Origin of the sequence: Hwangdonia seohaensis, from assembly GCF_031932625.1 — a bacterium.
In the GTDB taxonomy this organism is placed as follows: Bacteria; Bacteroidota; Bacteroidia; order Flavobacteriales; family Flavobacteriaceae; genus Hwangdonia; species Hwangdonia seohaensis.
Window position 1 is genome coordinate 359979 of record NZ_JAVSCK010000003.1, and the last position, 57671, is coordinate 417649.

Consider the following 57671-nt stretch of genomic DNA (forward strand, 5'->3'; position numbering starts at 1 on the left):
AGTCCCGGTTTTATATAGCTGGAGAGCGGAGTTAAAAGTTAAAAGTGAGAAGTGAGAAGTGAAAAGTGAAGAATGAACAGTTAAAAGTGAAGAGTAAAAAACTAAAAGTTTAAAGTTATGAGTAAAAGTATTTTAAAAGATAAAAGTTATGCCTTTGCAATTATGGTCGTAAAACTGTCTCAGATTTTAGTTTCTGAAAAAAGAGAATTTGTATTAAGTAAGCAGTTTTTGAGAAGTGGAACCGCAGTTGGCGCATTAATTAGAGAGGCTGAATTTGCTCAAAGCAAGAAGGATTTTGTAAACAAAATGAGTATTGCACTTAAAGAAGCTAATGAAACATTGTATTGGTTGGATTTGTTGAAAGATACTGGCTATATAAATGAAGAAGAGCATCAATTACATTTTGTTTTAAATAAGGAATTAGTTGCCATGTTAGTAAGCTCTATTAAAACAACAAAATCAAATATTCAAAAATGAAACAGTTTATATACACATTAAAAGCAGTTGATTTTAGTTTTCTAGACATTATATTTCGTATGAAAACTGTTTTGATTTTTAGTTTTTCACTTTTCACTTTTCACTCTATGAGTGCTCAAGAATTGGAAACATTGATAAACGAAGCTTTAGAGAACAATCCTGAAATTCAAAAGTTCGATTTTCAGCATCAAATTGCGTCCGAAAAAGTAAACGAAGTGAACAGTTTACCAAATACCGAATTTAACTTTGGCGTTATGGCTGTAAAACCTGAAATGGATATGCCAATGGAACGTTTTCGAGTTTCCGTTATGCAAATGTTACCTTGGTTTGGCACCATAACGGCACGAGAAAATTATGCGACTTCGATGGCCGATGCACAGTACATTGAAATAACGATAGCGAAACGAAAATTGGTGCTTTCGGTGTCGCAACTTTATTACCAACTGTATGAAATTAAATCCAAACAAGACGTTTTGGACAAAAACATTGCACTCTTACAATCTTACGAACAGCTTGCCCTCACTTCGTTAGAAGTAGGTAAAGCATCAGCCGTAGATGTTTTACGATTACAGATCAGACAAAATGAATTGCAACAAGAGAAAGAGGTATTAGTTCAGCAATATAACGGGATACAAGCAGCATTGAATGGTTTGTTGAATCGTGATTATGATGTTAAGGTATCTGTGGTTTCTGCTATGGTAATTCCAGAAGACGATAATTTTTACAGTTATGAAAGTTTGGAAGTAAACCCAGAGTTGCTCAAATTTGATAAATTGTATCAATCGGTAGAGCAGTCCGAATTGTTAAACCAAAAAGAAAGTGGCCCGATGATAGGTTTTGGCGTGGAATATATCAACCAAGAAAACAGCCCAATGATTACCAGTTCGTATAAAGATATGGTGATGCCCATGTTGTCGGTTTCCATACCTATTTTCAATAAAAAGTATAGCTCTCAAACCAAACAAAACGAATTGCGTAAACAGGAAATCCAATCGCAAAAAGAACAACGATTTAATATGTTGAAATCGGAACTGTCAAAAGCCATTTCGCAGCGAAATCAGTCGCGAATTAAGTTTGTTACCCAAGAGAAAAACCTAAAACAAGCCAAAGATGCCGAAACCATTTTAATTAAAAGTTACGAAACCGGAACGATTGATTTTAATGATGTTTTGGATATTCAGGAATTGCAATTAAAATTCCAAATGAATCAAGTAGAGTCGGTTAAAAACTATTATGTGCAATCGACAGTAATTAATTATTTAAGCAATTAATATGACACACACATATCACATACACGGAATGACCTGCAACGGTTGTCGCAGTCACGTTGAAGACATACTTTCAAAAGTGGAAGGTGTTTCAGAAGCAACCGTCAATTTAGAAAAGGCTGAAGCCACTATTGAAATGGAATCACATATTCCTATAGAAACATTTCAAGAGGCTTTGAAAAAGGATGGAGATACCTATACTATTCGCATTCAGAATGATGAGATTCCTGCTTCCGTAGGAATAAAATATCACGTACATGGCATGACCTGCAACGGTTGTCGCAGTCACGTTGAAGACATACTTTCAAAAGTAAAAGGTGTTTCAGAAGCAACGGTCAATTTAGAAAAAGAAGAAGCTACGATTGAAATGGTATCACCTATTCCTATAGAAACGTTTCAAGATGCTTTGAAAAAGGATGGAGGAAGTTATAGTATTCATAAACTTGGAGAAAAGCCAGTGCAAAAAGAAAAAGTAGAAAAACCTAAAGGTAAAGGCACAGGCACTTTTTATTGCCCCATGCATTGCGAAGGCGATAAAACCTATGATAAAGCTGGCGATTGTCCGGTTTGTGGAATGGATTTGGTTGAGGAACAAAATTTATCTTCAACCCATTCCGAGCAATGGACCTGTCCTATGCATCCTGAAGTTGTGAAAGATGCAGCAGGTGCTTGCCCTATTTGCGGGATGGATTTAGTGCCCATGCAAGCAGATTTGTCTTCTGAAGAGAAAACCTATAAAAAGCTGTTGAAGAAATTCTGGATTGCATCGATATTCACATTGCCGATTTTCATCATTGCCATGAGCGAAATGCTGACTAACAATCCATTATTTGAAATCATGCATCAAAAAAACTGGAATTGGATTCAGTTTGTATTGTCCATTCCCGTAGTTTTTTATGCCACTTGGATGTTTTTTGAACGTGCCTACAGAAGTATCAAAACCTGGAACTTAAACATGTTTACACTTATTGGGATTGGCGCAGGTGTAGCGTGGTTATTTAGTGTGTTCGGCATGTTTTTTCCAGATATTTTTCCAGAGCAATTCCTATCCGAATCCGGAGCAGTTCATGTTTATTTTGAAGCAGCAACGGTGATTTTAACATTGGTGCTTTTAGGGCAACTTTTGGAGGCGCGAGCACATAGTAAAACCAATTCGGCGGTAAAAGAATTATTAAAATTAGCACCAAATAAGGCTACAAAAATTGTAGATGGTGAAGATGTGGAAGTCAGTATCGATAACATTGAATTAGGAGATATTCTAAAAGTAAAACCAGGCGATAAAATTCCTGTAGATGGCTCGATAACCGAAGGTGAAACCACCATTGATGAATCCGTGATTACAGGAGAACCGATTCCCGTAAACAAGTCGGTTGATGATAAAGTAAGCAGCGGAACTATAAACGGAAATCAAGTGTTCTTGATGAAAGCCGAAAAGGTTGGGAGCGATACCTTGTTGTCCCAAATTATCCACATGGTGAATGATGCCAGTAGAAGTCGCGCACCTATTCAGAATTTAGCCGATAAAGTATCTGGGTATTTTGTGCCTGCTGTGGTCATTATTTCGGTAATAACCTTTGCGGTTTGGGCCATTTGGGGACCAGAACCCGTTTATGTGTATGCTTTTGTAAATGCCATTGCGGTGTTAATTATTGCCTGTCCATGCGCGCTAGGATTGGCAACACCTATGTCAGTTATGGTCGGTGTTGGTAAAGGTGCTCAAAATGGTGTGCTGATTAAAAACGCCGAAGCCCTCGAAAAAATGGATAAGGTAGATACCTTAATCATCGATAAAACAGGAACCATTACCGAAGGAAAACCAACGGTAGAAAAAGTGGGTGCCTTTGATTCTAATTTAACCGAAGCTGAGGTCCTGCAATATATCGTTTCGTTAAACAGCAATTCTGAACATCCACTGGCCGAAGCCACCGTTAAATATGGAAAAGAACAAAAAGCGGAAGTCTTAAAATCCGAAGGATTTAGTGCCGTAACAGGAAAAGGGGTTGAAGGGAAAGTAAACGGTAAAAGCGTAGCATTGGGAAATCCGGAAATGATGGATTATGCAAAAGCTGAAATTTTTACTGACATGGAAGACGAAGCAAAAACCTATCAAAAACAAGGCAAAACGGTTTCATTTTTAGCAATAGACAAAGCTGTTGTTGGTTATGTGGTTATTGGCGATAAAATAAAGGCAACAAGCGCCAAAGCCATTAAAGAACTTCAAAACAAAGGTATCGATGTTATTATGTTAACAGGCGATAACCATAACACCGCGCAAGCAGTTGCTACAGAGTTAAATCTTGCCGATTTTAAAGCCAGCATGTTACCAGAAGACAAGCTCAAAGAAGTGGAAAAACTGCAAAAACAAGGCAAGGTTGTGGCAATGGCTGGAGATGGCATTAACGATGCACCGGCATTGGCGAAAAGTGATGTCGGCATCGCCATGGGAACGGGAACCGATGTAGCCATTGAAAGCGCTATGATAACTTTGGTTAAAGGCGATTTACACGGCATAGTAAAAGCCAAAAACCTAAGTCATGGTGTGATGAAAAACATCAAACAAAATCTGTTTTTCGCCATGATCTACAATACTTTAGGCGTACCCGTAGCGGCAGGCGTGTTATTTCCGGTTTTCGGAATATTGTTGTCACCAATGATTGCAGCATTAGCTATGAGTTTTAGCTCGGTATCGGTTATTGCAAATGCATTGCGATTAAGAACGATTAATATATAACTATTTCATAAGAACCAATAAATAATATAAAGTCGTAAAAACTAGCAACAAATATGGTAAATAGACATACAGCATTAAAAATAAGAAAAACCCATCGCTATTTGGGTCTGTTTTTAGGGATTCAATTCTTAATATGGACGATTAGTGGACTCTATTTCAGCTGGACCGATATTGACGAGATTCACGGTGATCATTTTAAAAAAGAAAAACCGCTACAAACGGCTTTCTCTAATTTAATTGGTACCGCTCAATTGGAAACCAATCAAGCTATTGCATCTTTGGAATTATTGGAAATTGCTGGCGAACCTTATTATTGGATAAATGATGAACAACTATATCACGCTAATTCAGGTGCTAAAAAAGAAGGAATTACCGAAAAAGAAGCCATTACAGTTGCAGAGCGTTATATGTTGTCTGATTTGGAAGTAGAAAATATTAAAAAAATTGAGAGTGTAAGTGCACACCATGAATACCGAGGAAAACCGTTGCCTGCTTATGAGATTTCATATAAAACCGATGAAAACCTTAAAGCTTATGTCGCTCTAAATAACGGCGCTTTCCAAACCGTAAGACATAGAGATTGGCGATGGTTCGATTTTTTATGGATGACGCATACCATGGACTATAAAGGACGAGATAATTTCAATACGCTTGTTCTAAGAGCATTTTCCGTATTAGGATTGATTACCGTTTTAAGTGGTTTTTTATTGTGGTTTACCAGTTCGCCATCAATTAGAAGATTTAATAAAAAAAGCAAAAAAACAACCTCTGAAGCGTTGAAAAACAAATGAAAATAATATTAAAATAAATAGAAAATGAAAAATAACAAAGTATTCATTTACGTTGGTTTACTTGCCATAGGCATCCTTTTAGGCTGGTTGTTTTTTGGCGGTTCTTCCCATACAGAAACCAAACATGATCACGATGCAGTTGCAGAAACCAATCAAATGTGGACCTGCTCCATGCACCCACAAATCATGCAACCCGAACCCGGTGATTGCCCCATTTGCGGTATGGATTTAATTCCGGCCGAAGCTGGTGCAGATGGATTGTTGGCCGACCAATTTAAGCTCACAGAAAACGCCATGGCATTGGCAAACATACAAACCACAATTGTCGGTAATAGTGAAACTCAAGCTAATGCCATTAAATTATCCGGAAAGATTGTTGAAAACGAAGAAGCTAATGCCGTACAAGTGAGTTATTTCTCCGGACGAATAGAACGCCTTAATGTAAATTTTACAGGTGAAGACGTGCGTAAGGGACAACTTTTGGCTACCATTTATTCACCCGAATTATATGCGGCACAACAAGAATTGATTACAGCATCGGCATTAAGAGAAACGCAGCCTGCCTTATACAAAGCCGTTCGAAACAAATTAAAATTATGGAAGCTTTCTGAAAATCAAATCAATCAAATTGAAACCTCTGGTAAAGTACAAGAAAACGTACCTGTGTATGCCACGGTTTCGGGCACCGTTTCAGAAAAATTAGCAGAAGAAGGCGATTATGTGAAACAAGGTCAACCATTGCTCAAAATTGCCAATTTAAAAACGGTTTGGGCCAATTTTGATGTGTACGAAAATCAAATCGATTTATTTAAAAAGGGACAAGAGGTAGCCATTATTACAAAGGCCTATCCGAATAAAAAATTCACGGGAAAAGTAGATTTTATTGAGCCAACCTTGAACACAAAAACACGAACTGTAACCTTGCGTGTGGTATTGAATAATCAAAAAGATTTATTCAAACCAGGCATGTTTGTTGAAGGCAACATAAAAGGAGTTTCTTCCGGTAAGAATGACGTGTTAACTGTTCCAGCAACTGCGGTTTTATGGACAGGAGAACGTTCTGTGGTGTATTTAAAAACCAATCTAGACCAACCCGTTTTTGAAATGCGTGAGATTACGATAGGCCATAAAATGGGTGCAGATTATGAGGTTTTAGAAGGATTGGAGCAAGGCGATGAAATTGTATCCCATGGTACTTTTACAATTGATGCAGCCGCACAGTTGCAAGGAAAAAAGTCTATGATGAATAAAGATGCTGACAAAGTTATGAAGGGTCACGAAGGACACCAGGGAATGTCGGAGTCAGCTTCGGAAGATACCAAAAACCATTTCAATTTGAATGAAAGGGTAAGCGTTTCAAAGGTCTTTCAAAATCAACTGAAAACTGTTTTCAACGATTATATTCAATTAAAAGATGCTCTAGTTGAAGATGATTCAAAAAAAGTAAAAGCGGCATCCAGAGAACTCATGGAAAACTTATCTAAAGTGGATATGGCACTGCTAAAAGATGATGAGACGCATCATCACTGGATGGCCTTGGAACAAGAGATAAAGACAGCAGCAACGTTTATTTCAAACACCTCTAAAATTGAAGCACAGCGAACTTCTTTTAAAAATCTATCGTTACAATTAACCAATGCGATTGAGGTATTTGGTATCAATGAAAAGGTGTATCATCAATTTTGTCCTATGGTAGATAACAACAAAGGCGGCTATTGGTTGAGTAAAGAAGAAAAAGTTTTTAATCCGTATTTTGGAGATGCCATGTTAACTTGTGGCGAAGTAAAACAAGTCATAGAATAAATAAAGACTAATAATAACAATTAAATAATTAAAAATGAAAAAAGTAATTTTAAGTGTCGCTGTAATTGCGGCTATGGGTTTAACAAGTTGTAAAAACGAAGCGAAACAAACTACCGAAACAACGACGACCGAGGTGTCTAGCGAAATTGCTATGACCGACCTATCTTTTGGTGTAAGAGGGAATTGTGGGATGTGTAAAAAAACCATTGAAAAGGCAGCCAATGGCGTTGCAGGTGTTGCAAAAGCGACTTGGGATGTGGATAAAAAGAAAATAGATGTTTCTTTTGATGACACCAAAACAGACGCCATGGCAATTCATAAAGCCATTGCAGCTTCAGGTTACGATACCGAGAAAGCAACTGGCGATTTAGCGGCCTATGACAACTTACCAGGCTGCTGCAAATACGATCACGATATGATGATGAATCAGTCGGGTGACATAAAAGCAGAAGTACACTAAGAAAAATAATTAGTAGTAAAAAAAACACTATCCTTTTACAGCCTGTTATTAAACCTATATGCTTTAAGGATAGTGTCTTTTATTTTATTACTAAAAATATTCAGTCAATATCATTAAAAAAAACCTTTACTGGGCGTTTAAATTGTAAACAACCAGAGCGTCGTTATTAATTGTAACGAGGATCGACTTGGTGTTTTTTTGTTGTATGGTTGATAAATCTTTTACCATACCTTTTATGGCAATTCCACTTTCTAAGGCCGAAATGGGTTTAAAGTGGTTTTTACCGTTATTGATTAGCAACAGGCCGTAACTGGCATCGTTTCTTGTGGTTTCAATTTCAGATTGATACATATTGCCAGCAACCAAAATATCCTTTAATCCATCGTTGTTAAAATCATCAATTAAAATATCGTTAATAGAAGATACTTGGGCTTGGTTTGGTAATGCCATCGTATTAAACTGTCCATTGCCTAAATTTTCCAAATATACAGAAGCAAAGGTGCTTGCTTTTAAATGTAAGGCTTCCTCTAGTTTTTCTTTTCCGTAAACATCGATTAGTTTAGCAGAACCAAAATCGTTATATGTTGGAAATTTTTTCTTTATAAATGGCATCTGATTTGATGAACATTCACGTCCGCGAAGCGGAAATAAATCTTGGTTATTATAATAGCCTAAAACAATATCGTTAGTGCCATTATCGTCAAAATCTGTTGAAAACACTTCAAATGGCTCTTTTACTGAAGCTTTGTATTTATAGTTTAAACCGAGGTTCCCAACAATATAATCGGTGTCGCCGTCATTATCAAAATCGGCGCCTTTTATGCTATTCCACCATCCACTTGAATTAGGAAGCATATTTTCTTGCCGTATAAAATTACCGTTTTCATTTTTAAAAAAACTAATTTCCATCCATTCGCCAACCACTATTAGATCGGTTTGATTGTCGTTATCAAAATCGGTCCAAATAGCATCGGTTACCATGCCTATATTTGATAATTTAGGCGCTTTTTGTTGCGTAACATCTTTAAATTTTCCGTTGTCGTTTTCTAACAAATAACTTGTGTCGGAAAACGGATAGGTTTGTGCTTTTAGGCGACTTCCAATAAATAAATCCAAATCGCCATCCTTATCAAAATCAAAAGGTTTTACACAGCTTCCGCTTGAATACATTTTAGGAAGATTCGTGTTGGATTTCTTAAAGTTACCATTTGTATTTATGTAAAGTCGGTCTTGATACATGCTGCTATTCGCCTGCCATTCGTTGCCACCGCTGACGACGTACAAATCTAAATCGCCATCGTTGTCGGCATCAAAAAAAATCGCATTTACATCTTCATAACTTTTATCAATGTCCCAAGTTTCAGCATTGGAAACACTAAACATCTCATCTTTATTTTGAATGTACAGAGTCCCGGAATGCCCTTTTGAACCTCCAATATAAAAATCGTCTAAACCGTCATTATTGATATCTGCAACGACTACGGCTGGTCCAAATTGCGACATTTTATGGGGCAAAAGACTTTCGTTGATAAAATCGTTATGGTCGTTTTCGATGTGTTTATGTTTTAATTTTAAACGATTAGTAACATCGGTGAACAAAGTTGTATTTGGGGCTTTGTTAAATTTACCAAGGGGTTTGGCATCATTATAATTTATTGTTAATCGCTGATTTGCTGAAACATCTTTAAGAGTTTGAAACTTATTATCTGGCCAAATAACGGTGATGCTTTCAACAGATTTTAATTGGTTTAAACCAAAATGCAACATCGGTTCTACGGCCGATTGATACCCACGCGTGGGATAATTTTCTAAATATTGAGTGCCGCTTTTTGTTTTAGCTTCTACGCGAACACCAATACCAAAAGGGTTTTTCGGATTTCCTTTAAATTGAAATTGCAGATAGTTTTTATTGGAATTGTTCTTTAGAATGGTAGCCGGTTCATCAATATTATTAACTACCAAATCCAAATCGCCATCGTTATCTAAATCGGCATAAGCGGCGCCATTTGAAAACGTTGCATTTGTAATGCCCCAATCTGCAGAGGTTTTGTTAAAAGTTAAATCGCCATTGTTTTTAAAAAAGTAATTACGTGTTTTCCTTTGTGGTGTTTGCTTCACTAATTCTTCAATAACGGCAGCCATTTTTTCATTGTTTTTCTGGGCTTCCTCTAAACGCTTTAGCTTGTGGTTTCTAAAATCGTTATTCCTAAAATCTCTTTTTAATCCGTTGGAAACGAACAAATCTTTATGGCCGTCGTTATCGAAATCTGCAAAAAGCGGACTCCAGCTCCAATCGGTATTCGAGACTCCAGAGAGTTGCGCAATCTCGCTAAAATTTTGGTCGCCCAAATTCATTTGCAAGGCGTTAAACATATATTGGTAATGAAACCCATTGTTAACGGCATGGTTAAAAATTTCCGGATTCATGCCGCTCATACTGGTTTTAATACCGTAATTATCTTCGGCAACCATATCTAACGACATAATATCCAAAAGGCCATCATTATTAAAATCCGCAATATCGGTGCCCATTGAAAAATTTGGAATGTGTTTTAAAGACGATTTTAAACTTTCGGTAAAAGTACCATCGCCATTTTTATAGTATAAATAATCGTGTTCTATATAATCGTTTGCAACGTAAATATCCGGCCACCCATCTTGATTTAAATCGCCAACCGATACGCCCAAACCAAAACCTAAGGGATTGCCAATTATGCCGGATTGTTTTGATATATCTACAAATTTACCGTTGTCGTTTCGGTATAATTTATCGCCCACAAATTCATCTTCTTTATTCTTGAAGTTTTCAGGATTGTTTGTGTTTATTGGCGAAACATTATGGTTAAGCAAAAACATATCCAAATCACCATCTTTATCGAAATCAAAGAAAGAAGCTTGCGTGCTATAACCCGAAAAATTTAATCCGTATTGAGTTGCGCTTTCTGTAAAAGTTCCGTTTTTATTATTTATAAACAATTCGTTTTGCCTGTTTTTTGCCTTTCCTTTTCCAGATTTACACACGTAAATATCCAGCCAACCATCGGCATTTATATCTACCATGGTAACACCTGTTGTCCATCCGAAAGAGCCTTTAACTTTAGCCTTTTCCGTTACATCTTCAAACTTAAAATCGCCTTTGTTTAAGTAAAGTTTGTTGTCTTTTAAGTTGGATGTAAAATAAATATCGGATAAGCCATCATTGTTTATATCGCCAACCGCAACGCCGCCACCATTATAGAAATACTCGTAAACCATACTATTCATAGCGCTGCTTTCGGGTATGTCGTTAATGAAATTCACGCCACTTTCATGGGCTGGTAGCTCTGAAAACAAGGTTGAATGATGGGCTTCTGTTTGGCGTGTTTCTTTATTTGAATCCTTTTTACATGAAAAGTTAAACATGCTTAAAAAAACAATAACCAACGTGATATAGTGATGGGGTTTAATCATTAAAATGAATTTGATAAATGTAAAAGTAAGAAACACCTAGAAATAAGTTTATTCCTAGGTGCATCCAATTAAGAAACTAATCTAAAACTAACTCTTCTTCTTAAGTTTTACCACCCTGGATTTGGATCCAAATTGGTATTTATATTTATTTCTTGCAGCGGAATTGGGAACACAATATGCTTGTCTTGAAAATTCTCTGCAAAAGGTTTGTTGTGATTTTCCAAAGTGGTTTTAATAGATTCTGTTGCAGTGCTTCCGCGTTGCCATCGGTATAAATCGAACCAACGTATGCCAAATTCCATGGCCAATTCAACGGGACGTTCATGATGACGGATTTGCGTGCGCAATTCATCTTTTGTCATTGTGCCCAAAGCTTCTGCGCCACCACGTTGCCTCACAATGTTAACCTGGTCTATGGCCAATGGTGTTTTGTCGTTTTCGTTTAAGGCTTCGGCATACATGAGCAGCACATCGGCATAACGGATTACAGAGATATTAGTCCCGTTATAGAAATTTTCATCGGCATTAAACGCATACTTTTTAAAGTATTTAGGATGGTTTAAATCTGCTGCAACACTGGCATAGGTTTCATTTTGACCGGAATCCCTACTGTACATTTCTGAGTTGGGGTCGTCAAAGAAAATACTTTCGTAAACCCGATTGCTAATATCGCCACCCGCATCTAAATCTGTTTTCATTTCGTCAACCAACCATTGTGATGGGTAAAACAATTCCCAGCCACCAAAGGCATAAGGAGATACCTGAAAGTTGAAAACCTGACGCTCGTCATTTCCGTTAGAGCGGTCTCCTGAAAATTGAATTTCAAAAACACTTTCACTTCCGTTTTCAGCTAATCCGTTAAAGTTATCGGCATAATTTGGTAGTAATGCATAGCCCATACCCGTAACTTCTTCCAACTTTGTTTCGGCTGGACCCCATTTTTCTTGAAATAAATAGACTTTGCCCAACAATGCTTTTGCAGCCCCTTGTGTGGCTCTACCTTTCCATTCTGATGGATAGCTTGTTGGTAAATCTGCTTCAGCTTCACTTAAATCTGTTTCTATTTGTGCCCAAACGGCAGAAGGTGCAGCTTGACTTGGAAATAAGTTTTCCAATTCGCCACTAAATGTGGTAACAAGCGGTACATTTTCAAAACCTGTTACCAACCAAAAATAGTAGTAGGCTCTTAAAAATTTGGCTTCGGCAACCAATCCTTTTTTAGTATCGGCAGAAAGCGCTTCCATTTCGGGCACTTGCTGTAATATTTGATTGGCGCGACCAATACCGGCGTAACTTGCTTGCCAGACATTGTATGGACCGCTTTCTTCGGTTGTGTTGGAAAAACTTGCTAAAGAACGCCCGTAAGTTTCGGCTGTATTATTGGTTACATCGTCTGCTCTGTATGCCATAGACGTGTAAATTTCTTCAAAAAACGCCCATTTGCTTCCGCTTGCACTTTGCATGGCACCATAGGCGGCCGTTAGGGCTTGCATGGCATGAGCTTCGGTTTGCCAAAAACTCTCTTCAGTTAATACTTCTTTATTTTCAACATTAATAAAATCATCGCTACATGAATTTAAAAACCCGATAAAGCATACTGTTATAATTATATATTTTAATTTTTTCATTGTTCTTTTTTTTAATTTATAGTGAAAGATTTACTCCTAAAATAAACGACTTTGTTAAAGGGTAAAAACCTCTATCTACACCTCTTGTAAATGTGCCTCCATTTGCAAGTCCTGGGTCGAAGCCCGAATAATCTGTAATGGTAAACAAATTATTGGCTGTTACATAAATTCTAGCATTGGAAATGGCCAGTTTAGAAGTTACAGATTCTGGAAAAGTATAACCAATTTGAATGTTTTTCAATCTTAAATAAGAACCATCTTCTAAGAAATAACTCGAAGGGCGAATATTATTGTTGGGGTCGCCAAATGCATTTCTTGGAATACCGCTTCCCGTGTTTTGAGGTGTCCAAGCATTCAATAAATCTGATGACATATTGTTTCTGTCGGTTCTGTACAACCACATTTTTACACCGTTGTAAATTTTGTTGCCCTGCGTTCCTTGAAAAAACACACTGGCATCAAAGTTTTTATATCGGGCATTAAAATTCAATCCGTATTCAAAATCTGGAAGGCCACTGCCCATGTACTTTTTATCTTCATCACCTAAAGAACCATTGCCACTAATATCCGTAAACCTTAGGTCACCGGGAACAGCATCTGGCTGAACGCCATGGGCATCGATTTCTGCTTGTGTTTGAAAAATCCCATCGGCTTCAAATAAATAAAACCGTCCTATTTCCCCACCAACTTCGGTTCTTGTGGTTGGAAAGTTGTTAAACTCAATAAAGCCATCAGTAAAAGACTCATTGGCAACACCCAATTTTGTAACTTTATTTTTTGAGCTACTTATGTTTGCTGAAACATCAAAAGTGAAATCTTTATCGGAATCGCTATTATAAGTCAGCGATAAGCCCCAACCTTTGTTTTCTAAATTTCCGCCGTTTGTTAATGGAAATGACGTTATTCCTGACGATGCTGGAATTGGTACAGACACTAACATATCGGTTGTTTTAGAAATAAAATAATCAAAAGTAGCTTTAATACTATTATTTAAAAGTCCTAAATCTACCCCAATGTTTGTTGTTGCGGTTTCTTCCCATTGAATATCTGGAGTTGGCAACGAATTGGCAATGGCTCCAACCAATACATTTTGACTAACACCTTCGCCAAAAGGATAGTTTAACTGCTGTCCGCCAGAACCTATTCGAGCTAAAAACAAATGCTCGCCAATAAGTTGATTCCCTAAAGTACCGTAGCTAAATCTAGGTTTTATTTGGCTAAATAAATCGGATTCAAAAAATTCTTCATTGTGCAATGCCCAACCTAAAGACAGAGAGTAAAATGTACCGTATTTATTATCTGGTCCAAATCGAGATGAACCATCGCGCCTTACACTGGTTTGTAAATAGTATTTTTTACTGAAATCGTAATTGATACGTCCAAAATAAGATTGCAATGTATTTGTTGAATTAAAACCATAAGCAGACTCGTCGCCAATACCAGCACTCAAAGCTTGAAGTTGGTCTGAAGCCAATGTGTTGTTTGAGCCACCAACCGATCTAAATTGGCTTTTTTCCCTTGATACACCCAATAAAACATCGACGTCGTGATTGCCAAATTTTTTACGATAGTTTAAGGTGTTGTTTAGGGTCCATTCGTTGGTTCTCGACCTTGATTCATCTAACAACGGATTGTCGTTGGTTGACTGTGGTCCAAAATTATAGGTAGGCAAGAAAAATGAAAAATGCGTATTCTCAACATTTGCTCCGTATTGGAACTGATAATTTAAGCCTTCAACAATTTCTAAAGTAGCTGAAATGTTAAACTGCATATAATCATCTTGATCTGCTCTGTCGGTAATGCTGCCTTCACCTATTGGGTTGCCAGAACCTAATCCGGTGGCAGGAGTGGCAAAACCGTTTAAAGAACTCGCATCATAAATGGCTTTATGCGGTAATTGCGAATAGATATCTAAAAATGGTGAAAAACTGGCGTTTCCGCCTCCAATGGGTTCAAAAATACCCCGTGTGTTTTCTCTGGTATAACTTAAGCCCGGAGAAATTTTCAGCCTGTCGTTTAGGAGTTTGAAATCCATATTAAGACGTGTATTCAATCTATCAAAGCCAGTGTTTATAACCGTTCCGGAATTATCAAAATAACCCGCAGAAAAGTTGTAATTCATTTTTTCTGTTCCGCCAGATATTCCAATATCATGTTTTTGTTCAAAGGCATTGCCTATATATTCGCCAACCCAATCCGAATCGGCATATTGCGCGCCATTTGTTAAATAAGGTGCCGGTGTAACTCCTACATTATTATAAGCTTCCAGTTTGATTTGATCGTGTTGAGCTTTGTTTGCCACACTTACATTATCGCTTACCGAATGTGTGCTTATGTAAGAATTGATAGTCACTTTAGGTTCTCCCGTTTTACCTCTTTTTGTAGTGATAATTACAACGCCGTTTGATGCCCTTGAGCCATAAATTGTAGCTGCCGATGCATCTTTTAGCACACTTATATTAGCAATATCTGCTGGATTGATATATGATAAATCTCCAGGAATACCATCTATAACGAATAACGGATTGTTGTTGCCAATGGTGCCTAAGCCCCTAATGCGTATAACCGGATTGCTTCCCGGTGCACCGGAAGCCGAAGACACGTTAACGCCCGCAGCCTGTCCTTGCAACGAGGTTGCGACATTGGCCGTCGGGATTTTTTGAATCTCAGCTACATTAACAGAGGTGATGGCAGCGGTTACTTCTTCCCGTTTTTGGGTGCCGTAACCTACCAAAACGACTTCGTCTAAACTTTCTGCGCTTTCCTCTAAGGAGACGTTAATGGTGGTTTGGTTTCTAACGGTAATTTCTTTGGTTAAAAACCCCAAGAAGCTGTAAACCAATACGGTTTGCTTGTTTGGCACTTCAATAGAATAGTTGCCTTCAAAATCGGATTGTGTCCCGATACTTTGGTCGCTTTTAAGAGTAACTGTTGCTCCGGGAAGTGGTATTCCTGCGCTGTCTGTAATGGTTCCGTTTACTTCAATGCTTTGCGAAAAAGCTTTGGTGGTAAACCCAAACGCCGTAAATACAAAAAGAAGTAAAAGCATTCTACTTAAAGTACGGTTTTTGTTTTTTGATTGTTTTTTTTTCATACTAGATTAGATTATTTGTTAGTCAGAACTCAGCCTATAAGTCTGTGCACGAGTTTATGTAGAATCAAATATTGTGATATTTTCAAATAAAACCTCAAAAATCACCTTTACTTGACCTTTACAATGCGTTAAATACCTTTGTTAAAGTGGGTTTAATGCGAAGTGGCCGTAAGGGGAAATTAAAAAAGAAAAGCGTTTTGTTTAGCAACAAGAATTTATGCCATCAAAAAGATAAATGACTTGTATTGAGTTAAAAGATGGGTTTAAATGTTTTCTAGAAAATCAACGAGATTGTCTTTTTTTTCCAATCCCATTTTTTTTCTTAATCGGTGTCTGCCTATTTCTACAGAGTTTAAAGAGATGTTATTGATGTTTGCTATTTCTTTCGAGCTTAATTTAAGCTTAACTTGTACGGCCAGCTGTATATCCTTTGTGGTTAAGTGCGGGTATTTTTCTTTAATTCTGAATAAAAAATCGCTTTGTAGGGTTTCTACGTTGGTATGGAATCTTTGTATGTCTTCATTAAAATCAAACTTAAAAGTATATTCTTTTATCAGCTTGTTAATGTCTTTTTTCAATTGATTTATATCGGTAAAATCTAAACTTTTAAACGACTTTGTAAGGTCTTTATATATGGATGTTCTTTGGGAAATGAATAAAGCCAAATTGGTTAGTTCCTTCATGCGGAATTCTAATTTGTGCTCCAGATTTTCCCGCAATAAAGACTGTGTTCTAAGCTTTTCTTTTGATAGTTTATGGTTTTGCAGGTAAATCGCTTTTTTCTTTTTTATATTGTTGTAAAGTGATGCGATAACAAGAATGGCAATAATTACCGATAATATAGAGCCTATAAGTATCGCCTTTCTCTTTTGTGCTTCTAAATCTCTTTGTTTTTCCAGTAATTTTATTTCCGACGCTCTTCGTTCATCTTCAAAAAGAATCCTCATTTCAGCTAATTTCTCACTTTTATTGCTTGAAAAAATTTCTGAGCTTCCTTCGGCATATTTTTTATAGTAATTAAAGGCCTCTTTGTAATTTTGCTTTGCGAGATAATAGTCAGACATAACCCTGTCGTTTTCCAAAATAAATTCCTTGTTGTCAATTATGTTTTCAATAATGGATCTCGATTCTTTTAAAAGCGCATAGCATTTATCAAAATTTCCGAGCTTTAAATTTACTATTGAAAGCTCATTTAAAATATGGACCTTGTTTTGGTCGTCCTTGATTTGATTAGTGATTTCCAATGAAGATTCTAAAAATTCCTTGGCGTAATCAAGCTTGTTGATTTTACGATAGCAAACACCCATGTTTTTCATGGTTTCGGCAATTCTATCTTTGTTGTTAAACTCCCTTTTTAACTCCAAAGATTTCTTGAAAAAAGTCAATGCCAAATTGCAGTCTCCTTTGCGCTCATGGATTAGTCCAATACTGTTGTAACTATAGGCAATGCGCTGTTTGTCGCCTATTTTTTCGTGTATTTTTAAAGTTTCCGTGTGGTATTCGAGAGCTTTATCAAAGTATCCGATGTCGAAATACAACCAGCCAAGGGTTCGTAGTGTAAAGGCTAAATCGTAATCATTCTCAATGTTTTTTCTAATTTCCAACGACTGTAATCCCAGTTGCAAAGCTTTATCATAAAAATCATTAAACAAATAACCTTGACAAAGATTAATAAGTGCCAACCCTTCTTGTTTTTTATCATTAAATTCCCGGGACAATTGTAAAGCTTCATTCGCATAATCTATAGTTTTGTTGGGGTTTATAGACCAGTAAATTTCGGCAACTCTATTTAATAAAGGCATTTTATCGCGACCAGTTGAATAAGGTAAAATGGTTAACAAGCTATCCAATTCCATTTGGGAGTCGCTTGGGTTTTCGTCCCAAATATTGGTTTGTGATTGCACGGTACAACTTATAAATACGAGTATATAAAGGATGGGTTTTATCAGTTTTTTCATGAGTCGATATTTATAAATTATTTAGAAACGCGCATAGGGCCATTGGCAGATACATGATTTACAAATATCGATATTATTAATTAATAAAGTTTTCAAAAAATCCAAAATGAAAGGTCAAGTAAAGGTGATTTTTCAATTATTAAATAAAAATAATCGAAATTTGTTGTGATTTGATTTTCGATAAACAGTGATGATTTTAAACCAGCAACATCCACATTAAAATGCATTTAAACAAAGTTGTTAAATATATAGGTGTTTTAGTATTGCTAGTAATTTTTAGTTGTAACAACACCAAAGAGCCAATAAAAACCGATACCAAAAATAGTTTTCTAAACTTTAGTGAAAATATTTTGGATTACCGCATAACACCAAAAGACTCCGTGGATAAATCTGGTTTGATGTTTTCGGACCAAGGTGCTTGGTTTGGGTATGGTTTGCATAAAGAACCGAATGAGTCCATTGGCTTTTCAGGGCCTTTTTTAATGACGCAGCAGAATGGTGTTTGGTTAACTACATCGTTTGTAAATGCTATGATTAAGGTTGACAATAACTTTGAATCGTTAAATGATGGTAGGGCGTATAGTTATTCAAGTCACTTGGAAAAAAATTATTCAAGTGATAAAATTCAGGTTAGTGAAAAATTGGTTTTTAAAAACGGACATACTGCTTTATTACAAACCAAAATAAAAAATATAGGCGATAAAAATATCAAATTGGAACTTTTATGGGGACATTCTCCTATTTTGATTTCTGGAATTTCTTTGTCTCAAAAGAATACCACCATCAAAATTAATTCTACAAAATCTAATGCCATTGGGTATTTAACTTTTCCGAAAGATGCGCAAGTTGACTTAGTGGATAGCTTGCAATACAAAGCAAAGAGCAATTTAAATCTCAAACCCAACGAAACAAAAGAAGTCGTAATTTCACAAACTTTCATTTTTCCCGAATATTCTTGGGAAGAAGAAAAAAGACAAATTCAAAACATAAATTTTGATGCCGTGTTGGACGCTCGAAAACAAGAAAAAAACAAGCAGCTAAAATCTATTATTGAAAACAGAAAACCACAATTTGAACATGATAAGTATGCCGAAGTTTTGGCTAAATCGCATTTAACACTACAAAATAATTGGCGAATTCCGGCTGGAGAACTTAAGCACGAAGGCTTGTTCCCAAGCTATCACTACAAATGGTTTAACGGATTTTGGTCGTGGGATTCTTGGAAACACGCTGTAGGTTTATCGTATTACGATACCAGTTTGGCAAAAAACCAAATGCGGGCCATGTTCGATTTTCAGAGTGAAGACGGCTTTATAGTCGATTGTATTTTTCGAGACACTATTATTGAGCCACATAATTATCGCGATACCAAACCGCCACTTGCTGCTTGGGCAGTCGTTAAAATTTATGAAAAAGACAAAGATGTTGAATTTGTAAAAGAATTCTACCCGAAGTTAAAATTATATCACAATTGGTGGTACAATAAACGCGACCACGACCAAGATGGATTGTGTGAATACGGTTCAACCGATGGGACTTTAATTGCCGCTAAATGGGAAAGCGGGATGGATAATGCCATTCGTTTCGACGATTCTAAAATTTTAAAAAATAGCGAAGGTGCTTATTCCCTAAACCAAGAAAGTGTCGATTTAAACGCATATTTGTATGCTGAAAAACTATATTTAAGCCAATTGGCTAAAGTGATAAATAATTTAGATGACACTAAAAAATATAAAGCTGAAGCTGAACAATTAAAAGATAAAATACAACACCAATTTTATGATAAGGAAGACGGTTGGTTTTACGATACGAATTTAGAAGGCAGTACTTTTATTAAAGGTGAAGGTAGCGAAGGCTGGACCGCACTTTGGGCAAACGCCGCAACTCAAGAACAAGCCAATGCCGTAAAAAATAAAATGATGGATTCTGAAAAATTTTACACTAAAGTGCCCTTTCAAACCATGAGTGCCGATCACGAAAGATTCGACCCGCTAGAAGGCTATTGGCGAGGCCCGAACTGGTTAGATCAAGCTTATTTTGGTGTAAAAGGCTTGCGTAATTATGGGTTCCATGCCGAGGCAGACCAAGCCACCATTCAAATAATTAAAGGTGCGGAAGGCATGTTAGGAAAAGGACAATCCATTCGAGAAAATTATCACCCATTAACGGGAGAAGGCCTAAACGCCCAAAATTTTAGTTGGAGTGCCGCCCACCTTATTATGTTATTACAAAACAATTAAATGAATTACGATACTCTAAAAATATCCATTCAACAGGCCGAAGATATACTCTTCAAACTATTTCATATCAAAGGAAAAGCTTCTGTGTTGCCCGGTGAGGTCGATTTTAATTTCAGAATAAAAGTTGCTAATTCAGAAGGCTATATTTTAAAAATATCACGCCCTAACGAGAATGACAACTACCTCGATTTTCAACAAAAATTATTGCAATTTGTTCAAGATAATGGGCGAAATCTCATTACCCCAAAAGTTATATGCGATAATAAAGGCAAGGCCATTTCTGAAATTACAGACGATTTTGGCAATAAGCGCAAAGTGCGACTTTTAAGTTGGGTTTCAGGCAGGGTTTGGAGTTCTGTCAATCCGCAATTAAACGATTTACGCTTTAGTTTAGGCGAACAATGCGGGCGACTTACCAAAGCTTTACAAGGTTTTGAACATCCCGAAGCACATCGGGAATTTGAATGGGATGTGGCACAATCACTTTGGACAAAAGCCCATGTAAATTTGTTTAAAAACGAAGAAAAAGCAATTGTTCAATATTTTCAAAATTCGTTTGAAAAACATGAAACGACCTATTCAAAATTAAGAAAAGCTGTTGTTCATAATGACGCCAACGACAATAATGTTATTGTTTCTTCAGACTTGATACACCCCAAAGTTCAAGCCGCCATCGATTATGGCGATGCCATACACACGCAAATAATTAACGATGTTACCATTGCCTGTGCTTACGCCATAATGCATCATAACGACCCGTTGGAAGCGGCTTTACCCATTGTTAAAGGCTATCATTCAACATTTACTTTGCAAGAAAAGGAGTTGAGGCATTTGTATAATGCGATTGCCATGCGATTGGTGATTTCGGTAACAAAATCCGCAATTAATAAGATTGAGGAGCCTGATAATGCCTACTTGTTAATTAGTGAAAAGCCGGCTTGGGAAGTCCTTGAAAAATGGCGAAACATAAGTGCGGATTTTGCTTATTATAGTTTTAGAAATGCCTGTGGATGGGAGGCACATCCTAACGAAAATGAGTTTAAAAACTGGGTGTCAAAACAAAGTTTTAAGTTTACGGAATTGTTCCCTTCTATTGATAAAAATGAAGCGCTTCAATTAGATTTAAGTGTGTCCAGCAAATGGATTGGGCATCAAGAAGATTTTAATGATTTAGATGTGTTTCAGTTTAAAATCAATCAACTTCAAAAGAAAAATCCTCATAAAATTATTGCTGGTGGCTATTTGGAACCGCGACCGTTATACACGTCAAATAGCTATGATAAAATAGGGAACTACGGTAAAGAAAGCCGAACAATTCATTTGGGTGTTGATTTTTGGCTTCCGGAACATACGGCTGTTCACGCCTTGTTTGATGGCGAAGTGGTTTTGGCTGTTAATGATTCGGGAGAAAAGGAATATGGCGGATTGGTCGTTTTAAAACACAAGACGCATCAATTGGAATTTTACACGCTATATGGGCATTTATCGGTGGCTAGTGCTACTAAAAACAAAGCAGGTGATATTATTAAAAAAGGTGAAAAAATTGGCGTATTGGGAAATGCGGAAGAAAACGGCAATTGGGTGCCACACCTTCATTTTCAAGTGATGCTTTCACTTTTGGACTATAAAAACGATTTTCCGGGTGTTGCGTATTATAACCAAATAGAGGTTTGGAAAAGCATTTGTCCAGACCCAAATTTATTCTTCAAATCGGAAGCACTTCAAAATACTATTAAAAATTCAAACGAAGATTTAATCAATTACCGAAAACAACATTTAGGTAAAAGTTTAGGCCTTCAATATAAAGTGCCCATTAAAATGGTACGTGGTGCTGGTCAGTATTTAATGGATCAATTTGGACGTAAATATTTAGATACGGTGAATAATGTGGCGCACGTGGGTCATGAAAAATACGAAGTTGTAAAAGCGGGGCAAGAACAAATGGCATTAATCAATACCAATTCACGCTATTTACACGACAATATTAATGATTTAGCAAAAGAATTGATTGAGACTTTGCCAACAGAACTCAGTGTATTGCATTTTGTAAATTCTGGTAGTGAGGCCAACGAATTGGCCATTAGAATGGTTAAAGCCCATACCGGTGAGCGCGATATTATTGCTTCCGAAGTTGGTTATCACGGAAATACCAACATGTGTATCGATATTAGTTCGTATAAGTTTGATGGAAAGGGCGGCAGCGGTGCACCGGAGCACACCCATATTTTCCCGTTGCCAGATGCCTTTAGAGGAAAATATCGAGGTGGAAACAGTGCTGAAAAATACGCTGAAGAGGTACAAAAGCAAATCGATATGGTTCATGAAAAAGGACGAGGTGTCGCTGCTTTTATTATTGAACCCATTATAAGTTGTGGCGGACAAATTGAATTGCCCAAAGGGTTTTTAGCTAAAACTTACAAGCTTGTTAGAGCAGCGGGCGGGCTATGTATTTCAGATGAGGTGCAAGTGGGCTGTGGCAGAATGGGTAAAACATTTTGGGGCTTTCAGCTGCACGATGTTGTTCCAGATATCGTCACTATTGGTAAACCTTTGGGTAACGGCCACCCCATTGCAGCGGTTGCATGTACACAAGACGTTGCCGATAAATTTGCCAACGGGATGGAGTACTTCAATACGTTTGGAGGAAATCCGGTGTCTTGCGCCATTGCTACCGAGGTTTTACGAACCGTAAAGCGAGAGAAATTACAGGAAAATGCTTTAAAAATTGGAACATATTTAAAAGATGAACTGAATATGTTAGCTCAAGAATTTCCCATTATTGGCGATGTACGCGGACAAGGGTTGTTCTTGGGGATTGAGCTTGTTGATGCCAATATGAATCCTTTGGCAGCACAAACCGATTATTTAGCCAATAGAATGAAAGACCACGGTATTTTAATGAGTACCGATGGTCCAGATCACAATGTGTTAAAAATAAAACCACCCATTGTATTTAATGAAGCGAATGCGGCAGAACTGATTTTTTATTTAAGGAAAATATTTGCAGAAGATTTTATGCAATTTTAAAAATATACGAATGAGATTTAAAGGATTAAGTATTATCATGATTTGTGTTGCACTAGGTTGTACAAATGCACCGTTGTTAGAAGTTTCAGAACAAAAATTTCATAATAATCATAAAATATTTGAAGATAATAAACTTGCGCCAAGAGCTACTTTTTTTGGCTTTGAATCGGCAGATATTACCGTCAATGAAAAATCAAAACGCTATTTAAACTTAAATGGGCCATGGAAATTTAATTGGGTAAAAGACCCTAAAAAAAGACCAACAACATTTCAAAACGCAGATTTTAACGATTCCGATTGGAACAGCATTACGGTCCCAGCCAATTGGGAAGTAGAAGGTTTCGGCCATCCTATTTATTTAGACGAGCGTTATCCGTTCACTACAAAATGGCCAGATGCCCCAACAGATTACAACCCTGTAGGCACCTATAGAAAGGAAATAAATTTAAACGCTTCATTTTTATCAGAAGATGTTATCCTGCACTTTGCTGGCGCTAAATCTGCCATGTATGTTTATATAAACGGCCAGTATGTTGGCTATTCCCAAGGCAGCAAAACTCCTGCGGAATTTAATATCACCAAGTATGTAAAAGAAGGAAAAAACCTTTTGGCCTTACAAATGTTCCGTTGGAGCGATGCCAGTTATTTGGAAAGTCAAGATATGTTGCGCATGAGCGGTATTGAACGCGATGTGTATTTGTACACTCAGCCCAAAGTGTCAGTTTCAGATTATCACGCTTATACGAATTTAGATGAAAATTATACCCATGGTATTTTTAAGAATACGGTTTCAATTGTTAATCATTCCAAAGAAGATGTAAAAAGAAAACTAACGATTGAAATTTTTGATGGAGAAACCTTAAAATACACAGACTCTAAAGGGTTGGAAATTCATGCGGATGAAAGCATGCATGTCACTTCGGAAACAATGATTGACCATGTAAAACAATGGTCTGCTGAACAACCAAATTTATACACGCTTAAAATAGCTTTGGAAGATGAATCTAATGCGAAAAACAATCAGTATATCACAAGAAGCATTGGCTTTAAAAGCGTAGAAATAAAAAATGCCCAGGTATTAATAAACGGAAAGGCCATTTACATTCGAGGCGTTAATAGGCACGAAACGGATCCTTTTACCGGCCATGTCGTTTCTCGGGAATCTATGGAGAAAGACATTAAATTAATGAAGCAAAACAACATTAACGCTGTGCGTTCGTCGCATTATCCTAACGACCCATATTGGTTGGAGTTATGCGATAAATATGGCTTGTATGTTGTTAACGAAGCCAATATTGAAAGCCACCCGTTAGCCATAAACGAAAACACCCAAATTGGCAATGAAATGAGTTGGTTGCCCGCACATGAAATGCGTACCAAACGTATGTTTTATCGCGACAGAAATCACGCGTCCATTTATTCCTGGTCTTTGGGTAACGAAGCTGGAAAAGGTGAGGTTTTTAGAACTACGTATAAGTGGTTAAAAGCAAATGATGATAATCGTATTGTGCAATACGAGCCAGCCGGAAAGGATGATTACACCGATCTGTATTGCCCCATGTATCCCAAACCGGAATATTTAATTAATCACGGTAAATCCAATTCCAACAAGCCTTCCATCATGATTGAGTACGCACATGCCATGGGGAATTCAGTTGGAAACTTGCAAGATTATTGGGATATTATTGAAACCTATCCCAACCTACAAGGTGGCTTTATTTGGGATTGGGTAGACCAAGCTTTGGAGTATAAATATGAAGATGGCAAACCGTATTTGGCTTACGGGCACGATTATCACCCCGATTTGCCAACCGACGGAAACTTTTTAAACAATGGTTTGGTTGACCCGTACAGAAACCCACATCCTCATTTAACCGAGGTGAAAAAAGTGTATCAGCCCGCACAATTTTATTATTTAGGCAGCGGTGTTATCGAAATAGAAAACAAAAACTTTTTTAGTGATTTTTCGGATAAAACCATCGCTTGGAAACTTTTAAAAGACGGAAAAGAAGTCTTTAAAAATGAAAACATTACAGTTAATGTGGAACCTCAAAATACACAAAAACTTAAATTAAGTAACCTTCCAAAATCCTTTTCTTCAGAAAGCGAATATATACTGCAAGTGAGTTTAATTCAAAATGCAAATCGCCATTTGGTTGAAAAAGGACATGAAGTTGCTTGGGATGAGTTCCTGCTTCAAAAAGGAAATCCTGCGAAGCAGTCTTCTTCAAAAGGAAACAACTTGGATATAATTGAAGCCGACGGGACAATACATATAAAAAACAGTACCGTAGATTTTAAAATCAATGCCGAAACAGGTGAAATTGAATCGTGGAAACACGTGGGACAATTAATAACCAACGAAGCTATCCGTCCAAATTTTTGGCGTCCACCCACGGATAACGATTTAGGAAACAAAATGCAGAAATGGGCTAGAATTTGGCAAGATGCTACATACAATTATAGTTCCCAATGGGTTGAAAAACCTAAAACATCAATCGAAGGTATAACCTATAAAGTCCATTATTTGTTACCAAACAATGAAGCAAAAGTAGAGGTGAAGTACACCTTAAAACACAATGGAAGCTTAAATGTGGATTATAGTTTTAATCCCAATCAAAAGGAACTTCCAAATATTCCGCGTTTGGGCATGTACATGACCCTACCGAAAGATTTTACCGATGTGTCTTGGTACGGTAAAGGTCCAACAGAAAGTTATTGGGATAGAAAAACTGGCGTAAAAACGGGGATTTACTCAGGAAAGACAACAGACCAGTTTGAGCGCTATTTGCGCCCACAAGAAACAGGAAACAAGACCGATGTGCGCTGGGTTAAAGTAGCATCAAACAACTTAACTTTAAAAGCATCAAGTCGTATTTTATTGAACACAAGTGTTTGGCCTTTTGCTATGCCAGAAATCGATTTTAAAAGTGGTGATGCTAGCGAATCGGCTTCAGGTTTGGTGCCTGTAACCACGAAACATGGTGCGGATATTAAATTTGGAGAAACCATACATTGGAATATCGATTACTTGCAAATGGGCGTTGGCGGCGATACGTCTTGGGGGCGTTTAGTGCATCCAGAGTACACCATTCCTGCAAATAATACGTACAAATATTCATTTAGCATCATGCCAAATACTGTTACAAAGTATTGATAATAGGGTTGATGAAGTGGGTGTTTAGAGGTATGTTAATTTGATTTGAATAGTAAGATGTCATCAAACTTTGTTTGAAATTCGTTTTTTTATTGAGAAATGAGGCTGTTTAAAAAAGTCTAATTCTATGTCATATTGATTACTTCGACGGCGCTCAGCACAGGCTTTGTCGAAATATTTTAACTTATTTATAAGCAAGATAGGTTTCGACAGGCTAAACCTGACAAGCTAAATTAAAAAGACTTTTTAGGCAGCCTCTTTTTAAATATTAAATCGAAATTGATTTTATTAATTATTTAATTTCCAATCCTTTTAAATAAACTTTCTCAATTTGATGGTTTCCAAATGAATAGGGTATAAATCCATAAGAATTAATGGGTTTTGTAAGAATGATATTCGCCAATTTCCCTTTGGTAATAGAACCCACTTGTTTTCCCAATCCCATGGCATAAGCTCCATTTACAGTGGCGGCATTTAAGGCTTCTTCGGGTGTCATTTTCATTTTGATGCAAGCCGTGGAAATCACAAAATTCATGTTTCCCGATGGTGTCGAACCCGGGTTGTAATCGGTTGCCAAGGCCAGTGGTAAACCGGCATCAATCATTTTTCTGGCCGGAGTGTACGGAATGCTTAAAAAATAGGAGCAACTTGGTAAAGCTACCGGCATGGTTTTGGTGTTTTTTAAGGCCTCAATGTCTTCATCCCGCATTTCCTCTAAATGATCAACCGATAAGGCTTTGTACTTTACACCAACTTGCACGCCACCAATGGCGGTAAATTGATTAACGTGAATTTTAGGAATGAGCCCGAGTTTTTTTCCGGCTTCCAAAATAAGCGCGGTGTCTTCCACGGAAAAATATCCGGTTTCGCAAAAAATATCGACGTATTCCGCGAGGTTTTCCGAAGCAATTATAGGCATTACATCGTCTATAAGCATTTGTAAATAGCCTCTTTTATTGTTTTTATAATTTAAAGGAACCGCATGAGCACCTAAAAAAGTGGCTTTTATTTCAATAGGATAATTTTCTTTTAAGCGTTTAATAACACGGAGCATTTTTAATTCGGCATCGGCAGTTAAACCGTAACCCGATTTAATTTCAACGGCACCAGTGCCCAATTGCATCACTTCTTCCAAACGGGTTTTGCTTTGATTATATAAATCATCTTCAGAGGTTTCCTGAAGTTTTTTAGCTGAATTTAAAATGCCGCCACCGTTATTGGCAATGTCTTCGTAGGATAGTCCGTTGATTCTATCCACAAATTCACCTTCTCGATTACCGGCATAAACAATATGGGTGTGCGAGTCGCACCACGAGGGTAAAATCATTTTTCCTGTGGCATCAACTATCATATCGAATTCTGAATTGGGACACGCATCCATTTTTCCATAATCTGAAATCAATCCGTTTTCAACTACTAAAAAAGCGTTTTTAATGGTTGGTAAAATCTTCATGGCAGCACCAGAAACAAAGTCAATTTGTTGGTCGCGTACTTGAATGAGTTCTTTAATATTTTTAAAAAGTGTGGTCATTAAAATAAGTTTTTTAAAATATTTTCTTCAACTAAATTGGGAATCGTGACTTTTAAATTGGGAGTCCGTTCCATTTCGCGTTTTATGGCGAATAAAGCCTCTTCGTTTCGTGCCCAACTTCGGCGTGCAATACCATTGTTTACATCGTAAAAAAGCATGCTTTTTAACCGTGCTTCAGCTTCTGGCGTGCCATCTAATAATAAACCGAAACCACCATTAATAACCTCGCCCCAACCTACGCCACCACCATTGTGAATGGACACCCAAGTAGCGCCTCTAAAGCTATCGCCAATAACATTGTGGATGGCCATGTCTGCGGTAAATTTACTGCCATCGTAAATATTTGAGGTTTCCCTAAACGGCGAATCGGTGCCGCTAACGTCGTGATGGTCGCGCCCTAAAACCACGGGGCCAATATCGCCTTTTGCAATGGCATCGTTAAACGCTTTGGCAATTATTGTGCGTCCTTCGGCATCGGCATATAAAATACGTGCTTGCGAACCGACCACCATGTTGTTTTGCTTCGCGTTTTTTATCCATGTGATGTTGTCCTGCATTTGTAATTGAATTTCTTCTGGGGAATGTTCCATGATTTCCTGTAAAACCTTAGCAGCAATAGCATCGGTTTTATCTAAATCTTCGGATTTTCCCGAAGTGCAAACCCAACGGAAAGGTCCGAAACCATAATCGAAACACATAGGCCCTAAAATATCCTGCACGTAGGATGCGTATTTAAAATCGATACCGTTTTCTGCCATTACATCGGCACCGGCTCTGGAGGATTCCAATAAAAAAGCATTCCCATAATCGAAGAAATACGTGCCTTTTGTAGTGTGATTATTTATTGATGCTGCATGTCTTCGCAACGTTGTTTGTACTTTTTCTTTAAATAATTCTGGGTTTTCACGAATTAATCGGTTTGATGCTTCATAAGAAATATCAGCAGGATAATAACCACCGGTCCATGGAATGTGCAACGAAGTTTGATCGGATCCCACATGCACGAAAATATCCTCTTCATCAAAGCGCTCCCAAACATCAACAATGTTGCCAATATAGGCTATTGAAACGATTTCATTATTTTCTTGAGCCTGTTTTACTCGGGTAACTAAATCGCCCATATCATCAATAAGTACATCCACCCAACCTTGTTCATGTCGTTTGGTGGCCGCTTTCGGGTTCACTTCGGCACAAACGGTTATGCAACCTGCAATGTTTCCCGCTTTTGGTTGTGCGCCACTCATACCACCCAATCCGGCAGTTAAAAATATTTTTCCCGCGGGTGTTTCATCTTTTTGTAAAATTTTTCTAAAGGCATTCATAACGGTAATAGTTGTGCCGTGTACAATCCCTTGTGGGCCAATGTACATAAACGAACCCGCCGTCATTTGTCCGTATTGCGATACCCCTAGAGCGTTAAACTTTTCCCAATCGTCGGGTTGGGAATAATTGGGAATAACCATGCCATTGGTTACTACAACCCTTGGCGCATTTTTAGACGATGGAAATAATCCCATGGGATGACCGGAATACAGATGTAAAGTCTGCTCATCGGTCATAGTTGCTAAATATTGCATTGTCAAAAGGTACTGCGCCCAATTTTGAAACACGGCGCCATTGCCACCATAGGTAATCAATTCCTCGGGATGTTGGGCCACGGCAGGATCCAGATTGTTTTGAATCATAAGCATAATCGCAGCTGCTTGCTTAGATTTGGCAGGATAATCAGCTATGTTTCTAGCGTATATTTTATAGTTTGGTTTAAAACGGTACATGTAAATACGACCAAAATCCTGTAATTCTTGGGCAAATTCCAAAGCCAATTCTTTGTGCCATTTTTTAGGAAAGTATCGTAGCGCATTTCGAATAGCCAGTTGTTTTTCCTCTTTAGATAAAATATCTTTTCGTTTTGGCGCTCTATTGGCATCTTTTGGATAAGCGCGCTTTACCGGTAACTCCGTTGGTATGCCTTGTAATATGTGTTCTTTAAAAGTCATCATTTAGAATGTATTAATGTACAATAAAAACTTGATTTTTCACCATAGTTATTAAGGTGTTGATGTCGTCTTTTAAAACGCGATCGTCTTCTAGTTTAGCCACTTGTTGTCTTATGATTTTGAAGTTTTCTTCAATGGTTTTTGAAAAGGTATTGGGTCTTCTAAATTCCAAGGCTTGTGCGGCGTACATCAATTCAATAGCCAATATTTTTTCAATATTACCTAATATTTGGTTGAATTTACGCCCAGAAATACTGCCCATCGAAACATGATCTTCTTGCCCTAAAGAGGTTGGAATACTATCTGCCGACGGCGGAAAACACAAGGATTTGTTTTCGGTTACCAAGGCTGCTGTGGTGTATTGCGGAATCATAAATCCGGAATTTAGGCCACCAGCTTCGGTTAATAAACGCGGTAATCCGTATTTGCCTTCTAATAGTAAATAACACCGTCTGTCTGCAATATTTCCGAGTTCGGAAGCGGCGATGGAAGCATAATCCAAGGCCATGGCTAGGGGTTGTCCGTGAAAATTTCCACCTGAAACAGCTTCAGTTTCACTTAAAATGATAGGGTTGTCGGTAACCGAATTCATTTCAATTTCCGCCAATTCATTCAAATGATAATAGGCATTTCTTGAAGCGCCATGAACCTGTGGCATACAACGGATGGAATACGGGTCTTGCACACGACTGCATTCAAAATGATTTTCAAGGTTTTGTGAATCTTTCAATAACATTCTTATGCGTTCGGCAACTTTTAAATTACCTTTAAACGGCCGGATTTTATGCAGGGCTTCTTTAAAGGGCGACGCGCTTCCTTGAAAACCTTCCAAACTCATCGTTCCGGAAACATCGGCCAAATCAAGTAAATAGGCCATTTTTTTTAATCCGATAATGGCATGTGCCAAAATAAATTGTGTGCCGTTTATTAATCCTAAACCTTCTTTGGCTTCCAATTTCATCGGTTTTAAACCGTGTTGTTTTAATACCGTTTTTGCTGGTTTAATGCTGTTGTCAACCCAAAATTCACCTTCACCCAATAAAGGCAAAAATAAATGGGCTAGGGGCGCTAAATCTCCCGAGGCACCAACCGAACCTTGTTCTGGGACAATGGGCAACAAATCGTTTTCAATAAAATAAATAATGCGTTCAATGAGCTCTAAACGTACTCCGGAAAATCCTTGGCATAAGGCGTGTACTTTGCAAATCATCATGATTTTTGAAAGCTCTTTATCAATCGGGTTTCCAACACCAACGGCATGGGTAATCAATAAATTTTCTTGTAATTTACTGGTTTGCTCGGGTGTGATTTGAACGTCGCATAATGGGCCAAAACCTGTGTTAATACCATACACGGCTTTGTTTGAACTGGCTATGGTTTCAACGTTTTGTCTGCATTTTTTTATATTGTTTTTAACATCTTCGGTCATGCCAGCATGTAAAGTTCCGTTTGCAATGGCAATGGCTTTATTAACTGTAAGATGCTCTGTTCCGTATTTAAACATGTTTTTCTCTGTAATGGTTGTGTTAACAAAGTTATTCTTATTTTTGATGCTTATTAAGATTAATAATGTTATTAATTAATAACTATGAAGTATCAATTGGAGTTAAGGCATCTCAAATATTTTATAGCTGTTGCCGAAGATTTACATTTTAGAAAAGCGGCAGAGCGTTTGTTTATTTCGCAACCCGGATTGAGCCGACAAATAAAACAAATGGAAGACGATTTAGGTATTAAATTGTTTGAACGCCACAACAGAAAAGTGGAACTGACAAAAGCGGGACGTTACCTTAAAACTGAAATCACGCAACATTTAAAGGATTTAGACCGTATTTTTAACCAAGCCAAATTGTTAAGTGATGGCATTGGTGGCGATTTAAAATTTGGCTATGTGGGTTCTGCAATGCAAGAGATTATACCAAACCTGTTACTAAAGTTTAGAACTGAAAACCCCAATGCACACTTTAGTTTAAAAGAATTGGATAACCTAAAACAAATAGACAGTTTGCTGTCGCACGATATTGATATTGGTTTTGTGCGTTTGGAACGCGTGCCCCGAGATTTACAGATTAAGCCCATTTTAAAAGAGAATTTTTGCTTGGTATTGCCTGAAAATCATCCGATAAACGCTACCAATTTTAAAAATCTGAAGCAATTTAAAAATGATGCTTTTATTCTATTCGATTCTAAATATAGTGCGTCTTATTTCGAGAAAGTGATGCAAATATTTGACGACAATGGGTTCACCCCAATTATTGCGCATAACACCATTCATGCGAGTTCTATTTATAAATTGGTCGAAAATGAATTCGGGATTTCCATTGTGCCAAAATCGCTTCAAAATCAAAATGTAAAAGGGGTTAAATTTATAGAATTGTCAAAAATCCCTCAAAAAACCGTCCTATCGGTCATCTGGAATAAAAAGAATAGAAACCCCATATTAAAAAAGTTTTTAACTCATATTAACTAAAAAAGCAGTAAAAACTAGCTTTGTTTACTGCAATAAAATTCCATACTTTTGGCATCGAATAAAAATTAACCATAAAAAATGAACTGCATAACCCAATCCAAATAACTGTTTGGGTTTTTAAAAAAGGCAGGACCTCTAACAATTAAAAATAAAAAAAAATAAGTAGATGAAAACAATTAAACTTTTAAGTATCGCTTTAGTGGCAACCACATTATTTTCTTGTAATAAAAATGGCGTAACCAATAAGCCGTTAAAAACCCAAGTGGATTCTGTAAGTTATGCCATTGGAATGGATGTAGCAAGAAATGTTAATACGAGCGCCTCTGAAATTGATAGAGATATTTTTATTCAAGGTTTTATAAACACTTTAGATTCTACATCAACAATGATTGAAGAAGATAAAGCCAGGGAAATAATAAATACCTACTTTAAAGCGAAGCAAGAAGCAGACAGAAAAAAACAACAAGCAGAACAACAAAAAAAGCTTGAAGAACAGTTTAACGACGTTAAGGTTGCAGGTGAAAACTTTTTAGAAGAAAATAAAGCCAAAGAAGGTGTAAAAACAACGGCATCGGGCTTACAATATATAGTTTTAAAAGAAGGCAATGGCGAAAAACCAGAAGCAGCTTCTAAAGTAAAAGTGCATTACCACGGTACTACCATAGATGGCGAAGTGTTTGATAGCTCTGTTGACAGAGGTACACCAGCGGAATTTTTTGTAAACCAAGTAATTAAAGGATGGACCGAAGGTTTGCAGTTAATGCCAGTAGGGTCAAAATACAAATTCTTTATTCCACAAGAATTGGCATATGGTGCTTTTCCGCGTCAAGGTGGTAAAATTAAACCATTTGATGCTTTAATTTTTGAGGTTGAATTATTAGAGATAGTTAAGTAATATCCCTAAACATAATAACATAAAAAAGCAGGAAGTTTTTACTTCCTGCTTTTTTATGTTATTATATAAAGCTTTTATTTTTATTGCGACGTTTCCAATTCTAGATCGGTGATGTTGTATTTTTTTAAATACGAATCAATATCTGTTTTTGTAGCTTCTTTTTTAAAATTTCCAGGTGTTTTTTTAAAGTGTTTTTTAAAGCACTTCGAAAAATATTTTGGGTCGTTAAACCCGGTTTTAAATGAGGTTTCCGATATATTAAAGCCATATTTTGTCATTAATATTGCAGCTTTTTTTAATCTTAGTAAACGCACAAAATCAACTACACTGTGTCCTGTTAAAGCTAGACATTTTCTGTATAAACTTGAGTAACTCATATTTAATGAGGCTGCAAGCTCTTCCATTTTTAAATTGGCATTTTCTATTTTTAAATTGATGTTAGCGACCAGGTTTTCAAGAAAAATTTCATCTTGAGATTTATTCAATAATACTTCCGGGCGGCTTATGGTTTCTTTTCTGTATTTTGATATGATATGTTCTTTAGAAATAATAATGTTTTTTATTTTTAATAACAATTCATTTGTGTTAAACGGTTTGTTGATGTATTCGATGGCTCCAGATTTAAGTCCGGAAATTTTTGATTTTGTTGAGTTTTTTGCGGTTAAAAGTACCAATGGGATATGTTTGGTTAAATTATCCTCCTGGAGTTTCTTACACATTTCTATGCCGTTAAGTTTGGGCATCATTATATCGCTTAGAATTAAATCGGGAAAATTACTTTTTGCGTAGTAATATCCTTCTTCGCCATTCTCTGCCGCTATAATATTGTAAAGAGGCATTAAAAGTTCTTTTAGAAAGGTTTGCAGCTCGTAATTATCTTCAACTATAAGTATGGTTTTTTTATTAAGATTATTTTCTTCTTCATCAATTATATCATCATTCTTTTCAGCTTCAATGTTTAAGATGGGCTCCTCTATTTCACTGGTTGTAATTCTTTCCGATTCCGTATAAGCATCTTCACAAATTGGTAAAGTTACAGTAAAAGTTGTTCCTTCATTTAAAATTGATTCAACCTCAATTTTTCCTTTATGTAAATCTATTAATTCTTTGGTTAAAGCTAATCCAATACCGGAGCCTTTGTTCTTTTTTTTGTGATTTGATTGGTAAAATAACTCGAAAATGGTGTTCAATTCATCTTTTGAAATACCTTGTCCGGAATCGGTTACCGAAATTTTTATCATTTTTTTTGAATTGGTAGGCACTACATTTAACTGAATAAACCCTTCTTTTGGTGTAAATTTAAAAGCGTTTGATAGCAGGTTGTATATTATGTGTTCTACTTTTTCTTTGTCGTACCAAACTTTAAGTGAATTTTGGGGGTAATTAACCGTAAAGTCTATATGTTTATTTCGCGCCAACTCCTTAAATGACAGAGATATATTTTCAATATTGCGGCTTAAACTATTTTTAGTTACTAAAAGTTTTAAGTTGTTGAGTTCTTTATCTCTAACCAAGGTAAGTTCCCGGGCTATTTTAGACAGCCGATTGGCGTTATTCGATATTATTTTTAAACGCTGTTTTAAAAGTAGGTTTCCATTTTGTTCGGCACGTGTTAACATGTCGTCTATAGGTCCCAAAATTAAGGTAATTGGCGTTTGAATTTCATGCGACATTTTAGCGAAGAAATTCATTTTTAAATCATAAAGTTCATGTTCTTTTTTGTAGGTAACTTTTTCTAAGAGTAATTTCTTTTTTAATAGATACCAACGCCGTATGCCGTAAGCTATTAACAATATTAAAGCCAAGTATAATAGATAAGCCATAGGTGTGTTCCAAAAGGGTTGTGCAATTGAAATCTGGATTTGTTTGGCAAGAATATCCCAGTTGTTTTTTTTGGTGCCGGCTTTTACCTCAAAGGTATAATTGCCCGCAGGTATATTAGTGTAGGTTGCTATGCGCTCGGTATGATTGGTAATCCAATCGTCATCAAACCCTTTTAATCGATAGGCATAAAAATATTTTGGATTTAAAATATTGTCAATTGCTGAAAACCGAAAAGAAAATGAGGACTGATTGTTTTTTAAATCTAATGATTCTACATTAAAAGTGCCCGAAGGAATTTGCAAAGAGGCTAATGACTCTATGGGTTGATTAAGAATTTCAATGTCGTTGATATATAGCTTTGGATTTGATTGTTTTTTGCTAATCTTCTCAGGATTGAAAAAATTAACACCCTTTATCCCTCCAAAATACAAAAGGCCTTGTTTGTCTATATAAGCACTACGGGTTAAAAACATGTTGTCTTGTAATCCGTCAGAGCTATAGTAAACTGTACTTGTAAATGTTGTTAAATTATAACGTATTAAACCATTATTGCTACTAAGCCATAGGTTATCGCCACTAACCAAAACAGATGCCAAATATCCATAATCTATAGATTCTAAATTATCCAAACCGCTGTAGGTTTTGTCTTTAGTATTGTATTTTAAAAGTTTATTAGTATTGCTAATTAGCCATAATTCGTTGGGCTTTCCAATAGAGATGTATTTTATACCCATCTCATCTTTTTCGTCGTCTGTATAGTAAGGCTGTTTGCTAAAATTAGAATTCTGAAGATTATTTGAGTTTTCATTAAACTTAAAAAGACTGCTCCTGTTCATGCCTAACCAAATTACACCTTCATTATCTTCAACTATACTTTGTAATATAGAACCTTCGATATTATGTGTGTTATTGTTAAAGGATGCTAATAATCGTCGATTGCTATCATAAACATTTAATGAAATATTTGAGCCTACCCATATTCGGTTTTCAGAGTCTTTAAATACGGTTCTTACATCTGTTCCCTCCTGATTTTTTGAGTTTACAATCTTTATTTTTTTAAATGTGTTGTTTCTGGTATTGTGAAAATATAAACCGTTTTTATAAGTGCCAAACCAAATGTTTCCATTGGAATCTTCTGTAATGGATTGTACATAAAACCTTTTGTTTAAGCCCAAATCTGAAAAAAATTGGTTTTCATTTACAATCTCATCTTTCGTGTTTTTGGTTACTTTGGTTAAGCCAGCTCCATCTGTGCCCAACCATAGTACGTTTTTACTGCTCTTGTAAATACTAAGTATTCGTTGCGGAATATAATGGGCCGTTCCCGGGTGGTAGTTGATATCGCTATTATTATAAGGAAGGATGTTTAGGGTTCCTGATTTTGTGGTAATCCAAATATTATTATGGTTGTCTTCACTAACATTTAAAATTGTATTGCTGTCTAATGAAAACTTGTTGGCATTTTGTTTGGTAAACAAATCTATTTTTCCGGTAATAGAGTTTACCTTATATAGTCCACCACCATCGGTGCTTCCCCAAATATTCCCTTTGCTATCGTAAAATAGAGACAGGAACATTTCTTTGTTTATGTTATGCCTATCTTCACTAAAAAAGGAATCTTGTATAAATTCTTTTTTGTTCGTATCGTATACAAATAATCCTAAGGTTTCGGTACCAATCCAAAGTTTATTATTTCTATCGGAGGTTAGAATTACATGACCTGGGTAATCGGTATAAGGCCCTATCAGCTCAGTAAGTTGTTTGGTTTCAATAGAGAAACGAAATACCTGTCCTACTTTTGTGCTTAAATAAAAATCGTTCGTATTAATCAAGCACATGTTTTCAACTTGGTAGTGGTTGTTTGTGGCAGAAGTGCTATTAAACACAAAGCCTATTTCTTCAACCATAGATTGCTTGTAACGATATAATTTATTGTTAAGTGTTAAAAGCCAAACCGCATCGCCTCCCGAGTAAATTTTGTGTATAGGGTCTTTTATTAATTCTGAGATCTGTTCGTAAGTTCCTTGGGTGCTATTATATTTACTTACCAATCCTGATACTGATACAAACCAAATATTTTTTTCGTTATCCGATAGGATATTTTTAACTCTATCTGTTTGTTGCCATCCCTTAAAAATAGCCTTATCATTTACGGCTCTATAATTATAACCATCATACTTTAAAATTCCAGTTGTAGAAAGCACCCACATGTTTCCTAAAGCATCTTGGTTGGTTTTAGAAACAAAAACACGCTTATTGTTTAAAAGTGGTGTAACATGATCAAAATTAGAAAAATTCTGTCCATGTAAAAAGGCACAACACCATGTAACAAATATTAGAAAAAAACCATGTTTTAATGTAAGCATTTACCAGCGTTTATGTGTTAAAGTACTAATCTTAATATTAAGTTATTTAAGATAAAAAGGCTTATTTGCCTTCCAAAGAAACTAAATTAACTCGGTATGTAAATATATTAATAATTGTTTTATAAGGATATACGAAATTCATTTCAACAAATCGGAAAGAGGTAAAATTCGTCAAAAAGGAGGAAATTTTATTCTAAAGCCTATAGGTGTTAAAATTTTACCCATAAATGCATAAAATTTAACCATTATAATAGTATGAAAACATCATATTTGAAATGTTAAAATTAACATAAATTAACTTTTTATTAAACATAGATGAATTCAAGACGAAAATTTGTTAAACAAACAACTTTAGCTGGAGTGGGTATTACAATGCTTCCAAATTTGTCTTTCGGATTGCAAAAAGGGGCATCAAACCAAAAGCTTAAACTCGCTTTTATTGGCGTAGGATTAAGGGGCACAAACCACCTTAATAATGCTTTGCAAAGAAAAGATATTGAAGTTACGGCAATATGCGATATAGATCCAAACCGAATTAATATCGCGTTAAAGCACATAAGTGATGCAGGGTTTTCCAAACCTCAGGTTTTTGGTAGCTCGGACTACGATTACAGAAATTTGTTGGAATTAAAAGAAGTTGATGCTGTTGTAATTTCTACACCGTGGTTATGGCATACTAAAATGGCAGTTGATGCTATGAAAGCCGGTAAATATACAGGTTTAGAAGTGTCGGCGGCCAATACTTTAGAAGAGTGTTGGGATTTGGTAAATACACACGAAGAAACCGGATCGCATTTAATGATTCTTGAAAACGTAAACTACCGAAGGGATGTTTTGGCCGTATTAAATATGGTAAAACAAAATGTGTTTGGCGAGCTGTTGCATTTTAGATGTGGATACCAACACGATTTAAGAGGCGTAAAGCTTAATGATGGAAAAACCGCCTATGGTAAAGGCGTTGAATTTGGAGAAAAAGGAATTTCAGAATCGGTTTGGAGAACACAGCATTCGTTATTGCGAAATGCCGATGTGTATCCAACACATGGTTTGGGACCTATAGCGGTTATGGCCGATGTAAATAGAGGAAACCGGTTTTTATCTTTAACGTCTCATGCTACAAAAGCGATTGGCTTAAATAAATATATTGTAGAAAATGGAGGAAAAGACCACCCCAATGCCAAATTAAAATGGAAGCAGGGCGATGTAATTACATCAACCATTGAAACCTCTAATGGAGAAACTATTATCGTTACCCACGATGTTAATTCGCCACAACCTTACTCGTTAGGTTTTAAGGTTAAGGGCTCGCAAGGAGTAACAGATTTTGATTACCATACACAGCGAATTCATGTAGAAGGCACAACCAAAGGACATGGTTGGGAAGATATGGATGCTTGGTTTGAAAAATACGACCATCCATTGTGGAAAAAATACGGAGATAGTGCTACCGAAGCCGGTCATGGCGGTATAGACTTTTTTGTTTTAAATGCTTTTGTAGAATCGGCCAAAGCAAACATAGCACCGCCAATGGATGCTTATGATGCAGCAGCTTGGAGCGCCGTTACCCCGTTATCGGAGTTGTCTATTGAAAACAATGGTGCACCTCAAGATTTCCCGGATTTTACCAGAGGCATGTGGGTTAAGCGAAAGCCTTATAATTGGATGAAAGACACCTATTAAAATTAGAGATGAATAAGTTTTTTTGAATTAGTTTTTTTTGAGAAAGAAGGGGTGGATTTCATTCATCCTTTCTATATCAAGAAATATTTTTAAAACATAACGAAACAAATATTTTAAACCAACAAACCACTTAAATTTTTAAACTATGACAGAGAGTACAATTAATAATTATTTGTTAATTAAAATTTAAACCGAAACCAAACAACTAACTAAATTAAATTTATGAAAAAATTATTTACTTGTTTATTGATTTTTGGGCTCAGTATTAATATAATACAGGCGCAAGAAAAAACAATTACAGGAACTGTAGTTGATGATGCAGGTGTCCCTCTTCCAGGGGCGACCATACAGATTAAAGGAGAATCTAAAGGAACGACCACCGATTTTGATGGAAATTATTCCATTCAAGCCAATGTTGGTAATATTTTAGTGTTTTCTTATGTCGGTTACGCAAATCAAGAAATTGAAATTAAAGACCAAACCGTAATAAATGCTACGCTAAATCCGGATAATAAACTAGATGAAATCGTGGTAATGAGTTTTGGTACGCAAAAAAAGAGAAATGTTATTTCCTCTGTGGCTACTGTAAAGCCTACAGAATTAAAAATAGCATCGAGTAACTTAACAACGGCTTTAGCGGGTAAAGTACCCGGTTTAATTTCGTACCAACGAGGTGGAGAACCCGGTAGAGACAACGCCGAATTCTTTGTAAGAGGTGTTACTACTTTTGGTTATGCGTCAAGCCCATTGATTTTAATTGATGGTGTTGAGTTAAGTGTAAGCGATCTTAGAAGATTACATCCCGATGATATCGCCGAATTTTCAATTATGAAAGATGCATCCGCAACAGCGCTTTATGGAGCTCGTGGTGCTAATGGTGTTATTTTTGTAACCACCAAAGAAGGGGTTGAAGGCCCAGTGAAAGTTACAGTTAGAATGGAAACCTCTACTTCGCAGCCAACTCGAGATATCGAATTGGCAGACCCGATTACCTATATGAGAATGGGTAACGAAGCGGTTAGAACCAGAGACCCATTAGGCTTGTTGCCATATTCGTTGGAAAAAATCGAAAACACGGTGGCTGGAACAAATCCATTATTATACCCAACTACAGATTGGTATGCAGAGCTTTTTAAAGATCGCGCAGCCAGTCAACGTTTAAATTTTAGTTTAAATGGTGGTGGTAAAACAGCACGCTACTATGTGTCTGTTGCAGGGAGTCAAGATAATGGTATATTAGAAGTGCCAAAAGTAAGTAACTTCAACTCTAACATTAAATTTAAGCAGTACAATTTACGCTCAAGTACAAACATAAACTTGACCGAAACATCTAAATTAAAGTTAAGTTTTAATGTTAATTTCGAGGATTACACAGGGCCCTTAAATGGCGGTTCGGATGTATATAATCAGGTTATGCGAACAAACCCAGTGTTGTTTAGACCTTATTACGAAAAAGATGCGGCCAACGAGTTTACCAACCACATCTTATTTGGAAACTTTGGAAACGGGAATTATTTAAACCCTTATGCGCAAATGGTGAGAGGGTATCAAGAAGGCGACAATACCAAGGTTATCGCACAATTAGAATTTAATCAAGATTTTGATTTTATAACAGAAGGCTTAGATTTTAAATTGGTATTTAACGGTACGCAAAATTCGAGTTATCAAGCCTTAAGGTCTTACCGACCATATTACTACCAACCCCGATTAAATCCAATTACAGGCGAGGTGGTTTTAACCGCTTTAAATGAAGAAGAAGGCACCGAAACCTTAAGCTTTACACAAAGAAACAGGTTTATTTCATCGTCAACATATATTGAGTCTAACGTGTCTTACCAAAAAGATATAGACGAAAGAAATGAGGTAAGTGGTCTATTGGTGTTTACCATGAATAATAGATTATCAACACTTGCTGATGGCGATTTAGGAGCTTCTGAAGCACAACAACTACAAAAATCTTTAGCTTACCGAAACATGGGGCTTTCAGGGCGTTTTACTTATGCAAGAGACCAAAAGTATTTTGCCGAATTTAGTTTTGGGTACAATGGTTCTGAGCGATTTGCCAAAAACGAACGTTGGGGATTCTTCCCATCGTTAGCCTTAGGTTGGATGGCATCCGATGAGAAATTCTTCGACCCTATAAAAGATGTGGTAACCAAGTTGAAAATTAAAGGTTCTTACGGTCTAGTGGGTAACGATCAAATTGGTGGGCCTAACGATAGGTTCTTTTATCTTTCACAAGTTAACTTGAGTTCAGGACAGCATGGTTATACCTTTGGCGAAAATTTTGGAAATGGGCTGAGTGGAGTAAGCATTGAACGTTATGCCAACGACCTCATTACTTGGGAAACCGGTAAAAAAATGAATATAGGTCTTGAATTAGAGCTATTTGATAAAATAGATTTAGAAGTTGACTATTTTAGAGAAGATAGGGAAAATATATTGGCCAACAGGGTATTGCCATCAAGTTTAGGGTTGCAAGCTGGAGTAAGGGCTAATATTGGTGAGGCAAGAAGTCAAGGAATTGACGGAACCTTAGTGTATTCTGATGATTTTGCAAACGGCGATGGCTGGATGCAGTTTAGAGGTAATTTTACTTATGCTAAGAACAAAATCACCAAAATGGAAGAACCAGATTATTCTGCTACACCGTGGTTATCTAGAATAGGACAACCTATAAACCAAGTTTGGGGCTATGTTGCAGAACGCTTATTTGTAGATCAAGCCGAAGTAAACAATTCTCCCGAACAAACGTTTGGCGAATATTCTGGAGGCGATATTAAATATAGAGACATAAACGGCGATGGTAAAATCTCAGCCCTAGACCGAGTGCCTATTGGTAATCCAACAGTTCCTGAAATGACTTACGGTTTAGGTTTATCTGCAGGTTACAAAAATTTTGATGTATCTTGTTTCTTCCAAGGCTCGGGTAATTCATCTTTTTGGATTAATCCTTACAGCACCGCACCATTTGTTGGAGAACAACAATTGTTAAAGGCTTGGGCCGATGATTATTGGTCTGAAACCAACAGAAACATTTATGCGAAATGGCCAAGGCTTTCTGATAATTATGTGCAGAATAACAACCAAACCAATACGTGGTTTATGCAAGACGGTGCCTTTTTAAGGTTAAAACAAGCCGAAATTGGGTATAGTTTGTCTGATAAGTTGATAACGAAACTTAAAATGGAAAAAGTGAGATTTTATGTAAGCGGTACTAATTTGCTTGTATTGAGCAAGTTTAAATTATGGGATCCTGAATTAGCAGGTAATGGATTGAATTACCCTAATCAGCGAGTGTTTAATTTAGGTGTAAATCTTTCATTTTAAAAAAACAAAATATGAAAAAATATATATTTATAACAATAGTTCTTATTGCAAGTATGTTTCAATCTTGCGAAAGAGATTATTTAAATGTAGTGCCCGATAATGTGGCAACTATAGACAATGCCTTTTCAAATAGGTTTAATGCCCAAAAGTTTTTGTTTACACTTTATTCGGCATTACCAGCACCTGGCGACCGTAACAATCCGGCTCTAAATGGTGCGGATGAAATCTGGTATCCAGAAACCGAGAGAAACAGAACGGGCGTAAGAATTGCACAAGGTTTTCAAAGTGCAACAAGCCCAAGTTACAACCTTTGGGGTGATAATGGATTATATGAAGGTATAAGAAATTGTAATATTTTCTTAAGTAGAATTGATGGCGTTCAAGGTCTCCAAGAATATGAGAAAACAATATGGAAAGCAGAGGCTAAAGTACTAAAGGCGTATTATCACTTTTATTTGGCAAGAATGTACGGCCCCATAGTAATTAGTGATGAGTTGGTTGCCGTATCAGAATCTTTAGATAATGTAAATACCAGTAGAAATACCATAGATGAGGTGTTTACTTATGTGGTTGATTTGATAGATGAAGCTTTAGTAGACCTACCTCTTACCTTACAAAACGATAGTGAGGAGTTAGGCAGAATAACACAGCCTATAGCAGCGGCTATTAAAGCGCGGGCTTTAATTACTTACGCTAGTCCGTTATTTAATGGAAACTCAGTATATAGTGGCTTTTTGAATCATGATGGCGAACCATTTTTTCCTCAAGCCTATGCTCCGGAAAAATGGGATAATGCAGCAACTGCTGCTAAGGAAGCCATAGATTTATGCCACGATGCAGGGTTCCGGTTATTTCAAAAAGAAGATTATATTAACAGATCAGGTAATCCTATCACATCAGATATTACACTGCTAAAAGCTGGATTAAGAAGTAGAATGACTGAAAAATGGAACTTTGAGATTGTTTGGGGTCATACAGGGTCTACCTCGGGGATAGAGTATGAATCAATGCCTCGTTTGTATAATTATTTAACAAACCCAGTTGCTTCTAGACATGCGCCTACATTGCGCGTTGCAGAGATGTATTATTCAGAAAATGGAGTACCCATAGAAGAGGATGTTAATTATGATTACGCCAACAGGTATAAGTTAAGAAGTTCTTTAGAAGCCGATAAATACCATGTGGAAGAAGGACAAAGAACAGCCATATTAAATTTTGATAGAGAAACCCGTTTTTATGCCGATTTAGCCTTCGATAGAGGGGTTTGGTATGGTAACGGCGCCAACGATGAAGCCAATCCATGGTTTATTCATTCCAGAGGTGGTGAGTTTGCTTCGGTATTTGAAATATCTCAGTATTCGGTTACGGGTTATTGGCCAAAAAAATTAGTAGCTATTCCTACACAAGTTAATAACGGCACCTCTTTAAGTACAACCCGCTATGCGTTTCCAATTATTCGTTTAGCAGATTTATACCTATATTATGCTGAAGCTTTAAATGAATCGAAATCGGCTCCCGATGCTCAGGTTTATGAGTATATCGATTTGGTGCGCGAAAGAGCTGGTTTAGGTACTGTGGTAGACAGTTGGTCTGCATTTTCAAACAACCCTACCAAGCCAACCACACAAAATGGTATGAGAGAGATCATTCAACAAGAAAGAATGATTGAAATGGCTTTTGAAGGCACAAGGTTCTGGGATTTAAGACGGTGGAAATTGGCAAAAGAGCATATGAGTAAGCCCATTAAAGGTTGGAATGTTTTAGAAGAAGAAGCTGATGATTATTACACGGTTCGTACCCTATATAACCCATCGTATTCTGAGAAAGATTATTTATGGCCCATACCGGAAAACGAAACAATTAAGGATCCTGATTTAATCCAAAACCCAGGATGGTAAACCATAGACTAATTAAAAAAATAAAAATATGAAGAAATTATTCAAATTAGTAATAGTACCAATGGTATTGGTGTTATTTGCATGCGACGAAGAGCAACACGGTCCTCTTGTTTCAGATGGAACCAATCCACGAGCAGTAGAGAATGTGTTAGTTACACCTATTTATGGTGGGCTTAGCATTAGTTATGATTTACCTAACGATAGCGATTTACTATATGTAAAGGCGGTGTATACAAATTCTAAAGGCGAAAAGGCCGAAGTAAAGACTTCTGCTTACGACAATAAAATTGAAATCCTAGGATTTGGAGACACTACAGAAAGGACCGTTGAGTTATACTCTGTAGACCGGTCAGAGAACACCTCAGAACCTGTAAAGGTTAATGGAGCTCCATTAACCCCTCCAGTATTTCTTGTTCAAGCAACCATGGATATTACCGCAGATTTTGGCGGTGCTAGATTTTCTTGGATAAACGAATCGAAAACACCTATAACCATAGAGTTGTTAACAACAAACGATACTACGGGTGAGTTGGAAACCGTAGAAACAATATATACCGAACAAGCGGAATCAAGATCATCTATTAGAGGTTACGAATCTGTACCAAGATTGTTCGCTGCCTTAATTAGAGATAGATACGATAATTTTTCCGATACGATTTACGCAAATACCCCAGATAAGTTGCTAACGCCATTATTTGAAGAACGGTTGGACAAAACCAAATTTAATAAAGTAGTCTTAAATAATGATGATAACTGGGATGCTTGGGAAGGCGATTATTGGAATTGTTTTGATGATGATGCCGCTAGTATTGTACATACTCAAGGAGATCATCCTCGACCAAGTATTATGACGGTTGATTTAGGAGCCGTGGTTACCTTAAGCCGATTTAACGTATTACAAAGAAGCCCAGAAATTGCAAGACACTTTGCATTTACGCACGGAAATCCTAAAACCTATTCGGTATATGGTTCGAAAGAATTACCTGGTCAAGATGGTAATTTGGATGATTGGATATTACTAAAAGAATGTGAATCCATTAAACCTTCTGGTTCTCCACTTGGAACCAATACAGACGAAGATATGGACCATTTCGACCGAGGAGACGAATACACGTTTGATGATCCGATTGAAATTCGTTATTTCCGTTTTGCCGTACATTCCACATGGGATGGTGCTGGATATATAAATTTTTCAGAAATGACTTTCTGGGGTAACGTTGTAGAATAATTAATATTAAGAAACAAATTATGAAAAAAATAAAATATTATATTTTACCATTAACTTTAATGCTTTTTTTCGGGTTCTATTCCTGTAATGATACTTATGAGTTTCATGAAAAATACATTCAAGATGGTGAGATTATTTATGCAACCAAGGTAGATTCTTTAACTACACTTGCAGGAGATGGCAGAATTAAAATTTCCGGATATTTAACAAAAGGTTTCACCATTGAAGAAATTACGGTGTTTTGGGATAAAGGCGAAAACAGCCAAACTTTTCCTTATACAAAGTCTCAAAACGATACGGATTTAATCGACTTGATTGTAACCGGATTAGAGGAAAAATCATATGAATTTGATGTGTATTCAAAAGATGCAGATGGGAATCAATCTGTAAAAGTTACTGTATTTGGAACGGTTTACGGAGAAACGTACCGATCCAATTTAGAAGCTAGAGGTTTAAATGCTTTTACTTATAATAGTGATGGAAGCGCAACAGTAAGTTTAAAACCAAGTAGTGATTTAACAAGATCTACCGAAATTAAATTTACAAATTTAAGCGGCGACGAAGTTGTTGTATCTGTACCACAGGAGGAGTCTGAAGGTGTTTTAGAGCAAGTAGACCGTACAGCACCAATTACGTATAGAACTTTCTATGTGCCAACAGCAGCCGATGAAGATGGAAATGAAACAACCATTGATGAATTTGGTTCAGATTGGAAAACCTACGAGTTTCCAAATAACATCGCAGCCATTTTAGCAAGCTTTACATTCGATCCGAATTCAGGTGGTATTGTAGCATATTGGGAAAACTCAGAAAACGCTTTAATGACTTTTGAATTTATTAACACCGATAAGCAAGATAATGAGGTAAGCAACACGGTAACCTCGTCTGAGTCTTTGGGTACCTATACGTTTTCAGGGATGAAAAGTGAAGAGCAGGAAATTCAAATTGTAGTTTCAGATATTTATGGAAATTCGCAATCCATGTCTTTCACCGTAACACCATTGGCAGCAGCCGGTAAAGGTAGTTGGACTATAGTTGATTTTTCAACTGAAGAAGCTGGTGGCGAAGGTCCCGTTAATGGTTATGCTACTGCGGTAATTGATGGTGACTTATCCACTTTTTGGCATTCAAAATGGACCGGTAGTGGTTCGTCTTACCCACACCACTTTACCTTCGATATGGGAGCCGAGAAACAAATTACTGGGTTTGAGATTTTTAGAAGAAGCGGAAGAACAGGTGCCGCTACAGAACACGAATTTTGGGTAAGTAACGATAATGTAAACTTTACACAAGTAGCTACACTTAGCGCTGATTTAAATTCTGATAATGGTTTTACAGCCAATACAGCAAATGTAGTTACAGCTAGATATGTTAGATATGTAGCAGCTTCAGGGCCTAACAATTTTACATACTTAGCCGAAATTAATGTGATAGAACTTTTAGATTATGCAGACTACTCAATTGTAGACTTTTCAACAGAAGAGGCTGGTGGCGAAGGTCCAGTAAATGGATATGCTACGGCATTAATTGATGGCGATACAGCAACTTTTTGGCATTCACAATGGACAGGTAGTGGTTCGTCTTACCCACATCATGTTACTGTTGATTTAGGTTCAGAAAGAAGTATTGGTGGTTTCGAAATCTTCAGGAGAAGTGGAAGAACTGGTGCAGCCGAAGTACATGAATTTTGGGTAAGTAGTGATAATGTAACCTTTACCCAGGTAGCAACGCTAAATGCAATATTAGATTCTGATGCTGGCTATTTAGTTCATACTACAGCTGTAACAAGTGCTAGATATGTAAGATATGTAGCAGTCTCAGGGCCAAACAATTTTACTTATTTATCAGAAATGAATGTTTTTGGTCTAGTAAATTAAAATGTCATATTAAACCTAAGGGGCTTTTTCTTAAAGCCCCTTATTTTTTAGTACCTGTATTATTGATACTTAAGCAAGGTAATCAGCAATACGTAACTTTCATTTTTTTATTGGTCTGTTGTTGTTTTTTACAACTGCCAACAAAGTCTTTTTTATAAATCTTCCATAATGAAAAATTTATTTCAAATTTTAACCACCCTAGGTTTGTTCGTTTTTATGCACTACAGTGTCTATGCTCAAATTAAGGTGACGCCTTATGATGAGTTACCAGGTGTAAATTCCATTAATAAACCTAGCTATAGCGAAAGCTTTCCTGATTGGGCAAAAATGCTCTATCAGTATCCTGCTAATTTTAATGAAATAGAAGAAGGTTATCAAGAACACTTTAAGAAATATGGCAAGCAAAAAAGTGCCATTATACGATACTATAAAATTTGGAGAAGAGTCGTTGGAAATTATGCCGATGAAAAAGGGTTTATTCACCATTTAGAGTCTAAAAATTACTGGTCAAAACTATCAAAACTAAACAAACAAAATAAAAAATTAGTAGACCCTTCAAACTCAAATTGGACTTTCTTAGGACCAAAAAACACATTTTGGCTTAATGAAGATAATAGTCCCACGGCGAAACCCGTAGCACCTTGGCAGGTTAATGTTTATGCTTTTGATGTTTTTTCTGAAAACCATAATATTTTATATGCAGGTACCGAAACAGGTTATATGAATAAATCCGTTGATGGCGGATTAAACTGGACCTTGTTAACTCCCAACTATGTGTTTTCGGGAGGTATTGGAGCAGTTACAATCCATCCAACAAATGCTAATGTTGTGTATGTTTCGGCAGGAAATCAATTGCATAAAACATTTGATGGAGGAAATACCTGGGCGCCTCTATTACAAAATAGCCTTCAATTTTTTTCAAATCATATTATAATAGATCCCAATAATGCTAATAAATTATTTGTTTCGACTAACAAGGGCATTTATTTATCAACAGATGCAGGTAATACATGGACACAAAAAACCACAAGAGAAACTTATGATATTGAGTTTAAGCCCGATAATAGCAACACAATATACGCTATAGCTAAAGCTAGTAATGGCAACTTTGAAATTTTACAATCGATAGATGGCGGTACTAGTTTTTCTGTGGTTTCTGGGTTTCCGGCCATATCAGATTCCAGTGGTGCTTTAATTGCAGTAACCAAAGCCAACCCCAATGTATTGTTAACCAATATGCTTAGTTTAAATAATACACCTCAAATTTATCGAGGCACTACAAACGGAGGTAACTGGACTTGGGCCAAGGTAATAGATTGCAATACAGACGCTTTTCCATACAACAATGGTCAAGGATATTACGATTTAGTTTTAGAAATATCACCTACCAACGAAAATCAGTTTATGGTTGGTACCACAACCTTATTCAAAACAAATAATGGTGGTAACAGTTTTGATGCCATTGGCGGTTATTTTGGTCGATTTTCAATTCACCCAGACATTCAAGACATGAAATGGTTTGATGATGGCTCCGTATGGTTAGCTACCGATGGTGGTACAAGCTTTTCTACAGATGCTTTTGAAACCGATTTTCAGCCTAGAATAAATGGTTTGGTGGGATCGGATATGTGGGGGTTTGACCAAGGATGGAATGAAGACATTGTTGTTGGCGGTAGATATCACAACGGAAACACGGCAATGGCCGATTTTTACAACAATAAGGCTTTGCGAATGGGTGGTGCGGAGTCTGCAACAGGATGGGTTATTCAAGGAAAAAGTAGGCATGTTGCTTTTAATGATTTAGGTGGTGGTTGGATTTTACCCAGTACGGCAGAATCTGTTTACGAAGGTAAATTTAGTTTCTCAAAATACCCCAATATGTTGGAGTATGGCGGTAGTAGAGGGAATTTAATTCACCATCCTAATTATTTTGAAATGCTCTTTTTGGGTGAAGGCAACAGCTTTTGGAAAAGTACGGATATGGGCGAAAGCTTTGAGGCATTACATACGTTTAGTGGCGAAGTAATGGATGTGCAAATGAGCGTGTCGAACCCAAATGTTATATATGCCGATGTTAAAGGTTACGGATTGTATAAAAGTGAAGACCAAGGGGTTACTTGGGATTTTAAACCGTCATTGAGTAACAACGCTAATGGCGGAGATAAAATGAAAGGAAGGACTAATATCGCTATTTCACTATATGACGAAAACACTGTGTACGCTTGTTATTCTAATGGAACTTGGACGGCAGATAAAGGACAGGTTTTCAAATCTACAGATGGCGGAGAAACTTGGTCTAACTGGTCTGGTACTGTAAATAGCCATACCAAAAACTTGGTAATACAACCATCCAATACAGGTGAAGATTTAATTTATCTGTTTACTACAAGTAAAAATGGTGAAAAATCTCAGTGCTATTACAGAAAAGAATCTATGGCAGATTGGGAACCTTTTGGAAATAACTATCCTGAAAATTTTGCGGTTAATACGGCTATTCCCTTTTATAGAGATGCTAAATTAAGACTTGCCGGTGGAGGCGGAGTTTGGGAAACCCCCTTACAAGAGCAAGATTTTATTCCAATAATTAACCCATGGGTAGAAAATATATCGAATAAATGTATGGACGATGTCTTGCATTTTGATGATCACTCCATATTAAACCATGCAGGTGCTAGTTGGAAATGGGAGATAACCCCTGCACCGGTTTATATAAGCGATGCTAATATTAGAAACCCTGAAGTAATTTTGGGTAACCCGGGATCTTATACGGTTAAGTTAACAGTAACACAAAATGGCGTTGATTATGTAAAGGAAATTCCAAATATGGTTACCACAACAACCTGTCCGTCTATTACCGATTGTAACAATCCTGCCGAACTACCAAAAAACGAGTGGTCGTTAATATACGCTGATAGTGAAGAGGTTAATTACCCTGGATTAGCAACTATGGCTTTTGATGGCGATGCATCAACCATTTGGCATACCCGATGGAGCACAGGTAGCGACCCATATCCTCACGAGATTCAAATCGATTTGGGCAATTCTTATAACATCAGTGAATTTATATATACGCCAAGGGTTGATGGCCAAAACGGAAGAATAAAAGATTACGAGCTTTACTTTAGTTATGATAAAACCAATTGGGGCACTGCAGCGCACACCGGAACTTTCGAAAATACAAACGCTAAACAAACCATAACTTTTAATACACCATTAAAAGGGCGCTATATGAGATTGGTAGCCCTATCTGAAGTTAACGGAGCCGCATGGGCATCGGCTGCGGAGTTAACCGTAGTAGGCTGTTTAAGCGATAATTGTCCAGGAGTAGATAACCCAGATCAAGCTGATTTTGATGGCGATGGCATAGGAGATGCTTGTGATGATGACGATGACAACGACGGGGTTTTGGATGTAGATGACGAATGCCCTGAAACACCCTTAAATGAAAACGTAAACGATAAAGGCTGTAGCTTATTTGAATTACCTGCTAGCAATTTTATAATACAAACTATTGGAGAAACTTGCAGAAATAGCGACAACGGCAAAATTGTGGTAACGGCTACCGAAAACCATAATTATATAATAACCTTAACAGGAAATGGAAATACGGAGACATTTGATTTTACCGATACCATTGAATTAAACAACCTACAGTCCGGCACTTACAAGGTATGTATTACGGTTACAGACATTCCGGAAACCGAATTTAAAAGATGCTACGATATTGTAATTACAGAGCCTTCAGATTTGGCTGTGTTGTCTAGGGTTAGTGCCGATAAAAAATCGGTTTCATTAAACTTGGCCAACGGTACAAACTACACGATTAATTTAAACGGTACCATTACAAATACCACAGAGTCTTTAATTACTTTAAAGCTGGCTCATGGAATGAATACGCTTCGAATTGGTACCGATAAAGAATGTCAAGGAATATATGAGAAATCTATTTTAGTTTCAGAAAATGTTATTGCTTACCCTAATCCTTTTACCGATTACCTTCAAATTAATATTGGAGATAATACCTCGAAAATGGTATCCGTAAAAGTATATTCTACTACCGGAAAACTTATTCATTCAAGGTATTTACCTGTCCGTTACAATACCGTTGTAATAGACGGTAGGCGTTTTAAAAACGGCACCTATTTGGTAAAAATAGAAACAGCATCTGGTCTGTCAAATGTAAAAATCGTAAAAAAATGAAACCATTAAATAAGACTTCGTTTAACCAAATAACAAATACACTGTTTTTGTTCGTTTTCTGTATAATTTCGGCTTGTAGTTCAGGTGATGGTGGCGATGCGCCAATAGATCCTATAGAAGATGTTAAAGATCCAACCGCGGCCACACTCGTGTTTCCCGCGGCAAATAGCGAATGTACCGAGGGCACAATAAATACAACAACAGAGAGCACTATTACGTTTGAATGGAATGCAAGCAAGTATACCGATAGTTACAATTTGCAATTAAAGGACTTAAATACGGGAACTGTTACCAGCTATTCGACTTCAGAAAACAGTTATGCTATAAAATTAAAAAGAGGCAACCCGTATTCATGGTTTATCGTGTCCAGATCAAACAAAACTTCAAAAACGGGCACAAGTGCAACTTGGAAATTTTTTAATGCTGGTGAAGGTGTGTCATCGTATGCACCATTTCCTGCAGAAGCAGTCCGCCCTGTTTTAGGTGCGAACGTAACTAGTGGCGATATCACTTTAGAATGGACAACAAGTGATGTGGATAACGATATTGAAAGTTACAACGTAAACTTTGGAGAGGTAAACCCACCAACAGAATTTAAAACGGAAATTACCGGAACAACTTTAAATAATGTGACAATTGAAGCCAATAAAACGTATTACTGGAGTGTCACAACAAAAGACAGTCAAGGTAATATCTCTTACTCCGAGGTGTTTAGTTTTACGGGAATTTAAAAAAAATAGAATAAAAAATGAAAAAAAATATAATTACACTGTTCTGTTTTATAATAGTTGGCTGGGTTACGGCACAGGAGGCAACAAACCAAAAAAATATTTTAATAGAATCTAATACCATTGTAGGCGTATGGCAACAAATGTTTGTTAAAATTAACGACAGTGGAGAGAAGGAAATGTTTAAGTCCGGAAATTACAAAGTTATAAATTCTGATGGAACCTATTTCACATTCGTTACGTGGGGAGCAAAACAAATGGTTAAAAATGGTAAATCAATAATTGAGCAAAATGTAACTGATGTAGGTCACTATGGAGTTTATAAAAACCTTACAGATAGTTCTTTTATCGAACAAATAATTAAGCATGGCGTTAATACTAAAATGAGCGGAACAGCTTCTCAGATAAACTATAAGCTATTGGATATTAACACTGTTATTATGGAATATAAAAATGGAGATCGATGGATTCCAGAGATGTGGCGCCGTGTTGTTTTACCAAATCAATAGTTTTTGAATAAATAAGATTTCAAAAACAGGATATAAGCCAGAATTTAATAATGTACAAATTTTTATAAGGATGAAACAATTAATAAGTAACTTCTTCTTTTTAACTGTTATAGGTGTTATTTCAGTTTTCGGACAAACTAATAGTGACACAACAATAATTATTTTAAATAAAAAAATTAAACCTACACGCACTGAAATTATTACGCCCATTCATAAAACAGCTTTTAAAACTAATAACGGTGATGAATGTAAAGAACGCAACCAAGGCGGAAACCCTAGAAAAGTATCGGGTTATTTGGCATTTGATGGATCGATGGACGGGAACAGGCAGGTCGATCCGCAAATAGCAGTGGGCGGTGGTTACGTATTGCACGGGACAAACAGCGGACTAATAATTTATGATAAAAAAGGAAATTTTATACAGGGTGTCTCGCAATCGTGCTTTAATAACGGCATAGACCCAAAACTTTTTTTCGATCCACATAATAAAATTTTTGGTTTCAATTTATGGAATCCGTGGGATAAGGAAAAAAAGAAACCCGTAAACATTTCAATATCGGAAACCAAAGATCCAACGGGAGCTTGGAACACTTACCCTGTGCCAGCGCCAAACGGTGTTGATGGTGGAGGTATTAGTTATAGCAGAAAATGGATTGGATACTCGTTTCCGGGAGGAGAAGAGCGCACTTTTGTTTTAAAAATGGAAGATGCAAAATCCGGAAAACCCGCAACCGTTTATCATTTTCCCGGTAGTTTAGGACATCCGGTAGCAACTCAAGATAAAACCGATGCGCTGTACTTTTTTGAAATAACAGGCGGTGGTGCCTTTGTAATAAAACGCATCGTGGAAGCCCAAGATGGTTCCCCGATTTGCGAGGTGGTTGCCAAAACACCAAAGCGATTGGATAATTTTGGATGGCCACCAAAATCACCTCAAAAAAACACCAGCCAATTAACCTCTTCTGGCGACAGAAATCCAAAGAATTTAGTGTTGCAAAATGGTTTTATTTGGTTTTCGCATACCATAAATATTAACGATAGGGCAGCGGTTCAATGGCATCAAGTAAAAACTGATGGAACCCTGGTGCAAACGGGTTTAATTAGTAGCGAAACCTCTAATTACATACAAACAACAATAGCCGTTAACAAGAAAAATGATGTGCTTGTGGGCTTTCAAGAAACAAACGAAAACATGTTTATAAGCCCAAGATTGGCATTCCGAAAAGCAAAAGATACTAAAGGGACTTTACGGGAAATTATAAGTTTAGGAGAAGGAAAAGGGTTTACCGATGGTGTCTCGTGGGGCGATTATAGCGGAAGCATCATTGATGGTGATAACCTAAAGGATTTGTGGACCATACAAAGTATAACTGATGAAAACGGAAAAGGCGATACCGTTATAGCTAAAATTCCATTCTAAAATGAAAAACGTAAAAAATGAAAATAGCATGCAAAAGAGGCTTATAATGTCCCTATTTTTTGTTCATTTATTTGCTTCTTCGTGTTTAGGTCCTAATAATTTTACAACGGTTAAAAATACCGAATATGAAGTAAATAATTTAACCACCACCATACCAATTGCTGGTAATAGTTGGATTGTTAACGATTTGGATAAAAACGAAAACATTTCAAATGAAGGCTTAAATAATTGGATGGATTTTGACGATGTTATTCGAACCTATTTTCATACAAGTCAAACAGGTAAAATAAGTGTAGGGTTACATATTAAAACGTGGCAAGGTGCATCTGTAATTAAGGTCACTGTTGGTGATGAAACCAAGGAAATTGAAATCTCAAATACAACATATAAAGATGTTTACGTTGGCGAGTTTACAATGGCATCGGCAGGGTATCACCATATTGATGTTCAAGCTGTTTCTAAAGAGGGAACGCAAATTGGAAATCTTAAAAACATAAAAGTTGGCGGGCCATTGGCTGAAAATTTAACTTTTATTAAGGATGAGTCTAATTTTTATTTTGGCAGGCGAGGGCCGTCGGTACATTTAATATACCAAGAACCTGCTGGTACAGATATTACTTGGTTTTATAACGAAATTACCGTGCCAGAGGGTAACGATGTTATAGGGTCTTATTATATGGCCAATGGTTTTTCCAATGGATATTTTGGTATGCAAGTGAATTCGGAAACCGAACGACGTGTCTTGTTTTCGGTTTGGAGTGCTTTTGATACTCAAGACCCGAATCTAATTCCCGATGAATATAAAGTAATAGCCTTAGGCCATGGTAGCGGCGTACATGTTGGCGAGTTTGGGAACGAAGGTTCTGGCGCTCAAAGCTACATGAAGTTTAATTGGAAACCAGAAGCGACGTATAAATTTTTATTAAAAGGCGAGTCTAAAGTAAAAAACACCATCGATTATACAGCATATTTTTATGCGCCTGAGGTAGGCGACTGGAAACTTATTGCAAGTTTTAGAAAACCCAAAACAAATGAAAGACATATAACCAGAACATATTCGTTTTTAGAAAATTTTACGCCTAATACCGGTTATATAGAAAGAGAGGTTAATTTTAACAACCAATGGATTTATGATACCCAAGGGAATTGGACCGAACTTACTTCGGCTAAATACTCTGCCGATGCAACAGCCCGAAATGGTGTGAGACTTGATTACGACGGAGGTTCAAAAGGGCATAGTTTTTATCTAAGAAACTGTGGATTTTTTAGCGATAACAAAACTTTTGATGTAAGTTTTTCGAGATTAGCCAATAAAATTCCCCCAATAATTGATTTTTCAAAGTTAGAATATCCTAAACAACCATAAAAACCAATTCTTTTTTAGTTTTCAGTTTTATCTTTTTTCTTGCCACTCATCATAAAATTGATAAGGATGCCTATCAAAGTTAAACATACCAGCCCGAAAATAGCAATCATTATTACGCCGTTGGTCCAGTTGTAAAGTGAAATAGTTTGAGTTATCATAATTAAAATTTTAAACAAATGTAATACTATACATGTTCTGTAAACATGATTTTTGTCAGATAATAACGTTCGTTTTTAAAATTACAAAAAAGATTCAATACCTGTTTTAATGGATTTGTTTTTTGTTTAAAATAAATAGATGGTATTTTTACAAACCAAGGTTGTAACTTTGCAGTGTATTTAATGAATAAAAATATGAGCCACAAAGCAGGTTTTGTAAATATAATTGGCAACCCAAATGTGGGAAAGTCTACCTTGATGAATGCCTTTATTGGCGAGAAGCTATCGATTATCACATCCAAAGCGCAAACCACACGCCACCGGATATTGGGTATTGTAAACGGCGATGATTTCCAGGTATTATTTAGCGATACGCCCGGAATTATAAAACCCGCTTACGAGTTGCAGGAATCTATGATGGGCTTTGTTAAATCGGCTTTTGAAGATGCCGATATTTTACTTTACATGGTCGAAATTGGCGAGCAGGAATTAAAAGACGAGGCGTTTTTTAAGAAAATTAAAAACTCAAAAATCCCCGTTTTATTACTGTTAAATAAAATTGACAAAAGCGACCAGCAACAACTGGAAACACAAGTACAGCTTTGGTCGGAAAAGGTGCCCAATGCCGAGATTTTTCCTATTTCGGCTTTAGAAGGTTTCAATGTAAAAGAAGTGTTTAACCGTATTGTGGAGTTGCTTCCGGAATCGCCCGCGTTTTATCCAAAAGACCAATTAACAGATAAACCAGAGCGTTTTTTTATAAACGAATCCATTCGCGAAAAAATCTTGATGCATTACAAAAAGGAAATACCTTATGCGGTTGAAATTGAAACCGAGGAATTTTTTGAAGAAGAAAACATTATTCGTATCCGTTCTGTCATTATGGTAGAACGCGAAACCCAAAAAGGCATTATTATTGGGCATAAAGGTTCGGCTTTAAAACGAGTTGGGGTTGAAGCCAGAAAGGATTTAGAAAAATTCTTTGGCAAACAAATCCATTTGGAATTGTATGTAAAAGTGAATAAAAACTGGCGAAGCAAACAAAACCAATTAAAGCGTTTTGGGTATAATAGTTAAAGAATAGTCTCAAGATTTTTCAAGAAAACCGTGAAAATCTGTGAATTCAGAGTCTTTTATATTCTTAAGGCTTTTCGTTTAGGTCAACCCCGTTTTCTTCTAAAATCCCAACCATAAAATCAAATAAATCGTGTATCTCATTTTTGCTCGATGCCTTTCCTATACTACCAGCAAAATAAAGTGCAAACCAAACAATAACCATTAAAAACATAAGGCTTAATTGTATGGCGTAATCATGTTTTAAATTCCAGTTGGTATATGCCCAAATTCCAAAAGCAATAAATAAGCCCGCCACCATAAAATGTAAAAACATAAACATGGTCCAAACCGTTGGATTAGGGCCAAACAAACCGTGTAGCGTACTAAAATTGTTGTCGGCCTCATTTATTTCCAAATGCAATTGCGGCGACCAAAATTGTTGTTTTTGTTTGGGTAATTTAATAAACACGTGGTCGTCTATCCTACTAACTATAAATTCGTTTTGTGTGGTTTTAGCATCTTCAAAAGCCTTTAAAAGCGTTTCGTTATTTTGATTTAATTCCATTTTAAATCGCGGACGTAAAACAACCTCATTGGTAACTGGCATACTTCATTTTTAATTTTAGAAAAGTAACATTTTTTATTTAAATTATAAATCGTTTTTAATCTTTACTTAAAAACCGTGTTGCATTGGGTATATTTCCTATTTTTGCAAAATATTTCAAAAGAGATATAAAATTCAGTCTTAGACTGTTATAGAAGTAAAAAGCATGAGTAATATAGTAGCCATAGTAGGTCGTCCCAATGTAGGGAAATCAACGTTTTTTAATCGTTTAATTCAGCGGCGAGAAGCCATTGTAGATGCCACAAGTGGCGTAACCAGAGATCGCCATTACGGTAAAAGTGATTGGAACGGTAAGGAGTTTTCGCTTATCGATACGGGTGGTTATGTTTTGGGAAGCGATGATGTTTTTGAAGCTGAAATTGATAAACAAGTAGAGCTGGCCATTGACGAAGCCGATGCCATTATTTTTATGGTTGATGTTGAATCGGG

At 36.6% G+C, this 57671-nt stretch carries 34 protein-coding genes (2 of these 34 cut by a window edge); 24 read left to right on the plus strand and 10 right to left on the minus strand.

Features of this window, described 5'->3' with window-relative positions; all coding sequences use genetic code 11:
* The 7 genes from RNZ47_RS10695 to RNZ47_RS10725 all read left to right on the plus strand — a co-directional run.
* On the plus strand, positions 1-55 hold the end of the coding sequence (locus tag RNZ47_RS10695) for an efflux RND transporter permease subunit (RefSeq protein WP_311939790.1). It extends 3644 nt beyond the left edge of the window; the window shows 55 of its 3699 coding nt (coding positions 3645-3699); its start codon lies off the left edge, out of view; its stop codon occupies positions 53-55.
* 62 nt (positions 56-117) lie between these two features.
* The gene (locus RNZ47_RS10700) at positions 118-477 is read left to right on the plus strand and encodes a four helix bundle protein (protein ID WP_311939792.1); all 360 of its coding nucleotides are present in this window, start codon (positions 118-120) and stop codon (positions 475-477) included.
* A gap of 59 nt (positions 478-536) precedes the next feature.
* Positions 537-1748 carry a TolC family protein gene (locus RNZ47_RS10705; protein WP_311940574.1) on the plus strand — a complete coding sequence of 404 codons (1212 nt, stop codon included), beginning with the start codon at positions 537-539 and terminating at the stop codon, positions 1746-1748.
* A 1-nt stretch (position 1749) separates the two neighbouring features.
* Entirely contained in the window at positions 1750-4476 is a 2727-nt protein-coding gene (locus tag RNZ47_RS10710) for a heavy metal translocating P-type ATPase (protein WP_311939794.1), read from the plus strand.
* A gap of 53 nt (positions 4477-4529) precedes the next feature.
* Positions 4530-5267 (plus strand): PepSY domain-containing protein, encoded by a 738-nt coding sequence (locus tag RNZ47_RS10715; protein ID WP_311939795.1) that lies wholly within the window; start codon positions 4530-4532, stop codon positions 5265-5267.
* 24 nt (positions 5268-5291) lie between these two features.
* Positions 5292-7070 (plus strand): efflux RND transporter periplasmic adaptor subunit, encoded by a 1779-nt coding sequence (locus RNZ47_RS10720; protein ID WP_311939796.1) that lies wholly within the window; start codon positions 5292-5294, stop codon positions 7068-7070.
* A gap of 34 nt (positions 7071-7104) precedes the next feature.
* Positions 7105-7530, plus strand: coding sequence for a heavy-metal-associated domain-containing protein (locus tag RNZ47_RS10725; protein ID WP_311939798.1), 426 nt, complete (start codon positions 7105-7107; stop codon positions 7528-7530).
* 126 nt (positions 7531-7656) lie between these two features.
* On the opposite strand, the gene RNZ47_RS10730 is transcribed toward RNZ47_RS10725, so the two are convergent.
* The 4 genes from RNZ47_RS10730 to RNZ47_RS10745 form a co-directional block, all read right to left on the minus strand.
* On the minus strand, positions 7657-10980 hold the full coding sequence (locus RNZ47_RS10730) for a VCBS repeat-containing protein (protein WP_311939800.1): 3324 nt from the start codon (positions 10978-10980) through the stop codon (positions 7657-7659).
* 107 nt (positions 10981-11087) lie between these two features.
* Positions 11088-12608, minus strand: coding sequence for a RagB/SusD family nutrient uptake outer membrane protein (locus tag RNZ47_RS10735; protein WP_311939801.1), 1521 nt, complete (start codon positions 12606-12608; stop codon positions 11088-11090).
* A 16-nt stretch (positions 12609-12624) separates the two neighbouring features.
* Positions 12625-15702, minus strand: a complete 3078-nt coding sequence (locus tag RNZ47_RS10740; RefSeq protein ID WP_311939802.1) for a SusC/RagA family TonB-linked outer membrane protein — start codon at positions 15700-15702, stop codon at positions 12625-12627.
* Between the two features lie 263 nt (positions 15703-15965).
* Complete coding sequence (locus RNZ47_RS10745) at positions 15966-17660, minus strand: tetratricopeptide repeat protein (protein ID WP_311939803.1); 1695 nt, start codon at positions 17658-17660, stop codon at positions 15966-15968.
* 221 nt (positions 17661-17881) lie between these two features.
* On the opposite strand from RNZ47_RS10745, the gene RNZ47_RS10750 reads away from it, so the two are divergent.
* The 3 genes from RNZ47_RS10750 to lacZ are packed head-to-tail and all read left to right on the plus strand — an operon-like array spanning position 17882 to position 26084.
* Complete coding sequence (locus RNZ47_RS10750; protein ID WP_311939804.1) at positions 17882-19900, plus strand: MGH1-like glycoside hydrolase domain-containing protein; 2019 nt, start codon at positions 17882-17884, stop codon at positions 19898-19900.
* Complete coding sequence (locus RNZ47_RS10755) at positions 19901-22927, plus strand: aminotransferase class III-fold pyridoxal phosphate-dependent enzyme (RefSeq protein WP_311939805.1); 3027 nt, start codon at positions 19901-19903, stop codon at positions 22925-22927.
* Positions 22928-22937: 10 nt separating this feature from the next.
* Positions 22938-26084, plus strand: a complete 3147-nt coding sequence (gene lacZ / locus RNZ47_RS10760) for a beta-galactosidase, LacZ type (protein WP_311939806.1) — start codon at positions 22938-22940, stop codon at positions 26082-26084.
* 292 nt (positions 26085-26376) lie between these two features.
* On the opposite strand, the gene hutI is transcribed toward lacZ, so the two are convergent.
* Genes hutI through hutH form a run of 3 tightly spaced genes read right to left on the minus strand, consistent with a single transcriptional unit; the run spans position 26377 to position 31116 of the window.
* Positions 26377-27615, minus strand: a complete 1239-nt coding sequence (gene hutI, locus RNZ47_RS10765; RefSeq protein ID WP_311939808.1) for an imidazolonepropionase — start codon at positions 27613-27615, stop codon at positions 26377-26379.
* Complete coding sequence (gene hutU, locus RNZ47_RS10770; protein ID WP_311940576.1) at positions 27615-29612, minus strand: urocanate hydratase; 1998 nt, start codon at positions 29610-29612, stop codon at positions 27615-27617. Before hutU ends, hutI begins: the two co-directional genes overlap by 1 nt.
* 13 nt (positions 29613-29625) lie before the next feature.
* Complete coding sequence (hutH, locus tag RNZ47_RS10775; RefSeq protein WP_311939810.1) at positions 29626-31116, minus strand: histidine ammonia-lyase; 1491 nt, start codon at positions 31114-31116, stop codon at positions 29626-29628.
* Between the two features lie 84 nt (positions 31117-31200).
* Between hutH and RNZ47_RS10780 the strand changes: the two genes are divergently transcribed.
* Both RNZ47_RS10780 and bamJ read left to right on the plus strand, forming a co-directional pair.
* Entirely contained in the window at positions 31201-32082 is an 882-nt protein-coding gene (locus RNZ47_RS10780) for a LysR family transcriptional regulator (RefSeq protein ID WP_311939812.1), read from the plus strand.
* A 166-nt stretch (positions 32083-32248) separates the two neighbouring features.
* Positions 32249-32977 carry a BamJ family beta-barrel-assembly machinery protein gene (bamJ, locus tag RNZ47_RS10785; RefSeq protein WP_311939814.1) on the plus strand — a complete coding sequence of 243 codons (729 nt, stop codon included), beginning with the start codon at positions 32249-32251 and terminating at the stop codon, positions 32975-32977.
* Between the two features lie 80 nt (positions 32978-33057).
* Here bamJ and RNZ47_RS10790 read toward each other — a convergent pair whose 3' ends face one another.
* On the minus strand, positions 33058-37167 hold the full coding sequence (locus RNZ47_RS10790) for a hybrid sensor histidine kinase/response regulator transcription factor (RefSeq protein WP_311939816.1): 4110 nt from the start codon (positions 37165-37167) through the stop codon (positions 33058-33060).
* 315 nt (positions 37168-37482) lie between these two features.
* On the opposite strand from RNZ47_RS10790, the gene RNZ47_RS10795 reads away from it, so the two are divergent.
* The 10 genes from RNZ47_RS10795 (at position 37483) to RNZ47_RS10840 (ending at position 55403) form a co-directional block, all read left to right on the plus strand.
* Entirely contained in the window at positions 37483-38847 is a 1365-nt protein-coding gene (locus tag RNZ47_RS10795) for a Gfo/Idh/MocA family protein (protein WP_311939818.1), read from the plus strand.
* A gap of 222 nt (positions 38848-39069) precedes the next feature.
* Positions 39070-42177 (plus strand): SusC/RagA family TonB-linked outer membrane protein, encoded by a 3108-nt coding sequence (locus RNZ47_RS10800; protein ID WP_311939820.1) that lies wholly within the window; start codon positions 39070-39072, stop codon positions 42175-42177.
* An 11-nt stretch (positions 42178-42188) separates the two neighbouring features.
* Complete coding sequence (locus RNZ47_RS10805) at positions 42189-44075, plus strand: RagB/SusD family nutrient uptake outer membrane protein (RefSeq protein WP_311939823.1); 1887 nt, start codon at positions 42189-42191, stop codon at positions 44073-44075.
* 28 nt (positions 44076-44103) lie between these two features.
* Complete coding sequence (locus RNZ47_RS10810; RefSeq protein WP_311939825.1) at positions 44104-45303, plus strand: DUF5000 domain-containing lipoprotein; 1200 nt, start codon at positions 44104-44106, stop codon at positions 45301-45303.
* A 20-nt stretch (positions 45304-45323) separates the two neighbouring features.
* Entirely contained in the window at positions 45324-47180 is a 1857-nt protein-coding gene (locus RNZ47_RS10815) for a DUF4998 domain-containing protein (protein WP_311939827.1), read from the plus strand.
* A 168-nt stretch (positions 47181-47348) separates the two neighbouring features.
* Positions 47349-51380 carry a discoidin domain-containing protein gene (locus RNZ47_RS10820; protein WP_311939828.1) on the plus strand — a complete coding sequence of 1344 codons (4032 nt, stop codon included), beginning with the start codon at positions 47349-47351 and terminating at the stop codon, positions 51378-51380.
* A complete protein-coding gene (locus RNZ47_RS10825; protein WP_311939830.1) occupies positions 51377-52111 on the plus strand; it encodes a hypothetical protein in 735 nt (244 codons plus the stop codon). The genes RNZ47_RS10820 and RNZ47_RS10825 overlap by 4 nt, the downstream gene beginning before the upstream one ends.
* Positions 52112-52128: 17 nt before the next feature.
* Complete coding sequence (locus RNZ47_RS10830; protein ID WP_311939832.1) at positions 52129-52617, plus strand: DUF4488 domain-containing protein; 489 nt, start codon at positions 52129-52131, stop codon at positions 52615-52617.
* Positions 52618-52687: 70 nt separating this feature from the next.
* Positions 52688-54037, plus strand: coding sequence for a hypothetical protein (locus tag RNZ47_RS10835; protein ID WP_311939834.1), 1350 nt, complete (start codon positions 52688-52690; stop codon positions 54035-54037).
* Position 54038: 1 nt separating this feature from the next.
* Complete coding sequence (locus RNZ47_RS10840) at positions 54039-55403, plus strand: DUF3472 domain-containing protein (protein ID WP_311939836.1); 1365 nt, start codon at positions 54039-54041, stop codon at positions 55401-55403.
* A 14-nt stretch (positions 55404-55417) separates the two neighbouring features.
* Here RNZ47_RS10840 and RNZ47_RS10845 read toward each other — a convergent pair whose 3' ends face one another.
* Positions 55418-55561, minus strand: coding sequence for a hypothetical protein (locus tag RNZ47_RS10845; protein WP_311939839.1), 144 nt, complete (start codon positions 55559-55561; stop codon positions 55418-55420).
* A gap of 195 nt (positions 55562-55756) precedes the next feature.
* Between RNZ47_RS10845 and era the strand changes: the two genes are divergently transcribed.
* A complete protein-coding gene (gene era / locus RNZ47_RS10850; protein ID WP_311939841.1) occupies positions 55757-56638 on the plus strand; it encodes a GTPase Era in 882 nt (293 codons plus the stop codon).
* A 64-nt stretch (positions 56639-56702) separates the two neighbouring features.
* Here the strand turns inward: era and RNZ47_RS10855 are convergent, their stop codons facing one another.
* Complete coding sequence (locus RNZ47_RS10855; RefSeq protein ID WP_311939843.1) at positions 56703-57224, minus strand: GTP-binding protein; 522 nt, start codon at positions 57222-57224, stop codon at positions 56703-56705.
* Positions 57225-57387: 163 nt separating this feature from the next.
* On the opposite strand from RNZ47_RS10855, the gene der reads away from it, so the two are divergent.
* A protein-coding gene (der, locus tag RNZ47_RS10860) for a ribosome biogenesis GTPase Der (RefSeq protein ID WP_311939845.1) crosses the window boundary here: on the plus strand, positions 57388-57671 show its start. The gene runs 1021 nt beyond the window's last position; only the first 284 of its 1305 coding nucleotides appear in the window; it begins with the start codon at positions 57388-57390; the stop codon falls past the right edge of the window.

Bases quoted from the DNA above. Each gene is read 5' to 3' on its own strand.
- RNZ47_RS10700 (WP_311939792.1), top strand. From the start codon at position 118: ATGAGTAAAAGTATTTTAAAAGATAAAAGTTATGCCTTTGCAATTATG.
- RNZ47_RS10705 (WP_311940574.1), top strand. From the start codon at position 537: ATGAAAACTGTTTTGATTTTTAGTTTTTCACTTTTCACTTTTCACTCT.
- RNZ47_RS10710 (WP_311939794.1), top strand. From the start codon at position 1,750: ATGACACACACATATCACATACACGGAATGACCTGCAACGGTTGTCGC.
- RNZ47_RS10715 (WP_311939795.1), top strand. From the start codon at position 4,530: ATGGTAAATAGACATACAGCATTAAAAATAAGAAAAACCCATCGCTAT.
- RNZ47_RS10720 (WP_311939796.1), top strand. From the start codon at position 5,292: ATGAAAAATAACAAAGTATTCATTTACGTTGGTTTACTTGCCATAGGC.
- RNZ47_RS10725 (WP_311939798.1), top strand. From the start codon at position 7,105: ATGAAAAAAGTAATTTTAAGTGTCGCTGTAATTGCGGCTATGGGTTTA.
- RNZ47_RS10730 (WP_311939800.1), bottom strand. From the start codon at position 10,980: ATGATTAAACCCCATCACTATATCACGTTGGTTATTGTTTTTTTAAGC.
- RNZ47_RS10735 (WP_311939801.1), bottom strand. From the start codon at position 12,608: ATGAAAAAATTAAAATATATAATTATAACAGTATGCTTTATCGGGTTT.
- RNZ47_RS10740 (WP_311939802.1), bottom strand. From the start codon at position 15,702: ATGAAAAAAAAACAATCAAAAAACAAAAACCGTACTTTAAGTAGAATG.
- RNZ47_RS10745 (WP_311939803.1), bottom strand. From the start codon at position 17,660: ATGAAAAAACTGATAAAACCCATCCTTTATATACTCGTATTTATAAGT.
- RNZ47_RS10750 (WP_311939804.1), top strand. From the start codon at position 17,882: ATGCATTTAAACAAAGTTGTTAAATATATAGGTGTTTTAGTATTGCTA.
- RNZ47_RS10755 (WP_311939805.1), top strand. From the start codon at position 19,901: ATGAATTACGATACTCTAAAAATATCCATTCAACAGGCCGAAGATATA.
- lacZ (WP_311939806.1), top strand. From the start codon at position 22,938: ATGAGATTTAAAGGATTAAGTATTATCATGATTTGTGTTGCACTAGGT.
- hutI (WP_311939808.1), bottom strand. From the start codon at position 27,615: ATGACCACACTTTTTAAAAATATTAAAGAACTCATTCAAGTACGCGAC.
- hutU (WP_311940576.1), bottom strand. From the start codon at position 29,612: ATGACTTTTAAAGAACACATATTACAAGGCATACCAACGGAGTTACCG.
- hutH (WP_311939810.1), bottom strand. From the start codon at position 31,116: ATGTTTAAATACGGAACAGAGCATCTTACAGTTAATAAAGCCATTGCC.
- RNZ47_RS10780 (WP_311939812.1), top strand. From the start codon at position 31,201: ATGAAGTATCAATTGGAGTTAAGGCATCTCAAATATTTTATAGCTGTT.
- bamJ (WP_311939814.1), top strand. From the start codon at position 32,249: ATGAAAACAATTAAACTTTTAAGTATCGCTTTAGTGGCAACCACATTA.
- RNZ47_RS10790 (WP_311939816.1), bottom strand. From the start codon at position 37,167: ATGCTTACATTAAAACATGGTTTTTTTCTAATATTTGTTACATGGTGT.
- RNZ47_RS10795 (WP_311939818.1), top strand. From the start codon at position 37,483: ATGAATTCAAGACGAAAATTTGTTAAACAAACAACTTTAGCTGGAGTG.
- RNZ47_RS10800 (WP_311939820.1), top strand. From the start codon at position 39,070: ATGAAAAAATTATTTACTTGTTTATTGATTTTTGGGCTCAGTATTAAT.
- RNZ47_RS10805 (WP_311939823.1), top strand. From the start codon at position 42,189: ATGAAAAAATATATATTTATAACAATAGTTCTTATTGCAAGTATGTTT.
- RNZ47_RS10810 (WP_311939825.1), top strand. From the start codon at position 44,104: ATGAAGAAATTATTCAAATTAGTAATAGTACCAATGGTATTGGTGTTA.
- RNZ47_RS10815 (WP_311939827.1), top strand. From the start codon at position 45,324: ATGAAAAAAATAAAATATTATATTTTACCATTAACTTTAATGCTTTTT.
- RNZ47_RS10820 (WP_311939828.1), top strand. From the start codon at position 47,349: ATGAAAAATTTATTTCAAATTTTAACCACCCTAGGTTTGTTCGTTTTT.
- RNZ47_RS10825 (WP_311939830.1), top strand. From the start codon at position 51,377: ATGAAACCATTAAATAAGACTTCGTTTAACCAAATAACAAATACACTG.
- RNZ47_RS10830 (WP_311939832.1), top strand. From the start codon at position 52,129: ATGAAAAAAAATATAATTACACTGTTCTGTTTTATAATAGTTGGCTGG.
- RNZ47_RS10835 (WP_311939834.1), top strand. From the start codon at position 52,688: ATGAAACAATTAATAAGTAACTTCTTCTTTTTAACTGTTATAGGTGTT.
- RNZ47_RS10840 (WP_311939836.1), top strand. From the start codon at position 54,039: ATGAAAAACGTAAAAAATGAAAATAGCATGCAAAAGAGGCTTATAATG.
- RNZ47_RS10845 (WP_311939839.1), bottom strand. From the start codon at position 55,561: ATGATAACTCAAACTATTTCACTTTACAACTGGACCAACGGCGTAATA.
- era (WP_311939841.1), top strand. From the start codon at position 55,757: ATGAGCCACAAAGCAGGTTTTGTAAATATAATTGGCAACCCAAATGTG.
- RNZ47_RS10855 (WP_311939843.1), bottom strand. From the start codon at position 57,224: ATGCCAGTTACCAATGAGGTTGTTTTACGTCCGCGATTTAAAATGGAA.